This is a genomic window from Nocardia sp. NPDC004151 (genome assembly GCF_042874235.1).
Taxonomy (GTDB): Bacteria; Actinomycetota; Actinomycetes; order Mycobacteriales; family Mycobacteriaceae; genus Nocardia.
Map to the genome: position 1 here is coordinate 1 of NZ_JBIAMR010000008.1, position 56,081 is coordinate 56,081.

Below are 56,081 nucleotides of genomic sequence, written 5' to 3' on the forward strand. Positions count from 1 at the left end.
TCGACAAACTCGCCGTCCGCTACCTGGCCACGATCCACATCGCCGCCATCAACCAATGGCTACGGTGACCCGACTTTCAAAACACGGCCTAGTGCACTTGTAGACCTTGGCTTTCGTGTGCTGTCCGGAAGACTCGGGCCTGGGTGGTGGCCGACGCCCGCGCCGCCCCGGTCGTATCGCGGAGAGTCCCTTGCATACTGGCCAGTTGATGGTCGACTCGCCCGTCGGCTTCCAGCAGCGTGGGCGCGGGTGCCGCGTGTCCTGCCGACCAGATAACCGACAGGTCCAGGCTGACCATTCGAGTCAGTGGGGATTCGGTCCGCATCCCGGCATCCAAGAGGAATGCGTCGAAGAACATGATGTCGGTCAAGCGTCCGCAGATCTCGGCGGTTCGGTGCTCCGAGTCTGCGGTGTCCGGCACCGCCCACAGCGCGACGCGCGATTGTCCGTCATAGAAGTCGTCGTAGGTCAGCGGGTAATCCACTGCCCGCAGGTTCAGTCCTTTCAAGAACGGTGCCCATTCGGTCACCCAGGGCACACGGTCGCAGTCGTCGAACGAGATCGGCTGGGTGCCTTGGCCTTCGAGGCCGTTCATCATCTGCGGATCTACGAACCACGCCAAGGCGGTCAACACCAGGGCGCCGTCCTGTTCGATGGTGACCTCACACAATCCGCAGCTGCGGCCGGCCGACAGTGCCCGAGACGCCACCCGCAGCGCGCCTGGCTTGGTGGGAGCGGTGAACACGGTGTGGATGCTGCGCAATGTGCGGCCCGGCATGTGCGCGAATCCCGCCAGCGCGGCGACCGCCGCGGAGTAGCCCCCGAAACCTATTCCCTGATAGCACAATTCGGGCGGTACGATCGACCGGAACCCGGAGTCTTCCGCTTCGAGGCGCACGTCCCCGAACGGGGTTGGAATCTGCAACGGCGTCGTCATGGTGAACCGCCTATCAGTCGCGTATGAGAAGGTTGAAATGCCTCGATCAAGCTTGCCCTCCTCGATGGCGTGCGTGACCTGTTGGCCGCGGAGGTCTTCCTCACGTTCGAGCCACGCCTTGTGCAATTCATCGGCCGGCTGATCGTCGTTGCATGGTCGGGCTGTCGGCCACGCGTCTTATTGTGGCGGCCACGCCGCGCAGGCAGCCGGCCAACGCATAAGGGAGAACGTGTCGTGCTGTACGTCGTAGTCAACGGATTCTGGGGCCTCCGTGGGGAATCCGTGCCGGGCATCGCTGAACGGTGGTACGCCACGCTGCACGCGCTCGCGGGCATCGATGGCTCGACGTTCGAGCGATGGCACGAGGTTGGCGCGGACCTCCCGTCCGATCCCGTGGTGGAGCCCTCGGTCCCCGCACTGGCGGACTACATCGGGCGCACGAATACCGGTCCCGATCTCGACGTCATCGGATACACGACGTCGCTGTGGGCGCAGAACCCCGGTACAGCGCACGTGTCCATGGCGATTCACGCGGGCAGTACCTCGCGTTACGCGGTGAACTCCGTCGTACTCGCCTTCCGGTCACGCGAGATCGACGAGAACGCGCAGGTGATCCGGCGCGCTCCGCAGATCCTGCGGCTGCTCGCGGAGCACTGGGAGATCGACGCCGGACAGGTCTACGACAAGCATCAGTACCGCGCGGTGGCCGAACGGTTCGCCCTGGCCAACAGCGCCCCCCGTTGTGGGCGTGCGGCCTTCCTCTCCGCTCGCCGGGCAGCCCTCGCGCCCGAAGGGCTGCCCGCAACCTATATCCACACCGCACATGATGGACTGGTCATCGACCTCACCGTTGACGGCACGCAGTCCCCGGCCATCGAGACGATCCTCGAATCGAACATCCGATTACGTGCCGCCGGGGCAATGGAAGAGCTCCCGATCCCGTTCGATCGCGCCACGTTCTGACACCCGCGTTCGCGCTCGCGCTGTTGCTGGGCGGCCATGGGTTTGAGCGGAATGCGCCTCCGCCACTAGACGATTCCGCTCATGACGCCAGCCGACACATCGGGACAGGGTTGGCCCGCTCGAGCATCGGCCTGACACTCAGTTGCTCGGCGGGAACTCCCCCTTGGCCACCACCTTGCCGCCCGAGAGCGTGAAGGTCACCACGCTGGGGCCGCCGCTCGGGCAGCACAGGGCGTCACTGGATTTCGCCCACTTGTACTGCACCGAAACGGTATTCGCGGTCTTTCCGACGACCTTGGTGTAGCCGTAGGGGCTGGACGTCGCGGTACCCAGGTAGGTGCCGTTGGTGAAGAACAGGACATGGGTGTACGGGTGAATATTGCCCGATTCCACCGTCATCCACGACAGTACGCCCTCGCAGCCCGCCGAGATCGGGTCTTCGCTGGCGAACGGATTGCCCCACGCGCCGGTCGAGGACGGGGCGAGGCTCTTGATCGCCGAATTGGCGAGCCCGGAATTGAGGTCGAAGCACATTCCGTGGCCGCTGCCGTTGGGTGCCGGATTCGTGGTCACCGGCACGATCGTGGGCTTCGGGGCGTCGGTCGCGGCACCGGTGGCGGGCGCGGCCTGCGGCGAATTTGCTTCGCCCGCAGAGGGATCGCCGCCCTCGCGGCCGGGGGTCTGGACGGACGGCGGAGCCGACTGGTCACCCTGCGCCGGTACGGTTGTTCCCGGGGATGCGGCGACTGTCGTGCTCACCGTTCCCGCCTGGGTCGACGAGCTGCCGGAGCATCCGCTCGCGGCCGCCACAAGGGCGGTCGCGAACACGGCGAACAGCACTGGTCTGGCCTTCATATTTCTCCTCGCATCGACACCTCATCCCCGACTTCCATCCCAAATGGAAGGACATACTGGTCATCGGGTTCAATCAGGCAGTCGTTATCGGAGCGCTTGCGGCGGTGTGCCCCAAAAATCAGGGGCGCGAACATAATTCGCCCACACCACCGGTATGCCGCCGCGTCAGTTCCACCCGGTGGGTGATGCTTGCGCGATTGCGTCGGGGATGGTGCTGCCCGGGAATCCGATCCGGTCGACGATGGGTCGGATGAGGCCCGGGATCCGTGCGAATAGACCGAGTCGTTTCGGCACGACGATCAGGTCGGCGCGGCGTTCGATGCCTGAGACGATGCCGGCGACCACGTCGTCGAGGGGGATCATCTTCCACAGGCCACTGGCGTTTCCCTTCCAGAGGGTGTTACCGGCGGGATCGGAGTGGACCTGGTCCATCATCGGGGTCTTGAAGAAGGTGGGGTGCGCGCTACCGACACCGACCCCGAGGTGGCGCACCTCGAGGCGGGTCGAGTCGGCCAGTGCCCACACCCCGGCCTTGCTCGCGGTGTAAGCGCCTTGCAACGGAGAGTGCACGAACGCTGCCATCGAGGAGATCGCCAACAGGTAGCCCTTCTGCTGGGTGACGTGCGGGAGCCCGGCGCGGAACGTGCGCCAGACACCGTTCAGGTTGATGTCGGTCACGCGGTCGAAGACGGCGGGGTCGACAGTGGCCAGCGGAGCCATTGCCCCGACCCCGGCGTTGGCGATCACCACGTCGATACGACCGAAATGCGCGGCCGCAGCATCGATTGCCCGCTGAAGGCTGTCGAAGTCTCGAACATCGGCGGCCCACCCGCGGGCAGCGGTGTCGGGGCCCAGCGCTTCGGCTTGCCGCGCGACGGCGTCGGCATCGAGGTCGAGCAGCGCCAGGTTGGCGCCGCAGGCTGCCACGGCTCGTGCGAGCGCGGATCCGAGTCCGCCGGTGGAGCCGGTGATCAGGACGGTGCGCCCGGCGAGGTGGTAGCGAGACACGGTGGATGACTCCTCGGTTGCGATCGAAGGTGCGCGGTCGATTCAAGCGGTGAGCGAGGAAGCGAGCTGGTCGGCGGATATTTCGTTCGAAGTGCTCGCAGACGTAGGTGTCGAATGCAGGGGATGATCAAGAGAGGATTCTGCCCGTGGACTTCGTCATCTATCGGAAGCACGCCGCTGCCGAGATCGTCTCGCGCCTGCCTGCTTGGACCGCAGCTGGGTTACCAAGTGGGAAGCGACTGACAGCGATATGCCCAACGAATCGATGACTTCCGTTGGGCAGCGGGGATTCCGGCTAGTGTCCGCGGCGAGGATCTTCGCGCGGGCGCATGGGCGGCCGATTCAGTACTTCGATGTACATGATCCGGTCCCCTACGACATCCAGAATCAGCATGCCTTCCGAGGGCAGGAGGGGTACGCATCGATGCCCCTCGCCATACGGCTGTCCTCTCGGATGAACTGCTGTGTGGACGCTCTGGCAGAAGTCATCGCCACAGTCGCACATCGCAACCAGACGAAGATCCCCCAGGCGGAGGGCCAACTCACCCTCCCCTTCATCCCCCAAGAGCGCGCTCAGCTCAGCGATGAGGTCGGGGAAGACGTCCCGAACGAGAGGGCGGTCCGACTCCATGCCGGCAGATTAGCGGACCGACTTGCCGCCCTCGGCCTGAATACCACTGACACACCGTCCGAGAGAGACTTCTCGTATGAGTCTTGCAGCACGTCTGGAGCAGCTCGGCCGCCCGCTGGTCGAGGAGCAACTTGCGCATCCGACCGTGGCGGGGATCGCGAAAGGCGACCTCGCCGAGCCGGTGTTCCGCTCCTGGCTGGAACAGGACTACCTGTTCCTGCTCGACTACGTCCGCGTCTTCTCCCGCCTCGCCTGGCAGGCGCCCGCCGCCCACCTCGGCGATTTGGTCGACCTCGCGCACGCCACTTTCCACGACGAAATCTCGCTGCACCGCAGTCTGGCCGCGGAGTTCGGCGCCGACCTCGACGGCGCCACCAAGGGCGAGCTGTGCACGAAATACACTGCGTTCCTGCTGGATTCGGCTGCGAATTACGCCGACGGCCTGGCCGCCCTCTACCCCTGCATGTGGGGCTATTCGACACTCGGCGCGATCCTCGCACAGAACCCTCCCGCCGACCCGCGCTACCAGCGCTGGATCGACACCTACGCCGACCCCGGCTTCGCGGCCCTCACCGCCCGCTGCGCCCAGATGCTCGACGAAGCCGGCGGCGACAACGCGGAGGAGCTGTTCCTGACCGGCATGCGCCACGAACTCGCGTTCTGGGATGTGCCGGTCAGCCGCGGATGAACCGGTAGGTTGTCCGCCAACTTCCCGGTCGAGGAGAGGTTCATGGGTCACACCCAGCCCCCCATCACTGGAAGACGCGCTGATCGCTGTCCGTGGTCTGCTCATCGACGCGGCGGCTAAGGATGAACACAACCAAGGACCCGAACGACGCAGGCCCGGTCGGCGCCGCGCTGGCCATCGACCGGTTGGACGCTCTTAGAAGGGCGTTGAGCGGCGAGCAAGCTGCGAGATGAGTGCAGGGCCACTGATCCTCAGATGGAACACTGGCGGGTTCGAACGACCCCATAAGCGGCAGGTCACGATGTCGCGAGTGTGTCTGGAGCAGTCTCGGCGCGATACAGCCTGCCTCAGAGTTTTCGGACTTCATCGATGCACACGCCGTAGACGGGGCGGTTGTCGTAGGCATCGTCAAGCCGGTGCTGTCAATGCCCCAATATTTGTGAAACGAATCTGATTCAGAACTGCTCCACCGGCGGCTACGCTGCGCTCGTCCGGGCGATCATGCCTGGATCAAGCAAGGAGACCCCACAGCAATGAATTGGAAAGCATTGGGCAGCAGAGGAATCGGGATGCTCGCGATGGGCGCGGCCGCGGGCCTCGCCATACCGGCAGCACCGGCCTCGGCCGCCATCACCACCGTAAGCGCGTTCTGTCCAGCCAGCGGGGTCGACGGGCCGTGCACCGAATCGTATGTGTTCGTGACAGTGACGGATTCGAATCCGGTATGGATCACGCTCAACGGAAACGCGCTCGGGAAAGGCGCGTTCACCCCGGTGGCGAACAGTAGCGGCGGATACTACGTACAACTGTGGCTCGATTGCATCTACACGCCGTTCCATGTGGTCGCCACCGAGAAGGACGCGAACGGCACCACGATCAGCCAGGGCTCGGCCGACTTCACACCGAAGTACAACTGGCAGAGCGTGATCCTCGGCGACCTCACCACAGGCAGTCTCGGTGCCGGGATCCAGGGTTTCTACAACGGCAGTTCCAATGGCGTCGCGCCCGGCCTCGCCCGCGCCGGCAGCAGCGATGCGGCAGCCACCGGCAGTTCCGCCATGAACGGTTGCCACGTCGTCGGGTAAGAACGAGCAGGAGATACTTCAGAATGCACTGGAAAGCACTGATGGGCAAGGGATTCGGAGCTCTGGCCCTCACCGCGACGGCCAGTCTCGCGGTGGCCGCGACACCAGCGTCGGCCGCCATCAACTTCGTCAGCGTGGCCTGCCCAGCCCCGGCGACCGGCGGCGCGTGCACCCAACCGCACGTGTTCATACGGGTGACAGATCCCGGTCCGATCTGGATCACCGTCAACGGAAACCCGCTCGGCTACAGCAACGGACGATTCAACCCCTTCCAGGACAGTGTCGGCTACTACAGCGAATTCAACCTCGACTGCGCCTACACCTCATTCCACATCGAGGCTGTCGAGAAGGACAGCAACGGGGCTGTCACCAGCAGCGCCGGGGCCGATTACAGCCCGGCGGTCTCCGCGCCGAGCGTGATGGTGCGTGATCTCATCACAGGCAGTGTCGACGCCGGCACTCAGAGTTACGACACCGGCGTGGCCAACGGCGGCCCGGCCAATGCCGCAACCACTGGCAGCAGCGGCGCAGCCGCCGCCGGCAGCGCCGCGGCGAAGCCCTGCCAGCTCGCCTCCCTCTGATACCGGCGTAGTGCCGGTATCAGAGGGGCGATACCGGCACACACGGGGAGAACACATGGCACCGAGCCATATCCTGGGACGAATCGACTGGGCCGCAGGCGGATTGGCGGTCGCGGGCGCGACCGTCATCGGGTCGGCGGGCTCCGCTGCGGCGGCGGACTCACCGAGCCTGACGATCCAAGGCAGGTACCCCGATCTCGGCGCAGACCAGCTGCGGCGCCAACAGCTCCACTGGCAGCTTCGGCTCCTGAACGACCCGATCGGCCGAAAATCCCATGACTAGTTGGTCGGTTGGCCATGTACATGCGTCGTCGCGCGAGAAGTCCGCATCCGATGCGAGCCAGCGCTACCCGGGTCATCCGGATACCTTCGTTCGCGAGACACCCTCAGCGACAGCGCCTTTCGCAGGTCGAACCAAATACGGATCCCGTGTACGCGGCAACGACACGCGGCCGGTTGGCGCCGCAGATGTGGTCCCCATCGATAGGATCTGCCGTATGTCGATGGGGGTGGGAGCAGTGCATCGGATTCATAGGTTGCTGTCGAGCGCATGTGTGGCGGCCGCTGTGGCTGGACTGATGGTGATCGTTCCGGTCGCGCACGCCGAGACCGATAGCGCTTCGTGCGCGCAGGGCTGGCAGGCCGATATTCTCGCGTCGGGTCTGGGTGGTCTGGAGAATCTCGAGCCCGACGGGGGCGGCGGCTTCTACCTCTCCGGCATTGTCAAAAGCGTCCTGTACCACGTCGATTCCAGCGGCGAAGTCACCGTGCTGCTGTCGGGTCTGGACAATCCGGCTGGGTTGCGGCTGGTCGGTGACGATCTGTACTTCCTGACCGGCGACGGCACCGCGTTTACCGGCACCGGCACCCTGCAGCGCTTCAACGTGACTACCGGGGCGGTGACCACGCTGTTGACCGGCCTGGTTCAACCCAACGGGTTGCTGCTGCTTCCCGACGGGGACCTGCTCATCTCCCACCTGTCGATTCCTATACCGGTGGGCATGAGCCGGTATCGGCCGTCCACCGGTGAATTCACCCCGCACTGGTCGAATACGCCCTACCCCAACGGTATTGCGCTGACGGCGGACCGGACAGCCATCTACACCGTGAACGACGTCGCCTCGCAGGTGCTGAGGATTCCGTTGCATGCGCCGACGGCCGCCACGGTGGTCGCGGGTGTTCACGACGGCCTCTTCCCGCGCCTCGACGATATGGAGGCCGCCCAGGCCGGGCAGCTCTATCTCGCCGGCGACACCTCCGGCAGCGTCTACAGCATGGATCCGGCGACGGGCGCCGTCTGCGCCATCGCTACCGGCTGGCAGACCTCGAGCCCGATGCCGCCCAACGGCCCGACCTCGGTCCGGATCGCTCGCGACGGCCAGGGCTGGGCGCTGTATGTCACCAGCATCGACGGCAATCTGCGCCGCCTGCGTCCCCCGCCCGGCGTCGACCTCGCACCCGTACTCGTCGACACCGACGTCCGTACCCCAGGCTGAGCCTGAATCGTGCGGCGGTCCCGGAACTGGGAGTCGGTGACAGCTGGCGAAGCCCACCGACTGCCAACCGTGTTTCGAGCTCCAGCCGACTGGGGTCAGAGAGTCGGAAACGAGCTGCCAACCATCGTTTTCCGAACACCACGGCCCGCGAATCGAGTCGCGGGGTGGTTTCCCGGGACGGTCAACCCGGCGGACAGAAGACTAGAAAGTTCTCGAGCAAGCCCATCGAGTTCGGAATCTGGCGGGCGGAAATCTCCGCCCGCCCCGGGCTCACCGATCAGCAGGGGAGACCGGTGCAGACGTCTTCCACGGCCATGCTGGTCGGCGGTGGTGAGACCGATACCGCCCGTCACCTACGGCTCTCAGGGTTATGCGCTGCCTGTCGAGGGGGAACTGTGGTTGCCGCAGTCGACGGGTTGGGGTGTCTGGATCGGAGTTCCCGGCGGGACAGGTTGGACGGTCACGGTGATGGTCGGAGCCTTGGACCCGACCCCGACCTGAAGGGTATGGACGCCGGCGGAAGTCGGTATCCATGTCGCCCGCAAGATCTCTGTGCCCATACCGGCGAGGCCGTAACTGAAGCACTTTCCGTTGTCGTAGAAGTACCAGTAAGGGGGGCTGGCGCTGGACCCGGTCCACCCGACCGTTGGCCCGGTCGAAATCCCCTCCGACCCGGAGGCGAGCATGTTGCGCTCCAGCACGTAACTCGTTCCGACCTGAAACTGTGTGGGATCCCCCCCGAACGTCAGGACCGCTGCGGCTGACGCGGGGGCCGCCGCGAGGCCCACCAGCGCGCTCGTCGCCATCAAAGCCTGTGCGGTCCAGCCGATTCGTCCCAGAACGCGGCTCATAGCCATGTGTGTCCCTCCCGGTTCGTTCACCTCGCACCAGTGCGCGGCCCTGCGAACGCTAGACGGCCTGTCGGCGATCTGGCTGCCCCTGAAAACTGGGGGCCCGGCCGAAGCGGCCGGGGGGACAGTTCGTGTTGTTGCCCCGAGTATTGGGGGCTCGGAGACTCCGTCCCGATCATGCAAGGTGCATTTCACATTTGGGGGCGCGGTCCGGCGGAGGCCGATCGCGGCATCGAAAGGAAACGCATGCGGGTTCTCATGACCGCCGCCGCCGCGGCGGCAGTCCTCTCGGCCGGCATCGGCCCGGCCGCGGCGGCCCAGCTGCCGCCGACGAACGCCGCGGTCGCACCGGTGACGCAGACCGTTAGTACCGGTTCGGCCGGCATAGACCTGCTGATCTGCCCCGTGCTGCCCAGTATCTGTGTCCTGAACCCTCGGCCAAGCACGGGGTAGCGTCGATTTCCGCGGGGCTGCCCAGCTGTTCGGCGACGACCAGGACGGATAGCCCTGCTCCCTGGTGAACTCCTCGCGAGCGTCACCGTCGAAGAACAAGTAGCCCACGGGTAAACCGCTACGCACACAGACTCATTGAGCCCCGTCAGGTGTTCCGGGCGGCGCTCAGTCGTGTCGCCGGCTGTCCGCGGTGGCTGCTTCGGTCAGCGCGATGTTCGGCCGTAGCGGACGTTCTGCACCGCACTGGGATCCGGCCGCCGACGCGCCGCGCTGGCCGGTTCGGTCAGCGCAGTATGCGGCATGAGCGGATGCTCCCAGTCGTACGTGTGTCACCAACTGGAAGCTGTGATGACTGATAATCAGTCTGTGGGAGCGGAGCTGATTGGTTTGGCAGTAGCAGGCGTTGGAGTTGTGGGGACGCTGGGTGCGACAGTGGCCGCGCAGTGGGCGGGGTTTCGTGGCAAACGCCTTGATGCTGAGATTCAACGAGATCAGCACGCTGAACAACGGCTTCAGTCAAGGATGGAGCAGCAGCACGAGCAGAAGCAATCTGCGTACTCAGCCTTCAACACCGCCGCCCGGAATTATCGAATGTACCTGCACCACTGTGTGATAGAGCTGGAGCGCGGTGGGCAACCTGATCGTGACGAGCTCGAAGCCGCCCGCGAAAGCTACCGCGAGATCTATGCCCAAGCGCAAATGGTCATCCCGGACCGGGTGCTTGAGGTTTCCGCCGAGCTTGACAGGTGTCTGGCCAATACATATCGGGTCATTCACAACACGGTTGATCGAACAGAAGCCGAGCACCTGGACAAGTTGCATCGATGGTTGGATGGCCCTGTCCTAGAAGCGGTGTGGTTGCTCCGTCAAGTCCTCAGGGAGGATCTAGGCGTCACGTCGGAATCACCGGATCTGCACGTGAAGGTAGCCGCGTTGGCATCCGCCCGGGCCGAGCAATTCGATACCGGAGCTGGAGGTCCAATCTGCCGGTTGCAGCGCAATATTGGTACGTAGTGACCGCACTGGCCGCTCATCGGCATGAGGGTGCGTTCAGCAGACCGCGGCTCGGCCGGTCCGAGTCGCCCCGTAAGCAGGCAGAAGCGGACGTTCGGCGAATCGATTCTCGTTGGGTGTTGTCGGGTAGTGCTGGCACGATCGTTGCCGTGACCGAGCCCGACCTCCGCGCCTTGATGCGAATGCACATTCCCGAAGAATTCCACCCCGAGATCGAGCTCACTGTCCGTGAAGGGCTACGGCTACGGCATGCTCGCGAGGATGACACGATCATCGGCTATTTCGGTGGCCTGCCACAGCTGCCGGAGGGATTCGCCTGGCCCGGAGCCGATCACGGACACTACGAGCACGTCGCCACCATCGATCTCGCCGCCCTACCGAAGCTGGATCTGAATCTGCCTGCCTCCGGAAAGATCTCGGTCTTCGGAGATACGAATGGCTGGACTGGGGCTTGCCTGTTCTTCCCTGACGATGTGGCCCTCAACGAAATGCCCTTGCCACCGGACCTCGCCGAACGCAACGGCCTCATCAGTCGTGTCGACATGACCTACGCGGTGGTCGAAACCATCCCCGATGCACAGTGGTTCGAAATGAACCTCCTCGACGGCGACGACCACGACGACGTGGTGTACGAAGGATTCGAAGCGTTCGCCGAGGCCTTCTTCACCCATTCCTGGGCCTGGCACCAGCTCGGTGGCTGGGCCAACGAGATCCAAGGACAACGCGACCGCGGCCTGCTGCCAGGCACGGCCGCCGAACAACACTTCTACTCTGACTTCGAGCCGTCGGGTCCGCTGCTACTCGTCCAGTTCGACACCGATCCCGACATCAACATGGGGTGGGGAGACTTCGGCACTCTTTACTGCTTCATCACCCCACAGGATCTGGCCGCTCACGACTTCACCAAGGTCAATGTCCACTGGGAAAGCTACTGAGCAGCCGAGTCTGTCACTAACGCTCGACCTCGGCGCTAAGAGCTCCTAACAGGTTCGGTAGGTTGGCCTCGGGTTCTGTTGCAGTGCAGGATGTTTCGGTGTGGCAGCGCCTTGGATCGTGGATGACGAGTTGTGGTCGGTAATCGAACCGCTACCGCCGGTAAACCGGCCGGGACACCGGGACCGCCGCAGATGGACAGCCGCCGGGTGTTGCAGGGGATCTTGTTCGTGCTGATCACCGGGATCGGGTGGGAAGACCTGCCCCAGGAGCTGGGGTTCGGGTCCGGGATGACTTGTTGGCGCAGGTTGCGGGACTGGCAAGCCGCCGGGACGTTCGAACAGATCCATCAGGCCGTGCTCGCCCGCTGCCACGCCGCCCGGTTGATCGACTTCGACCGGGTGATGGTCGACGGCTCGCACGTGCGGGCGAAAAAAGGGGTGCCGCAACAGGTCCGAGCCCGGTCGACCGCGCCAAGACCGGTTCCAAGCACCACATCCTGACCTGCGGGAACGGATTCCCCCTCGCGGTGGCGCTGTCGGGCGCCAATGTCAACGACCATCTGCTGTTGCCCACGCTCCTCGATCGGGTGAGGCCTCTTCGCGGGCGTGCGGGCCGGCCCAGGCATCGGATCACCACCCTGATCGCGGACAAGGGATACGACTACCCCAGTGTGTATTCCGAACTGCGGCAACGACGTATCACCGGCTACATCGCGCGCCGCGGCACCCGCGACAAGGTCACCGCCGGCCGCTGGATCGTCGAACAATCCTTTGCCCTGCTCCACCAGTACCGGCGACTGGCCATCCGATGGGAACGACGCACCGATATCCACCACGGATTCCTCGACCTCGCCGCAGCCCTGATCTGCTGGCGACGACTCAGCAACCGAACCCGATAGGAGCTCTTAGGTCGACGGCCGGTCCCCTTCTGCCCAGACAACGCTGGCCGGTTCGATCAGCGCGGTATGCGGCAGATAAGGACGTGACTGTCACTAGCTGCCTGCCCCAGCAGCAATCTCGACAAATGCGAGACCATCAGCAAAGGCGGATGCTCCTACCTCCACGGTGATCTCGACGAGTCCCGGCGCTGCGTCCGCGGCGACGCTGATTCCTGTGGAGAACAGCTTGAACCCGCCGGGCGAGACATTGAGATTGACCTCGCCGATCCAGGTGAGCCGATCATCCGACAGCACTCCCTTGCATCCGCCCCCGGCCAGATTGTCCCAGAGCCACCTGCTCGCAACGGGAGTATGCAGCGAAACGGTGTCTGGCACAGAGATCCTGACGGTCTCCCGCCCAACTGGTTCGCTGCCGTTGTTGAGGATCACCAGTCCGGCATATACCAACTCCTCACCAGGATGAACCCTGCTGGGGTTCTGCGGCCAAAGAATGAGCTCTCGACCAACCTTCGACCTCAGCCCCTGAGTGGGATCGAGCCAGAACGACGTCTCTTGAAGGACTTGCCATTTCGTCATCTACGCACTCCATCACGGCGGCACCGCACCTGCCACTTCATGCAACGTATGCGGCTCCTGCCCCAGCGACTCGCGTACGAAACTCGGCAGTAGCGTGCGTTCTGCACCGCAACAGGTTCCGGCCGCCGGCGCGCCCGCGCTGGCCGGTTCGGTCAGCGTGGTAGGCGGCGTTTCCGCGTATTCACGCCAGATGCGGAGCCAGGATCGCCGCGCCCGCACGTACGGCGGCCCAGTCGGTATCGTCGTGTCGCGCCGACGCCCGCCGCAACCAAGTCCGGCGCTGCGCTTGTTCCCGGATCAGCCCGGGGATATCGAGCTCGATTCCCGGGGCGCCGCCGGCCGCAGCCAGGTGGTCTACCCGCTTCTGCATGGCTTGCAGCAGTCGGTGGTCGAAATCGGTTACAGCAGCTACGAATTCCTGGGTACTGACTGTCCTGCGGCCCGACAGCGGCGCGGAAAATGTGATCTCACCGTCGGGATCGGGTGTGAACCTCCACGCTACGGTGACCGTGTCTTCAGGGGAGAGAGTGCGCCACCACCGAAACCCGGGCCCAAATCGAAGGTACGAGGTGTCGGTCCACCGCAGGTTGTAAGCCTCCCAGGCGGCGACCGCGGAATCGTCGAGGGCGTCCGGATCACCGGCATCGACGACCCATCCCTCGGCTCCAGCGGCAAAGAACTTCGCCAAATCATCCGGTACCGGCTCGAGAGCCGAAGGCAAGACATCGAGCAGGTCCTCCCATAGCCGGACCACGTAATAGTCCACCCAGGGCGGCTCCGCCGCGGGGTTCTCGCGTGTCCAGGCCAGGGTCTGCTCGGTATACCGGAGCAACTCGACACCACCGACTTCCAAGCCGTACCAGCCCTGAGTGAGTCCGAACCAGTGCAGCGCCGAACGCTCCCCCCATGGGACGACCTCGTCCAGGGGCACCAGCTCGAATGGGATCCGCATCATGCCCTGATCCAACTGCTCGATCCACATCCCGTCGACCCTATTCGGATCCCGGTCAGGCTCTGGAGAGGAGCGGCCACTGCCACCTCATCGGCAGTTGCGGACGTTCCGCGAGCGTCGGATCCGCACGGCCAGTTGATCTCCCGCTGCCTGGCGCTGACCGGTTCGGTCAGCGCGACATGCGGCAGTAGAGGGCGTTCGGGGACGCTTACCCTCAAGGGCTTCGTACGCGACTATCCAAACCGGCCCGAGTTCGGGGCGATCGCACCGAGGCTCGCATTGTTTCCGGCTCTATCTCGAGCGGGAAGACGAACCTGCGCATCGCCCACCACCGGAACACGGTTGCAAGCAAAGTGCCGATCAGGCTTGCGCTGATGAAGTCGGCGACGTTCTCAGTCACCAGCGAGACGTGCGGAGCCTGAAGGTTGAACACATAGCGAGACACGGCCAACGGCAGCTGGTTGATAACCAAGCCGATGCCAGCCATGAGGAAGAACAATGCCGCCTCATGCCGCCGCTGGCGGCCGCCGCGTGCCGTGAACGCCCACTCACGGTTCAAGACATAAGACAGCACTGTCGCTACCAGCATGGCGGCAGCGTTCGCGGTGATCGGTTTCCCCTGTAGGACAGTCCATTTCAGCGCAAAGAACATCACCACCGTTGCGATGAATGCGATCGCTCCGACTGTCAGGAACTTCAACAGCTCCGCGTTCCGCACAAGTACCGACAGCAATCGCTTCGGAACCCAGGCCGCGGCCACCCCAGCTATAGACACTTAGCGAGGCTATCGGAGTTGCACCTCCCTGTGATCCCAGGCCCGTCAGCCCAACCGAGCATCGGGGGTACTCGGTCATCGGAATGAGGGCGATTTCGGCCGACCGCGGCTCGGCCGGTCCGAGCCGCCCCGTAAGCGGCATGGCAGGACGTCCATTGCCAGTCGCGGCGGTTCACGCATCGCAACCAGAGGACATCTAAATCGGCTGATTATCAATCACTCTCGCTCGAATATTGGCGTGCCTCTCGCCTGTGTGGTGGGTCGGCATGGCAGGGTGGCTGGGTTGCTATTCGTCAGTAGTGGGGAGGTCATGATGGGTTCGCAGGGTCGGAGTGATCGCGCAGGCTGGGATGGACAACCGACATTCGTGTTCGTGCACGGCGCGCACGCCAATGCGGCTGCCTGGTCCGGAGTGCTGCGTGAACTCGCGTTCCTGGGCCATCGCGCGCTCGCGGTCGATCTGCCCGGTCATGGAATCGATGCATCCTTCCCGATGGCATATCAGTCGCCACAGGACCTGGCGGCGTTCTCCGGGCAGCCGTCGCCGTTGGCTCACGTGACTTTGGAAGACAACGTGGCTCATGTCGAGGCGGCAGTGCGCAGGGTCGCCCAATACGGGCCGGTTGTTCTCGCCGGGACGAGTGGCGGCGGCGCGACTATCAGCGGTGTCGGCAACCTCGTGCCCGATCTGGTGGCGCGGATCGTCTACATCTCGGCATGGTGCTGCGTCGAGCTGCCCAGCGTCGCAGCGTACTTGGAAACCCTGGGCCATCATGGCGTCGCTGCGGCCATGGTCAATTGGCGTACTGCCGACTCGCAAACCCTTGCGGCGCTCAAGGAAGGGCTGCTGGCCGATGGCACCGACGAACAGTTCCGGGCTTGTCTGAACACCCTGGAACCTGCCGATTCCGCTCAGGTTCTCACTGCGGATTGCCGGGTGCGGGCATCCACCTGGGGGCAGATCCCACGTTCCTACGTCCGCTTCGCCAGCGATCGCGCGATCCCCATCGATCTACAGGACCAAATGATCGCAGAAGCCGACGCGCTTACCCCTGACAACTTGTTCGACACTCACACCGTCGACACCAGTCACATGGGTGTCCATCTACATCCGGCCGAGATCGCATCCATCCTCGACCGCCTCCAGCTGCCGAACTCCAACTGAGATCGTCAACGCCCGAAACTCGGTATGAGCGTGCGTGTCGCTCAGGACACGCACTGCGATTCGCTAACGACCCACAGAACCCGCTGAGGTCCCTATTGGCTGTCTTCGATTCACAAAGCCAGGTGTAGACAACCCGGACCTGATCGGATCCGCCAACAGCCACAACGGCTATGCCGCCTTCGGCGACGACCCGCCGAGAACTCGGCAGGGTCAAGGCATTTCAGCAGTCACTTGCCGGTGCTCGTACCAGATTCCCGGGACGACCGATCCGTTCGGCAACTGCTGTGCTCGACGCTCTTTTTCCGTCGCTCCGATCCTGTCGCAGATGCGCTGCACCGCGAGATTCGACTCGCTCGTGCCGATCTCGACGGTAGTGAAACCGGCGTCGTGGATCGCCTCGACCAGCGCGGCCACCGCTTCGCTCGCGTAGCCGGCGCGCCGGTGCCGTGGTCCGATCCACCAGCCGAGAGTTCGCGACGATACGTCGCTACCGCTCGGGTGCACGCTCGCGCCACCCACCAGGGACCCGTCCGACCGCGCCTCGAACACGAGAAGCCCGGGAGTCGGGAGCCCCGACCCGACGGCCTTCACCATTACCTGAGCATCGCGTTCTGTCCACCCGTTCCCGGCAAGCATCTCCGCATCGATCGTCGCGGCGAGCGCGACCGCGTCCTGCCGTACCGGCGGGCGCAGCAGCAGCCGTGCGGACTCGACCTTCCACAGCACGCCATATCGCGCCCTGATTTCCTTATCGACCAGCCCACTGACCCTCCACGCCCAGAGCCCGCCCGAGACAAGCACGACGCCCACCACGAGCACCACCCAGAAGGCGATAACGAGTCCCCTTGCAGCGGAGCCCGATACGACCGTCAATACGACCCCGACAACCACCGCCGGAGCCCCGACCATTACTATCCAACTCGCCAGCCCCCGAGCGATGGCACGCCAGGGCGTTTGCTGAATGGCCGCTCTGACATACGTGATTCGCCACATTGGAAACATGCGCGAACCATATTCGATGCTGTCGAGCCGAAGGGCGGCCCGGCACACAAACAACAAAGCCGTAGGTCGGTGACCTATGTCAGTGGCGAGATCAACACATAATCGGCAGAAGCGGACGGTCTGCAGCGCGCCGGGTTCGGCGCCGGCACCCCGCAGTGGCCGGTCAGGTCAGCGGTCAGCGGCAAAGTAGTGCGTGCCCGTAGGTGCTGCCTTCTTCGAACACCAAGGAGCTACACCCATTTCGCACATTTGCGGCATGTGCGGATACTTGGGGCAGCAAGACCGTAGGCTCGCTCAGTGCATCTGGAGCTCATTGCGATCATCGTTGACGAGTACGACTCGGCCATCGAATTCTTCGTTGAGACACTCGGTTTCGATCTCATCGAAGACTCGCCCTCACTGACCAACGACGGACGCCCCAAGCGGTGGGTCGTCGTTCGCCCGCCCGGTGCGACGACGGGAATCCTGCTCGCGCAAGCAGACGGGGAAAGGCAACGCCTCGCCATCGGCGAGCAGGTCGCCGGCCGGGTCGGGTTCTTCCTGCGAGTCACCGACTTCGCCGGGACCTACCGACGGATGGCCGAAGCCGGGGTGGCGTTCGTGACCGAGCCCCGCACCGAGACCTACGGCCAGGTCGCCGTCTTCAACGACATCTCGGGAAATCGATGGGACCTTCTCGGCCCACCCGAATCAGCCGAACTGTAGCTTCCGCGCACCCGGCTTCTCACACTGCCGGTTCGATCAGCGCGGCATGCGGCAACATGGTGCGTTCCGAAATTGCTGCCGCACTCAGCCGCTCACCCGATCGCCGGTCTCGATGACGCTGTCGGCGGCGTCCCCATCGAAGACGTCACGATGTCCACGCGCGGTGTCCATATATTCACGAACCCTGTGGATGAGGCCACCCCGCAACTCGAAGACGAAGCAGTAGTCGTTGCGGTACATGTTCCCGTTCGCCAGCGTGGCGCTCATCGTCTCCTCCACGATCACCCGATCCCCGTCGGCATAGAAGCCGTGGAAATCCACGGCGACATCACTGACGAACAACCGCGAGAACTCTTGTGCCAGAAAGTGTGTGATGGCCTGCCTGCCGATCATGTGACTCGAAGCGTCGAGCGCGACCGCAGTCGCGTTACCCGCTGGCGCAAGCCATTCGGCATCGGCGGTGAAGAACGCGGCGATCCGGTCGGCATCGTGACTGGCGAACGCCCGCCACGCCGCCTGAACAATGGCCTTGTTATCGGTGGTCATGGCTCGACAGTACAAACATCCACACCCACCACTCTGGCGGGAAATGGACGAGATCATCCACACTCCGACCGCCCGCCCCGCCTGGCATCACGCCGATCCCGAAACCCACCGAACTATCCGCTCATCGCCAATAGCGCGCACTACCGGCGGTCGTATGGCGCTCTGACCGTTGATCTTCCGGTACCCCGCTGGCCGGTTCGGTCAGCGCGATATGCGGCTACTGAACATTCGCGGCAAGGGACCCGCAACACGGGCATGTTCGACTATCGCGTCTTCGTGTCGTCGGACGAGTCAGGTATCGATGATCGACTGCAGTGCTCGGCCGACAGAGTCGGCGATGCGAGAGGCGGGAGGCAGGTGGTCGGCGTCGGACTCGATGCCGACCGACAGTCGACCGGCGTACGACACGGCGGTGAAGCCGACCCGGACGTTCCCGGCGAGTGGGCCGAGTGCCCACATTTCCGTCATTGGGGCGCCGTCGACGGTGAGGGGCTGTCGTGGTCCATGGACGTTGGACGCGACCGTTGCGATGACGCGCTGGTGGCGAGTGAATAGGTTGAACATTCGCACCAGCCGAGGCGAGCCGATCGTGGTCCCTGAGGCCCGGGCGAGCGGTTTCGCCTCCCACGTCCGGCGCGCGACCGTCCGCAGCGCCGCCACCGATTCGGTGAGAGGCACCGCGACGAGCATGACTCCGACCGCGTTGTGCGCCGCGCCGCGGGAGTCGACTTGTACTGGCACCGAGACCGTCAGCGTTTCCGGGATCGGTTCGCCCGCATCCATCAGCACCGCACGTAGTCCCTGTCCAACGGCGACGAGATAGGCGTCGTTGACCGTGGCGCCGGCCGCTCGCGCGGCCGTCTCGAGTTCGGCCAGGTCCACGCTTGCCGCGGCGACGTCCCGTGTGTCGCCGACCGTGCCGAGCAGCACCGGTGAGCGGACGGGCCGCCGGAGGAACATGTGCAGGCCGTGACGCACCCGTGAGGGAAGCGTTGGGCCTCTCGAGTCCGGGCGGGCCGTGCCGATTGGGGCTACTGTTGTCGCGCTCGGCACCTGTTCTGGGCCGAGCAGCCGCTCGAGCAGGGCGGTGGCCCGGGTGCCGTCGACCACCGCGTGATGCAGTCGCACGACGATGCCGCACTGCCCGGGGTGGGCGGCGGGGGCAAGGGTGATGTGCCACAGCGGACGATCGGGTGGAAGTGGCTTCATGACCGCGCGCCCGCACAGAGCCTCGAAGCCGCCGGGGCCTGCTGCGGATTCGACAGTGATGTGTGCCGATATGTCGACGGGCATGCGCACCCACCACCAGCGACCGTCGCGGCGTTGCGGACAGTGCTGTAGATCGGGTTCCCGTTCCACGCGCGGTGTCAGGAACGCGATCAGGTGTTCGATGTCGGGGTGGCCGGCGGCGTTGACGAAACCGCCCGGACCCAGCAACCCGGCGAGGGTCACCACATAGGGCTGGCCTGTGGCGTTGATGCCGAGGATCGCGGTGTCCACCGCCGAGATGGGAATCTCTGCGTTCGGGCCGGTCATCTATTCGACCTCCTTCGCACTCCAAAACGACACCCGAGATGTCCGGCAGACGATCGTTTCCGATCCACGATGCCGCGTGCCACGAGTAAGGCACTGGGTAAGAACGGATGTACTCGGTCTCATTCCGCTGGCAGTTCGATGATTGCGCCGACTTCGGCTACGCGGAAGACCGGATATCGGTCGGCGATCTTCTCGAATTCGTCCAGTGGCGCATTGCGATCAATCGGGAAGTGGGGGCGCGCCCCGGGTGCTACCGCGAGGTATCGGCGCAGGATCGGGGCACGGGCATCTCGGGGTACCTCTTCCATTTGCACGGCTTTACCACCACGACGGTGCAGCACGGCTCGGCCCCCGGCGGCCCGGAGGTTGCGGACCCAGTTGGCATCCGAGCCGAGCATCGATACCAAATACCGGTTGCCCTCATACTCGGTTACCACGATCGGCAGCAGCACGGGACGACCAGTACGTCGACCGGCGACCTCCAAGGTCACGGCATAATGTGGCGACAGAAGACCCGCCGAGTACTGCAGGCGCGAGACCCAGTTCAGTACCCGCGCCACCGCCCCCGGTCGACTGTCCGGATACATCCCACGCTTGATCGCGTACAGTCGCTGGCCAACCGCGCGTCCCAAGACTTTTGCTGCCCCCATCGGTAACTCCCATCCAGATCAGGGTGCTCTCCCTCATAGCAAGGGAAGAGTCCTGCCCACTGTGCCCGCTCCGCCAGTCACTTCACCAGGGACCAATGCCCCCGACCAACAGGGACGCCGCGCCTGGGCAGACAGGTCATCTGTTCTCTCGGAGAGCACGGACATCGGCGGTTGCAGACGTTTCAGGGCTGCCCGTCGACCCGAGATGATCTCGGCCCGTTGCTCTTCCGAGAGGTTGCGGCGGCCGGTCAGGTCAGCGCGGTGCGTGGCAGAAGCGGATGCCTCTTACTGGTCCCCGTCGGCATGAGGTTCGTGTAGAAGCGAGCTTCTGATCGGTGGTTCAGCAGCAGGGCCATCGACAGCATCGCCTCAAGGCGACGAATGTGCGGATATGTCCTCGTCACATATCCGCGTGAGCGAATGCCTCGGCTTCCATGGCGGCGATGAAGTCGGCGACGTTCGAGCCATAGATCCCCCAGCTGTTCACGCCGCCGAGCTCGACGAGGCGAAGTACGCCATCGGGACTGACGCCGACATCGACGGTGACCATGGTGCAGCCGTGAGCGAGTAGTCGCTTCGCCGCGGTCTCCGCGAAGTCACGTACATGATCGGGGACGGGCAGATACGGCTCGATCGGATAGGAGCTTCCGCAGACGAAGCGGCCGTCGCGGCAGAAGCAGCGGTACTCGAGTTCGAAGAGCACGACCTCGGACACGACGACGAGCTCGTCTCGGTGCTGGTCGTAAGTCTGGAGCCAGTGACCCAGCTCCGTGATTTCATGAACGCCCGCGGGGAACAGCTTGTAGTTCGTATCGCTGCGAATGAAAACCTGGTCGCTGTCGAACATGCGCCTGAGCGGTAGACCGGGAACCGCCGAGAACGGAACGAAGACGGCGGTGCGACCCAGGAGGTCGTACACGTGCCGGTAGTAGAACGAGCAGCGCAGCATCGTGTAGTCATCGAAGACCGCTTCTCCGAGCTGCGGCACCCGGCGAAGGCTCCTCATCGTCGGCATCGTCCCGTACCCAACGATCGGGCGACCCTCTTGGACGACGGGCCAGCGTCCCATCATCGCATCACGCGCTTCGACAATGAGGGCATCGTCGAGCGCGGCCGCGACGATAGCGGAGCCAGGGAATTCCTCGTGGAGATCGATGAGCCATTGCGGTCGCATGGCACGATGCTATTCATTCCGAGCAAGGCATCTCCGGGTTACTTGCGTTCGCGGAATCGCAATCAGCCTGGAGCAGACAGTAATTCGAGACGTTTGCCCCGCCTGTCAACCGCAGGCTGAACGCGGCTCCGGTCGTGGCAACGACATCCTCGAGCCGACAGATCTGGGCGTCCGGCGCCCCGAGATGATCTCGGGGCGTTCGATTTTCAGCTGGACCGTGCCGGCCGCTCCGGACCGACCTGTATGCGCATTACAGTGCGTTGGCTCAGCATGACACTGGCCCAACAGCTTCCAGGTCGTGACCGTAGGATCCGAGCGTGCACACTGATCTCGACGGAGCCGTCCATATCGCCTGTCTAGTCGCAGATTTCGACTGGACCTGGGCGATGGAAGACGTCCAGCGCTTCAGCGATGCGGCGGGGTGGACCGTCGTCGGGCAGCTCCCGCGGGAGCATGGCGCCGACCTCCGAACGGGACTCGACCTTCAAGACACCTACGCACGGGCGATCTACGGTCGAGCTTTTCTCGAGCGCGAAGGCTTCCCCGACCAGTTGGTCACGGAGATACTCGTCCCTGTAACCGACTGGATGAAAGACACGACGCCGGAAAGGCACCGGTCATTGACCAACGCCTTTGCCGAACTCTCCGATCGACTGGTGGCCGCGCTCGGGAGGCCGACAAAGCCGCGCCCCGGGGTACTCCCCGAAGTCCGTTGGACGCTGTCCACGGCGGTGTTGACCCTTCGCATGAACGACCAGTCAGTCGAGTTGAGAATCGTCAATCCTGTTCATCAGCAATGGTGGGACAGCTGGGTAGCCCACGACGACGAGGACGAACCGGTCGCTGACACAGCAGACGAGGACCTGGAGGCCCTGCCGGACCGACCGCGAAGCTGGCCGGAATTCTCATCAGCCCTGACCTTGACCTTGAACAGGCTCCGCTCGGATGAACAGCTGGTCTTGACCATGGGGCAAGAGGGGATCGCACAATTCGAGATGGACTGGTTCAAGATCGGCTGTTTCGTGCGAGCAGGAATGAGCGGTGGTGCGGTCCAACCCATCCCGCACGCTGATCGAGCAGTGATGACCGCGAACAACTGGCACGCTGGGGCCGGACCCAACGAGGGCTGGTGGGAACGCACCATGCGATGGCCGGCCCGATACGAAGAATTCGAGGCTGCCGCAGATGCCGTCAGCCTCGCGCTTCGCGACATCATCGGCATCGGTTCTCCCACCGATCTGCAGGTGACCGGCTGGAACAACGCCTCGGACTACTCCTATCCAGATATCACGGCGTTCGGCGTCCACAGGTAAGTGATGGCGGTGGCTGGGCGATCTCCCCAGCCACTCGGTCATCGGCAGTTGCGGACGTTTCAGACACACGAACGCTCCGAGATGATCTCCGGGCGTTCGATCTTCAGCTGGACCGTGCCGGCCGCTCCGGACCGACCCGTAAGCGGCAAAATAGTGCAGTATCGGCCGGTTTCGCCGGATCGATTGGAGGAAGAGGAGTTTCGAAACCCGTGGATGTTCCCGCCTTCGACGTAACCAGCGCTTCCGAGATCATCATCTCCCTTGGCGATTTGATCGTTGGAGACTCCGAGTACCGGGACGTCCAATGGGACGCAGTGACCCTCGTGGTTACCGTTGCGGACAGCCATCAGCATCTCTTCGGCTACTTCTACACCAACGACGGGGGCTGGACACCAGGAAACCCTGGCGGTATGGCCCTGCTCGATCAGGTGATGGCGCTGCGTACGGCAACCACCGCACCCGGCAAGCGTGCCTGGAAGGTCTGCCGGATACAGCTGATCCGAGAGGAAATGCAGCTGACGGTCGACTACGAATACCGGTCGTGGAAGAGATGGATGGTCACGCCGGCCAACCTCGAAACGCGGGTCGAGGAACTGCGTCCTCGTCCTGGAAACGACTCCGCGGCCGAACGGACTCGCCGCAGTTGGTGGCAACGATTCACACACTAGCGGCAGGCAATCAGTGTGCCGTGTAATCGGCAGAAGCGGACGTTCTGCACAGCACTGGGTCCCGGCGGCCGGCGCCCCGGGCTGGCCGGTTCGGTCAGCGCGGTATGCGGCAGGACAGTGTGTTTTCGAGATGCTCGTGATGAGATCGGAGTCGCGAGAAAGGCTAAGCATGTCACCTGATCCGTCGTCACCGAATGTCGCTCTCACACAACAGGCGCTTGTGCAGCAGATCATCGAGGACGTTCGCGGCAAGATGGTTGTGAACCGCGTTCCGCTGGACTGGACTCTGATCGACCTGACCTGGTCCATGGTGGGCCGCGGGGGCGAAATCGAGATAGGCGTCGAGACCGTTGACGGACCGTTCACCGACTGGGACCAGCCGATCGGTTTACCTCCGGCGCTACAACAGTTGCGGGACCTCATGTATGTGCCGGGCGAAGGGACATGGTTCACGCTGCACCTGCTCATCAGACGCGATGGTCAAGTCAGCCAACGCTTCGGCTATGACCGGCCGGAGCCGAGCGTCTATTTCGAATCCGATGTCGAAGATGAGCTTCGGATGTACCCCCGCGCGACTGTGCCGCAATGGATGCACGACACTCTGCATCAGCGAACCACGGTCGAAGAGCCTTCGATCGTCAACGAGAGCTCTCCCATGCACGGGTCAAGCGTGGGCGGTCTCGGATCCCCGCGCACCGATCGGTCAGCAGCAATCGCGGCGGCCACCGATTTCAGGCCGTCCGAACCCGATATGAGGTACATCAAGGTCACCAGGCCGGGCGCGGTCGGTGACGAGCCATCGGTAACGTGGAGTGAGCTTCTCGAGGACGGTAGCGTGTGGAGAAAGGTCCAGAAGTTCGCTGACGGTCGGACCGGGCTCGCGGGAGGGTTCATCGCTACCGATCTCACTTGGCTCGAAGACGAATCGTTCTTCGAAACGCTCTCGGCCGACCCGAGTCTGCAAGTGATCGAGGTCGCGCCCTCCGAGTTTCAAACCGAATGGCTCGCCGCGGGCGGCTGGCACATCGAGTAGATGTCTTCGTATGGCGCTGTATTCGGCAATAGCGGATGTTTTGGCGTGCAGGGGATGCTGCGACGAATCGGAATCGATTAGTATTCTGGCCACTGCATGGGGAGGGCGATTGAGTCTGGGATCGTGGATTTTCGACGTGCTGAAGACGCCCGGTGGCGACGCGACCGTCGGTGTCGTAGGAGCACTCAGCGGTGCGTCTCCTACCCCCAGATGGCAACGGGTCAGTCATCGTGAGGCATACCAGGAGCGCCAGGAAGACAAGCTCCGAGAACTCGTCGCCGACATTCTTGAGCACCGACTGACATGGTCGGCGAAGCTCCGAGCGGCAGGTGCTTTCATCGAGGTATCCGACCGGTCGGACGAGGAAACGAACGAGGCGTTTCTCGCCAGGTATGCCGCTCTGGTTGGGGAGTTCGACGAGGCGAGCCGCAGCCTTGCCCACAGCACCGAGCAACTGCGGTTGTTCACGCTGAACGTCAAACTCCATACCGCCCTAGCCCGAATCGACGAAGTGAGCGGAATCACTCGCGGATGGGTAGTGCGCGAGGGCCGTCCAGGTCAGGGTTGGGAGCCGCATCCGTTCGAGCACTTCGCTGTTCACATGGAGAATGCCTTCGACGTCCTCTCAAAAGAGACTCAGAAGCTGACAGTTCGACACGGGCTCGACAATCCAGTGCAACCGGATGACGACATGAGTCGGTCGACAATACGGAGACACCGCAGGGTTTGCCGCCAGGAAGGGACCGCGTACGTCACGACTTCGGAGGCTGAGCTTCCGTGGTGGAGGTATTACCCGTTCAAGATAAAGTTCAAATTCGTTGCCAAGTGGACACAGCTGCGTCAACGGTGACTCCGACGGGAACGAACCTGCCGGCGGTCGGACGGCGCTCTATCCGTTGATCTTCCATGGTATGCGGCATTACGGTACGTGTTGTCTGAAGTGCGCCAGATGGTTCGGTTTGATCTTGCGACCGAGCGGCCAGCCGCTTCCAAGCTCTGGTAGCTGTGGCCCCGATGGATGACCTGGCCCTTGTCCAGCGGTTGGCCGATGTTGCCGACACCATCTCTACGCGGTACTTCCGGGCTGGGAGTATCGCGACGTAGTGCAAGCCCGTCGACAGCCCGGTCGCGGTGGCCGATTGTCGGCTTTCCGTGCACACGAATGCAGCTCATGCCCTGCGCGCGGAGCTGGTGAATGGATTTCGGTGAATGCCCTCTGCGAGAAGGCCGACCGCCGTCACGGTGCTGAGGAGCGCCGTCGCCGTATCACGACGAGATGGCCGCGCGGATCCGGGCCACCAGGGCGTCCAGACGTTGCTGATGTGAACCCTCCCAATAGATTCGGCCGCAATCCGAGCACCGCCGGAAGGTGTCATAGTAGCGGCGGGTGAGTGGTTCGAGTCTCTCGATGATGTCCTGCTTGGCCACACCGGTGACAGCGCCGCCACAGCGCAGGCAGCGACTGAACGGCACCAGCCGATCCGCCAGGTCGAGTCGGCGGACGAGGTCCACCATCTGCTCGAACGGGTGGTCCGACCGGACGAATACGCCGTGAGTCACGGTGCGGCGCTTGAGAAGTCCGTGGTCGCGGGTGAGCAGGATTCGATGCTCGGCCGCGGCTGTTTTCGCCAGTGCTGCGTCGTCGGCTTCCCAGTCCCCGCGCACGTCGAGTCCCATCAGCCGCATCAGCCGTGCGAGCCCGCCGAGGTTGACATCGACGATGAAGCGCGGATCGCGCAGCGGACAAGGACGCACCCGGGTCAGCGGCCCGATATCGAGCGTCTCGAACATCGGGTAGACCACAACCCGATCGCCCGGCTGCAGACGGCGGCCGAAGTCGACGGACTCACCGTTCACCAGCATCAGGTCGACCTCGGTGTGCGGAATACCCGCAGCCTCGACGACGTCCTTCACGGTCTGGTGCGGCCGGACCGGCCGCAGCTGCGCGGCGTACCGCACTCCCGGGGGCAAGAAGTCGTTCAGCTCGGCATACACACGCAGTTCGACACTGGCGGTCATAGGACCATTGTCCGGCGGGAGCACCCAGCGTGCCCAGAGCAATCTCCGGTTTGAGCAATCCCGCGTATGCCCGGTGCGGGTCAGCATCTCCCCGGATGCGCTGACCGAGAACGGTCCGCTCTCCCCCCTTGGCGGACCGCAGAGGAGTCGGCGCCACTGAACGTTGAGGTAGGCAACGGACATCCGCTCAGCCATGAGCGGACGTTCGAAAGAGCCGCGGCGTCAGGCCACAGACCACATCAGCCTCGTCGGCGCCACCTGAGGGTGCGGCAACGCCGCCATCTGCCGCTGCGAGTCACACTGTGCTGCAGATTCCGCGCAGCGCCCGAACCGTACGAGAACCATCGATACGCCCCCGCCAGATGAGCGTTGGTGGGCGTCGGGCTCGCGGCCGGGACACGGCGGCCACTGACCGCAACGCGTCCGTTTCCACGTGGATACCCTCAGTGAGGTCCGCCTGGGCAGATTCCGTTGGCATTGCAGGAGTCCACGGCGCGGGGCCAGAGCTGCCCGAGCAGAGAGGCGAGTGTGACGAACCGCTCGAACTCCCCGCGTTGGCGGTGGGTGTGCTATCCGCGATGACGTTGACCCCGGGCGCCGATGCGGGTGTGCCGGCGTAGGCGGGGCCCGAGGCTGTGGCGAGGGCCGCCGTGAGCGCGAAGAGAGCGAGTCCGGTTCGGGCGGTGCGACTATGCCAGATCATGCAGCGAAGACTAAGTGAACCAAATGTGTTTCGAATCAATTCTGGGGCCCCAATACCCGGGGCCACCCTGTCGCAAGCCTCGGCAGAGCTGTTCGACGCGACGGTGTGATGCCATGCCGTCCGAGATTGCTGGATCGGTTGCGTTCGGCGTCGAAACCTTTACAACGGCAATATCGTTTGCCCGCTCAGGCTCGACGAAGCGGCGCTCCTCACCCCAAACCACTATTGGTACACGACCTTGCGTCGGCTGCGCGAAAATTCTTTCGAAATACACGAATTCGAGACACAAGCCCCATGATCAACGGGCTCCCCATGCACTCGCCGGTGTCGTAGCTTGGCGCGCATGAAGCGTTCGCTCACCATCACCGCCGTTGCCGCCGCCCTCGCCCTCGGCGCCGCCGGTACGGCCACCGCCGCGCCGCTGACCCTCGAGCCGGCCGCCCCGGTTGCCGCGACGAACACCGGGTCGTCGGCCCTGACCGGCTCCAGCGAAGTGCTCGGGCAGCTCGCATTGGTTCCGGGCTTGCTGGCGACCATGATCGCCTGCGAGCTGTCTTCGATGTCGGGTCAGATGCCGCCGCCGTCGTGCATCTGGTGATTCTGGCCGTGAGATAGCGCGGGTTTCTGGCTATGTGTCGTCGAGTTGGAGACGGCCCGTGGGGACCAGATTCGCGAAATCCGGCGCTAAGGAATTGCCGCACATAACGACTCATTATCTGTGGGTAAATCGTTAGAGCTAGAGATAGGTGGGTGGGTGTTGTGCGTTGTGTGTTGTCAGCGATCATCATGCTGATCGCAGCGGTTTTGGTGACCGGGTGCTTGGGGCCGATGCAGGGGCCTGACCAAGCCGAGCGTGATAGCTGGTCGCGGGTGATCGAATCCGCGATACAGGCGTTGGCGGGAGTGGCCGATGCATCGCACAAGTTCCAGTACCACCGGTACGGTGACTACACCTCCAGCCTCGATGTTTGGTTGAAGGACGATGCAACGGCCCCGCAGGCAGAGGCTGTGGTGCGCGTGATGGCCACCCAGCAGCTACCGCCGCAGTACCAAGGTGACTCAACGGTGCTGGAGATGGTCCGGATGACGGACTCGTATTTCGCGTCCTGGCGTTTCGGTCGCGACACCACCAGGCAAGCCGAAGCAGCAAACACCTGGGCCCGAGTGTCAGCGACCCGGCCTGGAGCGGAGATCCATTGGTCTGACGGCGGAACATACGCAGCCAACGTCGAAGGCCCGGCCGAGAGGGTCATCGTGGCCGCGAGCTCCGGCACCGACCCCTCGAGCGCCACCGCGGCGATGCGAAAGATCGCCCGCGAGTTTCCCGAACTGGCGGCCCGCGACTGGACGGTGGCCTCGGGTTACCACGATCTCTCGATCGTGGGCTCGAGTCTCGGACCCGACTTGAACGCGAGCCGCCGTACCCGCTTCCCGTCCGACAGTGAACTCGAATTGTGGGAGTGGTTCTTGACCGATCAACCCACCCCGTTCACCGTCGAGGTGTCGGTATACGACCCGCCCGGCGAAGCAGGCCGCACCCTGGACGTCGCGATCTTTCCACTGGCGGGCGAGGTGTTCAGTGCGGAGCAGGCTGCACAGTTGGCCGGTCTGCACCTTCCCCGCCTCGCTCAGTCCGGTGCCGTGGTCGAGTACACCCTCCGCGGGCACCAAGACTTCGACTTCGAGGTCCTGGTAGGCGGTTGCCCGGATCCCGGCCGAAAAACTTCGGCCGAGGCGGAGCCCTTCGTTCGTCTGTACGAACGCTGTTAGTGCCGTATCGGCACCTCACATGGCTGGCCTCGGCAACCGTGTCCTAGCCGATCGCTGAAATGCCGTGGCCTCCCACAGGCCTTCGACCATTCCCATCGCGATCCCGGAAGGTCGCAGGCCTGGCGGAAACTCCCCCTGCGGCGTGTGACCGAAGCGGTCGTCGTCGGCTGGCTGCCCGGCCACGCCGGCGGCGAGGTGTTCGGATCCCTGCTCATCGCTGCCCACGACCAGGACGGGCAGCTGGTGCTCCTCGGCGCGGTCGGGACCGGATTCTCCGACGCCGCACGCCGCTCGCTGCACGTCGAACTGCTGGCGCTGGCCACGCCGCCGGTCACCGGCACGGTGCCGTCGTCGATCGCGGTCACCGCGCACTGGGTCACGTCGCGGCTGGTCGGTGATATCGCCTACCGCGAACGCACCGCCACCGGCCTGCGCCATCCATCCTGGCGTGGACTGCGATTCGACCGTGCACCAGAGAACATCACCATCCCCGGGACCAACTGATCCACCCATCCCACACGCCGCTGGCCATCGCATTCCGAACGCCGCCGAATGGGCACCAGGACGCGCTCCACTTTCTGCACCGCACCGGGATCCGGCCGCCGGCGCGCCCTGCGCTGACCGGTTCAGTCAGCGCGGTATGCGGCATCAGCGGATATTCGTTGGGAGAGCTGATGTCAGTTCGTTACAGGGTGCAGTGTTCCCAGGCGATCGCATCGAGTCGCTGCCAGTTGTTCTGCAGCCAGTCCCAGAGCAGTTGTTCGACCTCGTTCACATCGTTCAACGTCATGGAAAGGCATTGGTACTCAACCTTGCTGGACCTGGGGTGGACCTCGAGTAAGTAGTCGTTCTCACTGCTTCGGTAGGTCTGGATCGAGGGCACCTGGTTCGCTCTCGCGAGTGTGATGAAAGGTCCGCGGTGAAGGTAGCGCAGCTTGCTCAACCAGTAGTGCAGGTGGTCGCGGGTCAGTGTGGTCAGGTGTCGGGCACCGACCTCGACGTCCAGATCTTTGAAGACGACCGGTGCTTCCGCAGGTAGGGTGTCCGGCCAGGGAGCCCCGAGTTCTTCGTCAGTCTTCATCGGGATACCCCCAGTCGAAGTCGATCTCGGCGTGAGGCACGAGCGCGGCCACTCGGCGGGTGAGCTTCTGTTCGAATTCCTCTCGCCACAAGTAGAACCCGCTGAAGATGACGGAGTCGTCGGAGTCTGCCTGAACGAGCAGGTCCTCACCCTCCTCAGCCAGCGTGACGAACACTGTGTCGCCTAGGTGCTCCTTTCGAGGGCGTCAACCAACAACGCTGTCACCCCCGCACGTTCGCGTTCGTCCCTCAACGCCCGAATCGTCAAGGAGACATCGATATTCACAGACACGAGGTCGACCGTGTACCGGCGACCGACAGCCTGTTCCTGTCCGGTATCTCCGATACCTCGACCCCTTCGACTTGTCACAAATCGACAGGCCAAAGGGGCCGTGCCGCAGCCGATATATCTGCCAGTGCATTTCAGGCGGTATCGCGACCGGTTCGACAAAGTGGAACTCTGTCAATCGGTCGCGGGTTCGTCGGTGGCGACGTCAGCTGGGCCGAGGGCTCGCGGGGGTGCGGTGAGGGCCTGCGTCGCGCCGAGAGTCGCGCCGATTCCCGCGCCGACGGCGGCGAGCGGTGCCGCCATGAGGGCCGCGCCGTACGCGGCGCCGATGGGCACCGCGGCAAGACCGATCGGTGCGAACGGCCCGCCGATCATTAGACCGAGTGCACCGCCGACACCTGCGCCGATCAGTGCGAACGGGCTCGCCAACGCTGCGCCTGCGGCAGCACCGAGCGCCGCGGAGCCGACTGTCTGACTCGCAACACGATCGGAGCGAGTGCGTTCCATACCGACCGAGTCGAAGAACGTTGCGAGATCGGCCTCGGTGACCGCCGCGGCGTCGTTGAGTTGGATGGCGGGCTCCCGTGGCAGCCAATCCGGCACCTCGACCTGCACGTCGCCGAAACGCAACATGCCCGGCGGCGGCGCGATCGGCGGCACCGGCGCAACCGGGACCGGGCCGTGCAGGAACTCGACCGGCGACAGATACTCGCTTTTCGGTACCGGCCGCGCCCACTGCAGCGAACTGCGCGTGTCGTCCGGGATTCGCGTTCCCCGGTACGGGCGCACATTCGGCACTTGCGCGGCGGGCCAGTCCGGGGACTGCTTCGGCTGCTCTGCCTGCACGGCGGGGGTCGTCTCGCCTGAATCCGGGTCGTCGGCCACGAAGGCAACGTGGCTGCCGTGCGCGGTCGGGCTCACCGGAACGTAGCGGCCGAGCTCGGCGTTCGCGGTACCGCTGCTACCCACCAGAGTGAGAACAACGGGAACCGCTCCCGCCACTACCATCGACCCCGCCTTCTGTTGACGCGGACTGATCTTTCTGTGCTTGCTTGTGCCCATGTATCACCTTTCACAGTCCAGAGACCTTGTCGATTCGCATTCGGATCACAGGGGCGTCTTGGATGGTCGAGCGTGCCGTGAAAGGTTCGAACCAGGCCATCACCAGGACTTTCCGGGCTGTTCAGCACCCTGGATCGCGGGTGAACATGTCCACCATCAACCCCCGGGATCCAGCTCCGAACCCATGGCGACATCGGCATCCCATGTCGGATCCGGGACTGCGATCTCCGCGGCCTCGCGCACCGCGGGGTGTTCGACAAGGTGGTTCTCCGGGGTGCCGGTCTCACGAAAGACCTCGACGGGCAGGTTGGTTGCCAGGCTTCCCGGAGTCCGCCGCGGACATGCCGATACTCACCTGCGATGTCTTCCCCGTGGTCCATACGGAAATCGGCCAGCTTCGAGAGGGGCAGATCGGTTACGGGGATGCGCTGCGGGCGTTCATCCCTGGGCACGTCGTGGCAACGGCCGAGGCGTTCGAGGCGAGGCTGCGCGTGGAATTCCCGAACGGCGCAATCGTGCTGCGCCCCAGCGACGACGAACTCGTCGGGCCTGAGATCGCTACTCTGTCTGGGTTTGTCGATAGCGCGTGGATGTGCTGGCGACCGGGTGAGGATGCCTTCGAATATCTTCACTGATCCTTCGGATCGCCCGGGTCACGGCAGTACAGGATGTTCGAAATACAGGCATGGAGCCGGTGCTTCGTCAGTGCCTGTCAGAGGGTGGCGGAGAACGAGATACCCTCGTCTGACCACGAATTCGGGCTGCGCTTCGATGCGCTGGCTGGCAGCATGTCGGGATGCCGGACTTGCAGTGGGATGACGTCGAGGAGTTGCTCGACACCAACAGGATAGGTTCCCTGCCGGATGTGTACGTGCAGGAGGCATCGGTCGAGGATTGGCAGGCGGTGTTCGATCTGATTCGGGCGCAGGGGTGGGCGTGGGAGTACTACGAGGGTGATCGCAAGCGAGAGCTGCCCGCTGCGGTGGACGTGCTGTTCCGCCCGGACGATGCCGAATGCGTCACACTGCGGGTGTGGCCAGTCTCGAACGTGCAGATGATCTTTCGTCCTTGGCTTGGCGAGATCGATTTCGATGTCAACCTTCGCCAGTTGCAGGGCCAGGCCGGGGTGGACATTCTGTGCGATGTTCTGTGCGCGATCGGGCGGCGGCTGGGTAAACCTGTGCTGATGTGCTCAGAGTTCGACTCCTTCGACTCTCGATCCCCGGTACTGGGGTTCGACCCCGCCGCCGACCGTGTGGTGCTGATGGCTGACCGAATCTAGGGCTTCAGCGGACGCAGGCGTGCGATCCCGGGATCTCGCTCACCACGAGGTGAACATCTACCGAATGCGTCAGAACCCTGTGACGCTCTTGGAGTTACAACCGATCGCTCAGCGGCAATGTAGTGCGCCTGGTCGGGACGTCGAGGCCGGTCGAACGGTCCTTACCCCGGGGGGCGTGTCCTCCTCCTCGTGCTGCTCGTCGCCTTCTTTGTCGTACTCGACGACTGCACATCCTCGTTTCCCCCGATCTTCGCCCGTCGAACATCTGATCGTTGCCTGCTGGGAAGTGCATACAGGTAGCACCGCGTGACCGTGAGATCATTTGTTCGGGACGGTTTTCCAAAGGGGTGGGCACGGTGGAAGCGCGTGCGGTGGAACGCTTTTCGGGTTAGCGAACATTGCCGAACCGTCAGCGTGCGCCGTCGCGGACGATCAGCAGGTCGCGGCCGAGGGTTCGGGCGCCGTCGACCCACGTGGGCAGCTGTTCAGTGAGGAGCCAGACGGCTTCTTCGAGGTCGTCCTCGTCCAGGGGGATGTGCTGGCCGTCGAGCGATTCCGGTGCGAGGGTGGCGAGTTCGCGCTGCAGGGTGGCGAGTGTGGCGTTCGGGGCCAGGGTGGGGAAGGGCCAGGGCTGGTCGTCGGGGGTGCGGCGAGGCCAGGGCCAGCGGTCGCCCCACAGGGCGGCGAGGGCGGGGCGACCGAGGGCCTCGAACAGGCCGGTCAGGTCGTCCCAGTGTCGCCCGGGCAGGGTGGCCGCGCCGACGGGGGTTCCCAGGCGGGCGGCGAGGGCGGGCAGCATGGCGGTGTAAAGGGAATCGGCGTCGTCTGCCAAACGCCCTGCGAGCAAGTCACCGATCAGGGGGGATCGGGCGGCGTCCAGCAGGTCGGTGCGGCCCGAGCCCGGGAGACGGAGCAGCTCGGCGGCGTCCACGGCGAAGGCGGAGAAGGATTGTTCTGCCATGGGCGGCAGTCTGGCAGACCGGCAGCAGTAGGTATCTGCGTTCGTGGGACGATCCTGGCCGGGACCGACGATCACGGAGAGACGCCACCGCACTGCTAGCCAGCGAAGGCGGCCGTTTCAAACCGCGCGGTATGCGGCAATAGCGTGCGTTGCTGTCCACCTGTTGGAGCCTCCCGATCAGGGCTGGTGATCGATCAAGCCTTCATACTTCGCTCGTTGAGGTGACAGGACGCACGGGCCGACCCACCCTCTGACAGTCGAGACGACCTGTGCCCGGTCCGGGACAGTGGGAGAGGCTTCGAGCCCGCGTTGCCAGTTCCTCAACAGTCCCTCGGTCGTGGAGATCCGCGTCGTGACCAACGTGCGCCTATCACCGCGCCTGTTCCAGGTATGCCACACCGCCCACCCCTCGACCCGCGGCTCGACCCCGAGCCTTGCGCAGACTTGCTCGTACGTATCCGTGTGCGGCCCAACGACTACCGCCCCACTGATCTTCAAACTCGGTGCAGGATCATCACAGCCGTCACCTTCGAAGTGATAGCTGCGGAGTTCACGCGCGAGTGCATTGACCGCCTGCTGCAGGGGCGTCGAGTCCAACGGATCGGGCGCGAGACTGCGCCACCCTTCAACTCGGGCACAATCGTCGACCTCCCGGGCCAACAACTCCACCGCTCTCAAATATTCGTACTCATCGTCGGGCTCCGCAATCACGTCGACCATCGTCGCACCAGAAGTCGGCTCCCTTCCACAGACATTCGGATCGGACCGACCACACGAATCCCAGAGAATCATTCTCTCATCGGCTAGTTAGACACTTGCTGTCAGGATCAGGTCCCGGCCAGGATTTGATCCAGGTGCCCGGTGGGATGCTCCCAATATTCGGCTGCCCACCGTCTGGTTTGGTGTGGCTCTCTAATGGCTTGCTTCCCACCGGGTGCCGTGCAGGGAGTGGCTGAAGAGGGGCCTGCCCCAAGCTCGAACTAGCGGTGCCCTCCCGCACGGACACCACTTGGTTCGTTGACGCGGGAAGGCACGGCGATGACCGTCATCATCGGAATGGACCCACACAAGCGCTCGGCCACCATCGAAGCACTCGACCCGACCGGCAAGGTTCTGGCCACCGGCAGATACACCACCGACAATGCAGGCTATGCGGAAATGCTCACTGCCGGAGAACAATTCCCGGACCGGATCTGGGCGGTGGAAGGCTGCAACGGCATCGGTCGGCACCTCGCGCACCGCCTGGTCCACGACGGGGAAGCCGTGATCGACGTGCCGGCGAAACTGTCGGCGCAGGTGCGTGTCTTCGCGACCGGCAACGGCCGCAAAACGGACCCGGTCGATGCTCACTCGGTGGCCCTGGCCGCATTGCGCGCACCGAATCTGCGGCGGGTCGAGGCCGATCCGGAGCTGGTCGCCTTGGGCATGCTCGCCGACCGCCGCGACGAGCTCGGGCGTTCCCGCACCGAAACCGTCTGCCGCCTGCACCGGTTGCTGCTCGAACTGATCCCCGGTGGCGCCAAGACATTCCTGTCAGCCCGTCAAGCCCGCGAACTGATCGCCCCGATCACGCCGTCGGATGCGGCCGCGCGGGTCCGGCTGCGTTTGGTCGTGGAGTTGATCGAAGACCTGGAAACCATCGACCGCAAGACCAAAGCCACAGACAAGGAACTGCGGCAGTTGGTCACCGAACGCGGCTCCACGCTGATGGAACTTCACCGGATCGGACCGTCTTCCGCGGCACGGCTTTTAACCGATACAGGTGATATTCGCCGGTTCCGGGACCAGGATCGGTTCGCGTCCTGGAACGGCACCGCACCGTTGGACGCGTCCTCGGGTGATCAACAGCGGCACCGGCTCTCGCGCGCCGTCAACCGCAAGATCAACCGGGTGTTGCACATCATGGCCATCGTTCAACTACGCAACCGCACGCCGGGCCGGTCTACTACGACGGCCGCAGAGCGGGCGGGAAGACCTCGATGGAAGCGGTCCGCGCGCTCAAACGACGGCTCTCGAACGTGATCTACGCCCGGATGCTCGCTGATCAACGATGTCGTGAATTGGCAGGCCCGGGAGGGCAATCGGGAACGACTCTTCACTCCAGCGCGACCGGTTCCAACCCGCACACCGATCCTTCAGACAAGCCACATCCCGGACCCAACAAACAGGCTAACCCCACACCCACACCGACGTCTTGACATAGAGGGGTGCCAATAGCGGACGTTCTGCACCGCAACGGGTTCTAGCCGCCGGCCGCTCCGCGCTGGCCGGTTCGGTCAGCGCGGTATGCGGCTACTTAAGACTGGTGTCAGGACCTGATCCCGGCCAGGATCTAGTCCAGGTGCCCGGTGAGAAGTTCCCTAATCGGCTGCCCACCTGCAGTATTGGTGTGGCTCTCTCATGGCTTGCCTCTCGCCGGGCACCGCGCGAGGAGTGGCTGGAAAGGGGTCTGCCCGAGCTCGAAGTAGCGTTGCCCTCCCTCGCCGATAACCCCGTAGACCAGGGAGGACACCGATGACCGTCATCATCGGCATGGATCCACACAAACGCTCGGCCACCATCGAAGTCATCGACCACACCGGCAAGATCCGAGCCGTCGGAAGATACGGCACCGACAAGGCCGGCTACACCGAAATGTTAACCACTGGCAGGAAATTCGGAAACAGAGTGTGGGCGGTGGAAGGCTGCAACGGTATCGGCCGCCATATCGCCCACCGCCTGGTCCACGACGGGGAAACCGTACTCGACGTGCCAGCGAAACTCTCCGCCCAGATACGAGTATTCGCCACCGGCAACGGCCGCAAAACCGACCCCGTCGACGCCCACTCGGTCGCGATGGCAGCACTGCACTCACCGAACCTGCGCCGTGTCGAACCCGACCCAGACCTGCTCCTTCTGAGCATGGGGACTGCCCCGAGTTCGGTTGACTCAAGGAATCAACCAAACCGGGGGCAGTCCCCCTCGATGGAATCGATGCGCTCACTCAAACGCCGGCTTTCCAACGTCGTCTACGCCCGCATGCTCGCCGACCAACGACAACACGAAAAGGCAAGCCCGGGAGGGCACTCGGGAACGACTCTGCAATCCAGCGCGACCGGCCTCACCCCGCACACCGATCCTTCGGAAAAGCCACTTCCCGGACCTGCCACCAACAAGGTTAACCCCGCACCCGCAGCAGCGTCTTGACATAAAGGGGAGCCATGAGCGGATGCGGCGGAACCGAGGTTGAACGATGACCGTGACGGTACGGAGCTACACGACCAAACGCGGATTGGGGTTGGGTCGGCTCCGGATCGTGCTGTCTGGACCCACAACGACACCAGGGAGATGAGCGAACCGACCATCGGCCTTGTAAACGACCTTCGCGCTACCTCCGAGAAGAAGGTAGCTCCGGTCGCGATCTATCAGCCACTCCCGCGCACCGACCCTGAACACGAATATCTCTTCGTTCTCAATGATCTCTCGGTCATCGATACAGAACGTGCCATGAGTCCATTGCTCACGGATTGATCGGTAGTGTTCGCAGACGACCTCATACGCCTGTTCGTAGGTGATGGGCGCGGGCCCCACCTTCTGCTTGCGCATCCACCTCATCATTCACCCACTTTAGGTGCATCAGGAACTCGCGCACCAGCGCACTGAGCTCAGAATGAGCGCGCACTGGCGACGGTCGGCCCACGGGCTCAGATGGCTCCTGCCCATGGATCTTCCAGCACACGCGTTGGCCGACGCGGTCAGCGCGGTATGCGGCATTATCGCTCACTCCCGCTGACTGAAGCCAGACCGGTTCAGCCCCGGCACCCGAGGTGAACGCTTTGGTGGTGATGAAAACCCCACGCGCCGCGCCCACGCGAGCACTGCGACCGGCAGCGCGCCGCAGTGCTCGCTTCTGCCAACAGGGTCTACCGCCGAAAGAGATTGTCAGTAGGAGGTATTGGCTCCGTACTCGGCCTGGGCGCGCGTAAAGCCCTCGTACACCAGTTGATCGATCAGTCCGGACCGAGAGAACGAGGTGTACTCGAGGTACTGCTTGGCGCTCTTTGCCGCCTGCTCGTTCCAGTCCACATTCAGGCTGTCTACTGCGAACGTAGCGTCTGCGGTGGAGAAGTCTTCGTACTCGAGCTGGTGGATCAGACCGCTGCGGGAGAAGGCAGAGTAGTCGAGGTACTGCTGGGCAGACCGGATGGCGTTGCGCTGGCTGGAGGTGATGTCCTGCTTGGCCGGAGAGAATTCGACCACGAGTGTCGATACGGGCGCCGCGATATCCGGCTGAGCGACGTCGGCCGCTGCCGCAGCGCCGTTCCATGCGGGTGCCGCCAGGGCGAGAGCCAGTACCGGGGCACCGACCAGCCACACCCATTTCTTCTGCTTCTTCGGCGCGTCCGCGGCCGACAGGTAACTGGGCTGTGGGGTGGGGAACGGCTCGACGCGGGTGGGTGTGTTCACGGGTCTCCATTCGTCAGGTGATGGGTGGAGCATCATGCAGTCGTGCCATCTGCTGACGTCAGAGTGTTGTTAGCTGGTTAGGTGCGGTGAGTGCCGGTTAGGCACGGGATGTCGGTGGGATGGCAGTTCATGTCCCCTGAGCATTTACGGGTCCCCGTCGGCGCGGACTCGGCGCAACACGTCGCCCGGCCGACCGGGCGGCCTGCGTATGCGCTCAGAACCGAACGGCCGGTTGATCTTTCGCCGTGCGGCGCTGTCCGAACTGCGCAGCGCGCTCTGCGGCAGATGAGGACGTTCTGGCACCACCGGGACCTGGCCTGTTGCACACCGTGCCCGACAGCTCTCAGATCAGCGGAAGTAGCATCCGGGTATGCAAGCCGACATCGCTGGGGCTTTTCAAATCGCCCGTCTAGCAGCACGTTTTGACTGGACGTGGAGCCCCGATGACGTACCACGGTTCTGCGATGTCGCGGAGTGGCAGTTCGCCGGGCCCTCCGCAAGGGCTGGTATCTCGACGAATCTCGAGATCGCCAGGCCCGTGGGTTTCGTTTCGATCGGGCGAGAGGTCTGGGACGACGCATCGCAGATCCGGGTTCTGCGTCAGATCTCGGTCGAGGCAACGTCATCCGATCTCGACCTCGGAACAGGTCCGACGCATGCAACCATCGATGCTTTTGCCCTCGCTGCCTCGCTCTTCGTGTCCGAGTGGGGGGATCCGGCACGGACGGTACCTGGCAGTTCCGCGAAACTCGCTTGGGATCTGCCGTGTGTCGTCATCCAGGTAGAGATCGACAAGAGCGATCTGGTTCTGAGCTTGATCAATCCTCACTACGAACAGTGGATCGAATCTTGCAGTGGTGAGGCTGAAGCTGACTGGCGTCGCTACCACGGTGACGAGAGGCCAAGTGACGCAGTGTCGCCTAGCCTGGCTGGTGGATGGACATCCTTCGCTGATGCCCTGGCTCTGACCTTGTCTCGCCTGCCCGAAGAGGGGCAGTTGACCCTCGTCGCCGGAAGCGATCACTGGCTACGCTTCAGCTTTGGCACGAACAGCCGCTACGGCCTGCTGTTGAAATGTGAATTCCCGAGAGTGCGCGGGATCGACTCCGCGGAGCATGCTCGAACCGGTTGGGCAAAGCCCGACAGGAGAAATCGGAACTGGGCGAAACGGATCACGTGGCCAGCGCCGTTCGACGGATATCACTCACTGGCGCAAGATGCGGTTGCCGTACTGCGCGACATGTTTGGGGTTGATGACCCTACGTCCATTAGTGTGCACAGCCGCAGCTCGTCGTACGAAGAGCCCGCAAGTCTCGAAGCCTTCAAGGGGAATTGAGGACAGGGCCGGGAGTGTGGCGACCGCTCGATCGACCTGCGGCGTGCTGTTATCGCGCAATCGTTTGTGCTCATCAATCTGGCCCGCGGCCGCGGGCCCGGGCAGATCGCCGCAGGAGCGGACGCCAGCTCACGGATCGCAGCAAGGTCATCAGGCCTGGCCTCATTGACGCGCCCGGTCATCGCCCTTCCACGACGTACAGCAGTAGATCGTCTAGGCCTGTATCCGAAATTCGGCAGTAGCGGATGGTCTGCGGTGCACTAGGTTCCGACTGGCGTCGCCCCGCGTTGGCCGGTTCAGTCAGCGCGGTATCGGCAGAATAGTGGGTTCGGTAGATCGGGCCTTGGTGGGCACGACCTGGCCGAGTCGCGGAGATGGTCTGCGGCCTCCTGTGCCGGGCTCGCCGTCGAGTAGTCCGTTGAGCCCGGCCGATCGGCGGATCGGCGGCTAATTGTTGGCGCGTTGGATGGAGCGGCGGACCAGGCTGCGGATGCCGGGGAGCTGGATTGCGCGGAGCATTAGTTCGCCCGCCCACACATGTGTGCGTGACGGCGGGGCGAATCGGCTGATTCCCTTCCGCACCAAGGACTGTCGTTTGTTCACCTCCGGCCGCAATGTCGTCTCCCAGTGGTCGAGGGCGGCGGGAATGTCGTCGCCGTGTGCCGCTAGCGCGGTGCCGAGGCGGTCGGCGCCGTCGAGGGCGAGGGCGGCGCCGTAACCGGCGAAAACCGTTACGCACCAGGCCGCGTCGCCGAGCAGGACGACTCGGCCCTGGCTCCAGCGGTCCATCACGATCTGGCCTACCGAATCGAAGTACGCGGTGCCGGGCTCGGCGTCGAGCTGACGGAGTGCGTCGGCGACACCGCCGCCGAGATCCCCGAACGCTCGGGTGAGGGCGGGTGCGGCACCGAGAGAGAGTTCGGTGTCAGGGTCGGGGCAGCGGTAGGCGAAGAACGCCGAGGACCGTTCTGGTCCCAGGTTCATCACCGCGGCTGTACGTCCGGGGCCGATATACGTGGTGCCGAGTCCATCGGGCATGTGGGCGGGAGGTGTTTCCAGCGGAAATGCGCCGACCATATGGCCCAGGTCCACGAAATACTCGGACTCGGCACCGAATACGAGCTCCCGAACCCGGGAGTGCACGCCGTCGGCGCCGACGAGGAGTTCGGTGTGGAGGTGGGTGTCGTCGCTTAGGGTGACTTCGACCTCTCCAGAGGTCTGGGTAATGGCCCGCACCGTGGTGCCGAAACGGATATCGGCGAAGTCGGCGACGGCGTCGTACAGTGCTGACTCCAGATCGCCGCGGAACAAGCTCAAGGTCCGGCTCCCGACGGCGGCCTCGGTGACAGCGGCGGGAATCCTGAGTTTCTCGCGGCCGTCGGCGTGGACGAGGACCGAGGTGAAGAATCCGATATCGCGCGGGGTCAACGCCGGTAGCAGCCCGAGCCGCTCCGCAGCGGCATATCCGGGTCCGTGCAGGTTCAGCAGGTAACCGCTACTGCGGCGACTCGGCGCGTGTTCGACCACGACGACGTCCCAGCCCTGCTGATGCAATCGCAACGCGGCAGCCAAGCCGGCTATCCCTGCGCCGACGACCGTCGCCCGCCTGCCCGATGACTCAGCTTGCCGGCGCGCAGCGCTTTCGAAGGGTTCCATTGCGACTCCTCGGTTCGATGTGCTGTCGGCGAAACCATTTGAGAACTCTCGCCATGCGTCAACTAATAGTTGACCAACAGTCCATCGTCAACTATCAGTTGACGCACCGGCCCCGCCAGCCCTGGTGCCGAACCACCGGGATCAGCTGCACCTTCGACTCCTGCGCCTACGGTGTCGAATTGACCCGGCGCCCCTGAAAGTTGGGGCAACCCACAGTAGTGAAATCACTACGTTTCACTTACTGAGGTCGGTAGGGTTCGGCGACCCGGCACCACGGGAGCCCTCAACAGGAGAACGATGACCACGCATGAGCGCCGCGCCCGCCAATTCGGCTGGGGCATTACCGCAGTAGTCGCAGCCGCCATCACGACCGGCGTGCCCACCGCATCCGCCGATATGGTCAATTTCCATATCGCCGCGGATCAAGGCGTTCAAACCTATTACGTCGGAACCAATTACGGCATCTCCGTCACGATCGTCAATGTCACTGGGACGAGTTTCGTGACCTTCTCCGACAACGGGCAATGCATCGGCGGCAGTCGCGGGTACGGCAATGCGGAGATCGGGACTGCCCCGGTCGCGGCGGTGAACTGGGTTCCGTCGACGGTCGGCCGCCACGTCATCACGGCGAATGACGGCAAGACCACGCAGACCCTCACAGTGGATATCCAGCCGGCCCCCGCCGGATCCACACCGGCCACACCGATGCTCCCCGTGGGGTGCAGCCAGTTGGATCGGCTGCTGAACGCCGGTAGTTCCTAGCCCTCCGCCGGCACTTGGGAAGTTCTTCCCAGCCACCGACCGGCCCGCGGCAATCAACGCTCAGATTTCGCAAACCGTATGTGCGACAGATTGATTCACTCGATAGCAAGAAGTCGCGGCTGGCGACGGCTCACCTCATGACAGGCACGTCCGGTCGGCGAGCGGCACAGCGCAAGTGGTTCGCGACGCATAGCATTCGGGATATGCGTGGTCGCGGGTGGTTTCGTGTCGTGGTGTGCTTGGCCGTGCTCGGGAGTACCAGCGGGTGCATCGGGGCGGTGGATCGGGCGGATTTCGAGAAGGAGATCCGGGCCCGCGGGGGCGGGTTGGTGAGTGCGCTACCGCAGGGCGCTATCGCCGCGTTGGCGCAGCGCATCGGGGCGAACGATCCGGAGGTGAACGTCATCTTGTTGACCGCACCGAACTCCACTCAGTTCCGACTGGTCGTGAACAACCAGCCCGCCCAGGTGACCCGGTTCTTCGACGGCGGTGACTTCACCGCGCGCGAACCCACGGTTCGGGTGCGGGTCCGGCCGCCCGGACCCCCTCGCGTGCTGGACGACTACTCGTTCACGCTCGGCGACCTGAGTGACCCACGCCCGGTGCGGGTTTCCTCCTTCGACGACCTGGACGGCGAGAACTTCAGGGTCAGCGAGGTGCCAGGGCTCTCGCGGATCGAAGACATCGTCGAAACGGCCCGCACGCGCAGCGAGATCCCCGACGGGCAAGTCACCGCCGTTCTGGTGAGCCGCTTCGGCCGGGACATCCGCATGGTCGCCAATGTCGTCTCCGCGCGCTCGGAGATGGTCGTCGAGTTCGACCGCGCCGGCGCGTTCCTCCGAGCCCAGTAGGTGTAGACGATGCCCCGTGTGATGGCAGCCCTGTCGACCGGCCTCGTCGTCGGCGCTTTCAGCATCGTCGTGCCCGTCGCCATCTGGCCCGGCGAAGCGAAACTCACCGCTCCCCTGTTCTGTTCGGCCCCGGCCACCGAACCCTTGGTCGTCTCCGACACCTTCCACGACTCCGAAGGCACCTCCACCAACTACACCCTGTACTGCGTGGGCGACCACGGCATTCTCACCAACGAGGGCTTCGCCCTCCCCATGGCAGTGATGCTCACCGCCCACGTCCTGATCGTCACGGCGTTGGTACTGCTCGCCACCGCGTTCAGAACCAAGGCGGAGCCCGCGCGCGACCAGCCGGATGGAGTGCACGACGCCATCGAACTCTGACCCAGTTCCGGCGCGGCATCAGGAGAACCTGCGGGCCTTGGTGACGAGGGCGGCCCGACCCCGAGGGGTGATCCGGTAGCGGCCCCGGGGGCGGCTGGGGGCGATGAGGCCCCGGGATTCGAGGTGGGACAGGGCGGTTCGGGTGCGATGGCCGGTGAGGGTGGCCGACTGCTGGATTTGCGGGGCGGTGAGGGTGCGGTCCGGGTGCAGAGCGGTGAGGACCGCTATTTCGGCGGGGGTCACGGGGTCACCTCGGGGTGTGAGTGCGGTGGCGGCCGGTGAGATGGCCGGGTGGGCAAGGGATGTCGAGATGGCCGCCGCCGGTGAGGGACAGGCGGACGGTGTCGGTGCGGGACTCCCGCGAGAGACGGTAGGAGTCCACGGCGGTGCGGGCGGTGATCGCCGTGCAGAGGGCGATGATGGCGAGCAGGGTCCATGCGTCCCAGGGCATTTCGGCCTCCTTGTAGCGAATTCTTGGTTGACTCAACTGTGATCGCGCAGCCACCATTGCGGAAGAGCTTCAACGAATTGCGCCGGCGTTCCACGGCGGGCCGCCCCACGAAAGGCACTCCCCAGATAGAGAGGCTAACGAAATGGTCGGATCCACCATCCCCAAAAGGGCATTCGGTCGATTTCTGCGCGGACTTCGCGAGCATGTCGGGGCCTCATTGCTAACCGCCAGCCTGCAAATAGACACCTCCAAGCAAACGGTGGTTCGGTTGGAGGATGGGCTGCCGACCAAAATCACTACGCCACAGCTCAAATCACTCCTGGATCTGTACGAAGTCAGTCCCGAGGTCAGATTCGAAGCACTCGAGATGTGGCAGGAGGTGCGGCAACAGGACAAGGCCGCCAAGCTACAGGGCACCTACAAGGGGTGGTGGCAGGCGTACGCCGATCAGTACGCCCCACATTTCGACCATTACCTGCGACTCGAAGCGACCAGTAATCACTGGATAAGCCACCAGCTCGTACACGTGCCGGGCCTGTTGCAGACTGCCGAATATCGCCGGAATATTATCAGAGCCGCGCACCCGAACCTGGCCGAGAGCGATATCGAGCGACGGTTGGAACTCGCGGCTCGACGGCAGGAACGCAGCGCCGAACCGGGATTCCGCATGGACGCGATCCTGTCGGAGGCCGTGCTGCGCCACCGACTCGGCGGCCCATCCGTCATGGCCGCCCAATTGCGCTACCTCGCCCAGATCGGTACGAGGGACAACGTCTCGATCCGCGTCGTGCCGTTCAGTTCGGACTCACATGCGGGCCACGGGATCCTGTCGTTCACGTTGCTCGAATTCCCGCCCCTGTCATGCCATTTGAAGGAGCCGCCATGCGTCTACATCGACGGCGCGGAAGGTGCGCTCTACCTCGAGAGCGACCGCGTCATCGAGCGGTTCAGGACCGCGATCTCGAGCCTCCAGCGAGTAGCGTTGAGCGAGAATGACACCAGAGCTCTGATGTCGGACATCGCGAAGGAGTACGCGGCGTGATAACCGATCAGTCGAATGCCAGATGGTTCAAGTCGTCCCACTCGGCCGACGCCAACGAGTGCGTCGAGGTCGCATTCCTCGATGACAGCGCCACCACCGTCGGGGTGCGGGACTCCAAGGATCCGTCGGGCCCGATCCTCACCTTCTCCAGCCAGCAGTGGGATCGGTTCCTGGGCAGCGAAGTCTGGCGTCGTTAGCCGCGGCACTCGGTTACTGTGCGGGAGATGAGCATCGAGTTTCTGTTGACGACGCTTGTCATTGTGGCGACGCCGGGTACCGGGGTGCTGTTCACGCTGGCCGCGGGGTTGGCGCGGGGCGTGCGGGCCAGTGTGATCGCGGCCTTCGGGTGCACACTGGGGATCGTGCCGCATATGGTGGCGGCCATCACCGGGCTGGCGGCGCTGCTCAACGCCAGTGCCGTGGCGTTTCAGACCTTGAAGTACCTGGGCGTGGCGTACCTGCTCTATATGGCCTGGAATACGCTGCGGGACAAGGAAGTTCTCGCCATCTCGGAGGAGGGTGCGGAGGCCGCGCCCACCGCCGGGCGGGTGATCGTGTCCGCCGTTCTGCTCAATGTGCTGAACCCGAAGCTGACGATCTTCTTCTTCGCGTTCCTGCCGCAGTTCGTGCCGAACGGTTCGACCGGCGCCACCGTGCGCATGCTCGAACTGAGCGGGCTGTTCATGCTCGCGACATTCGTGGTGTTCGCCGTGTACGGCGCCTTCGCGGCGGGGGTGCGCGGCCGCATCATTTCCCGCCCGGCGGTCATGACGTGGATGCGCCGCGTGTTCGGGGTCTCGTTCATCGCACTCGCGGGACGGCTGGCCGTGCAGAACCAATAGGTGTGAGCTGTGCGGACTCGGGGTGGAGGCCGATATCACCATCTGGAAATTTGCCCGCATCGCTGGGCGTTTGCCATGGTGTAGGTAGTCCCGATCAGGGGCCCGGACGAGGGAGCCGTACCCGGCGTGCGACAAGACGGCCTTCGGAGGTTGTCATGTCGTGGCTGGTGCTGGTGGTGTCCGGGATTTTCGAAGCCGTGTGGGCTACCGCGCTCGGGAAGTCGGAGGGGTTCACCCGGCTCGGGCCGACCGCCGTGTTCGGCGTCGCCCTGGTGGTGAGTATGGCGGGGCTGGCGTACGCGATGCGCGGGCTGCCCGTGGGGACCGCTTATGCCGTCTGGGTGGGTATCGGGGCCGTGCTGACGGTCGTGTACTCGATGGCCACCGGGGAGGCCGCTGTCAGCGCGGTCAAGCTGGTGCTGCTCGGCGGGATCGTCGCCTGCGTGATGGGGTTGAAGTTGGTCGGGTAGACGGCTATTTGGCGGGGGCCAGTTTCACCGCGTCGGCGGGGATGGCGGGGACCGATTGGACCGTCTGGGTTTTGGCGGCGGGGTCGGGCAGTTGAAGTCGCCAGTCGTCGGAGACCCAGACGACGGTTTCGGCGGACGCGGTGATGCTGGCGTCGGAGTAAGTGGCGTAGACGGTGAGGTCGGCGCGGTCGGGGGTGTAGGCGGTGAGTTCGTAGGCGGCGATGTGGGGGGCCACGGTCTGGTTGGCGGGGGCGGTGATCGAGATCTGGGCTCGGGCCAGGACCCAGGAATCCTTGGCGGCGCCGGGGATCAGGGATATTGCGGCCACCTGGGGCCAGACGCCGTCGGGAGCCAGGGACAGGCGAGTGCTGTGGTTGATGGCGGCCAAGGCCGCGCCCTGGGGCGTGCGGGTGTAGCCCGCGGCGGTGGTACCGAGTTTGCTGGGGCCGTCGTGGCCACCGATGGGGAGTTGGACGCCCTGGTAGTTTTCCCAGCGCACGTCGGCGGGCGGGCGAGACGGATCCGCCGCCGCGGTGGTCGATTTGGCAGCGGGTTCGTCACTCAGACCGCAGGCAGAGACGGTGACGGCGGTCGCCGAGACGAGCAGGGCCACCACTGCGGCGATGAAAGTTTGCGCGTGGTGTGCTGAATTGGCGCGCACGATGATTCCTCCCGGACAACCCGAGTACGGTCGAGAAGCGTTGCGGGGACGCGAGTTCGGCGGCCGCGCGGTCGGGCTCACTCTATGACGCGGGCGGGCCGGGCGGAGGGTCTAGCAGTGTTGATCCGTTCGGTTTAACAATTCGTCACTCCTGTCACGGAACCGGTTGCGGGGACCCACGATCCGGGTAACATCAGGGCCGCAACATGATCATCGCAGGTGGTGGGGTTGATGTTGGATCATCGGGACCTGGTTCCGGTGGGCCGCCTGTGTCATCTGCCAGTGGTGCGTAATGCCCTGGCGTTCGGGGGAATCGGGTCGCGAGCCCGCTGCTGTCCGTTCGGGGAAGGGGAACTGGGGAGATGAAGACCAAACGAACGTCGATCCTGTTGTCGATGCTGCCCATCGCGCTGGTCGCGGGCCAAGGGGTCGCCGTCGCGGCGCCGGGGCAACCGGGGCTCGCCGTGCCCGGAGACGGGCAGCCGGGATTGAGCACCCAGCCCCCACCGCCCGCGGCGCCCAGCCCGGCGGATTACATTCCCGACCCGCCCATCCCAGCCCCGAACCGGCCGCGGCCCAAGCAGCAGACGACGCCCTCGCCGCAGCAGAACACGATCATTCAGCCGCAGGCCACACAGCCGCAGGGCGTAGAGCCCCAATCAGAGCAGCCGTCGGCCAATGCCCCCGAGGTAATGCCTGCTGACCCGCACAAACTCCGGGTCGGCACGGGTGGGGTTGAACTGCCCGACTGGATCGACGTCAAGACACGCGACAAGGCTCAGGCCTACCTCGACATGGCGGAGTGGCAGATTGCCGCCGCATACGACCGGATGGGCTTCTCCCCCGAAGAGTCCGACCGAATGGCCGCGTCCAGCACGATCGGTGCCGTTCTGGGCGCAGGCGGCACTGCCGCTGCAGTTCCGATCGCGGCCGTGCCAGTCGGGTGTGCGGCAGGTGCGGTAATCGGTGCTGTGGCGGGAGGTTTGATCGGTGGCATACCGACGGCCGGAATCGGTGCCCCCGCAGGCGCGGTCGTCGGCGGCATCGGCGGGTGCGTTATCGGTGGTGGCGCGGCCGCCGTCATCAGCGGTCCATTCGTGATCGCTGGAGGCGCGCTCGCAGCTCTCGCCGCCGGTGCATTGAGCGGCGGCGACGCGACAAAGCCCGCTCCCGCAATGCCAACGTCGCTCGTCGACACCGCTGGGCAGGTGCCCGGTTCGGATCCCGCGCTGGGTTCGTCCGGGGTGCAGCCGGTTTCGGCTGTCATCACGCTGCCCAGCATTCCCGCGCAGGTCGCTCAAGTGCTCGCGCCCGCGTTGCAGCAGCTCGGGGCGGTGATCGACCAGGTCGCGCCGATGGCTCAGGGGGCGGCTCCGGTTGTGCGGCAGGTCGCCACGGCGATCGAGCAGGTTGCGCCGGTGGCGCAGCAGGCGGTGCCCGCGGTGCAGGCGGTCGGGGCCGCGATCCAGCAGCAGGTGACGCCGGTCGCGCAGGCGGTGGCTCCGGTGCTGGAGCAGCCGGTGGTGCAGGCCGCGCCGGTGGTGCAGCAGGTGGTGGCCGATGCGGGACAGCAGGTTGTGGCGGCGGTGCCGCAGGCCGCGCCCGTGGTGGAGCAGGTGGTGGAAGGTGTGAACGCGCAAGTCGATTCGTTCCGGGCCGCGGTGGCGCAGATGCCCGCGATCACCCCGGAAGCCTTCATCGCCGCCCTGCAGCCCGCCCCGCCGGGCGCGTGACCGCAACGACACGGATGACGCCGTGACCGCAGACGACAACGCCGGCAGCGACTGCGCCCCCGGCCCCCTACCCGCCCAGCATGAACCCCGCGCCGCCGACCCGGCCGCCGCGGCGCACCACCACGAGCCCGGCCCGGACCGGCCGGACAGCGATTTCCTGAGGCTCGAGGCCAGCGCGCCCGAGCTCCAACCGGTCTCGACCGCGCAGCCAGGCACGCACGCACGTCCAGAAACCACCACGCCCCGAGCCGAACCCACCGCTCGGCAGGCGGGAGCGGGACCCGCTGGGACTCACCGATCGCGGGCCGAGACCGCCGATGGGGCAGAACCCGGCTCGCGGCAGGCGGAATCCGGAACGGATCAAACCGAATCCGGTCCGCACCGAGCTGAATCCGTTGCACACCAGGCCGAATCCGCGGCCACGCCCGTTGCACACCGAGCCGAATCCGCGGCCACGCGGCGGGTGCCCAAGCCCGGCGCATCGCGGCATCGACGCGAACCGGACCCGTCCCAGGATCAGGAGCCGGTGACCGAACCTGCGGTCCGTGGGGAATCGGTGGCGGGTGAAGGGTTTGGGCGGCGGCCGGTGATGCCGGAGATCGTGCCGGTCGGGGGCCTGCCGGAGGCCCGGACACAGCAGGTGGAGGTGGCGGGGTGGGCCTCGTGGCTGACGGAAGGTGCCGTCGCGGAGCCGGTTTCGGTGGGACGGGATTCCGGGTGGGACGACGAGTGGCGGGCCGTGGAGGATCTGCGGGCCGAGGATCCGATGGCGGCGCTGGTGGACGAGGCGCGGCGGCGGTCGGTGCAGACGCAGCGGCGGATGCGGATCCGGGCACGCGCCCTCGCGATTGCCGGGGTTTCACTGGCGCTCGTGGTGTTGGCGGGGATCGCGTGGCTGGTGTCGTCGGCCGGGGATTCGAGTGAACCGCAGGCCGTTCCGGGGAACAGTGCGGGCAGCACGCCCGGGGGCCCGGTGGGGACCAGTACGGCGAGCGGGAATCAGCCGGGGCTGGCCGTGTGGTGCCGGGAGTCGGATACGCCGCAGCGGGTGAGCGGGGCCGGGGCCGGGAATCTCGACAGCGGGCCCGGGGTGATCATGCGGCTCGAATACGCGTGGTACGTGCTGCGGGACGCGGCGGCGGTGCGGTCGGTGCTCAGCGCCGATGCCCGCGTCGCGCCGGAACAGGCCACGCGCGACGCGATCTCGGCGACACCGGCCGGGACCCGGCACTGCGTGACCATCACCGAGGCCGACGCCGACCGGTGGAACGTCACCGTCGACGAGAAACACCCCGACGGCACCCAGACCTCGTGGCAGCAGGTCATCACCACCGCCACCCGCGACGGACGCACCAACATCACCTCGATCATCGCCGGAAGCCGGTGAGCCATGGTCGATATCGACGACCGGCTCCGGCCACCGGCCGGCCCCGGCGGCGACGGGGAGTCGTACGACAGTGACCTGATGCGGCCCGGCCCGGCCGGGTCACCCACCGATGCGGTGCCACTGCACGGCGGGCGCGGACGACTCGTGCGGGCCGCGGTGCCCGCGGCGCTGGTGCTGGGCGGATCCGGGGCGTCGGGAGCCAGCACCACCGCGCTCGGATTGGCCGCCGCGGCCGCGGTGGACAGCGACGGCGACGTGTGGCCGGTCGTGGTGGACGCCACGCTCGGCGGCGGGGACGTGGCCTTGCGGGGATGCGATACCGCCGCACCCGTGAGCTCACTCCAGAATTGGCTCGGCACCCGCGATCCGGGGACGGCCGCCAGCGTCGGGGCCTGCTCGGGACAGACCTCCACCGGCGTACGGGTGCTGACCCGGACACCGGACCCGTTGCCGCGCAGGGAATCCCTGACCTCGGTGGCCAGATATCTCGAAAATGCCGGACTACTGGGTATTTTCGACGCCGGCGCGCCGGTCACCAGCCGGTTGGCCGCTCCCCTGCTGTCCGATCCCCGCGTCGGGCTGGTGATCACGGTGGCCGCACGGCCCGACGCCATCAACCGATTGCAGCCCGCGCTCGCCTGGCTGGACGAGAACTACAGCGAATTCGTCGTCGGTGACGCCGTCATCGTGCTCACCGAACAGGTGCCCGGCTCCGCCGCCACCGTCATCGACCACGTCCGCACCCACCTGGGCTCCTGGGTGCGCGCCGTCATCCAGATCCCCTTCGACCTGCACCTCGCCACCGGCGGCCCCATCTCCTGGCACCGGCTCGCCGCCGAAACCCGCGACGCCTACCTCACCCTGCTGGGAGCGCTGCGATGACCAGCACCCAGCTCCCAGGACCGGCGACACCCCGACCGTCCGCCTCGTGGCAACCCCGAGGGGCCGGAGCCTGGCGCACAGCCGCCACGCCCCCAGCCGACCCGAACCGGCCGCAAACACCCTCCGGCACAAACCAACCGGCCGCAAGTAGCCCGGCCGAGCGGCCCCCGAGCGAACCGATCCAGACACCCACGAGCAGCACACCACGAACAACCCTGGTCAGCACCAACCCACCGCCCCCGGATGGCGCGACTCCAATCGTTGCCAGCGGCACGCCTCCAACAGTTCCGAACGCCACAACTCCAACTATTCCGAGCAGCACGAGCACGACGACTCCGCGCAGCACGAGGACGACGGCTCCGCGCACCGCGAGCCTGACAGTTCCCGGCAACGCAAGCAGGACTATCCCGGGCAGCGCGAACCCGCCGGAACCGGACGACGGACAGCACCATCCCCAGGGCGACGTCAGCGAGCGATCGCGCGGCCGCGACATGCTCTTCGAGGCTGTCGACCAGACTCCCCCGCCGACAGGCATGCCCCCGGTCGCGATGTGGCATCGGGCCGTACCGAACCGGCCGCCCCGGCCACCGCTGCTGTGGCTGGTCGGCGTGCACGGCGGGGCGGGAGTCAGCAGCCTGGCGGCCAGTCTGCGCTGGGCCGGGGATGCCGGGCAGCGGTGGCCCGCACGGATCGGCGCGGGCGCGGACATGGATTCGCCGCTGGTGGTGCTGGTCGGGCGGAGTCATCTGCGCGGGGTCAACGCGTTGCACCGCGCGCTGCTCGCGCATCAGGCGCGGGCGACGCCCGCCGGGAGCGCGGTCGTCGGGGTACTGACGGTGGCGGATTCGGCTCGGCCGCTGCCGGTTCCGGTCGCGCAACGGCGCGAGGAGATGGAAGGACTGGCCATCGAGCTGGGCGCCCGCACCTGGCGGCTCGGGTGGCTCGAACCATGGCGGGCGCTGGAACCCTACGAGATGGCGGCCTGGGATCCCGCCGCCGGGGTGTCGCCGATGGAAGAAGGCGATCCCACCCGCACTCCCCCGCAACCGGTTCGGCTCCTGGCCGAGCAGATCCTCACCGCGGCACGCATAGCCGGGACCCGGATCACCGAACGCGCGCAACACGGCGCGGACCCAGTCGGCCCATAACCTGAACGAGGTGCGTCGTGCATCGACAACTGCTGTCCACCCGATGGTTCCGAAGCGCGGCGCTGCTCACCGCCGCCGTCTGCGTGGTGGGGACCGCGGCCGCCGGGCCCGGCGTGTTCGACCTCGCCGTGGCCCACGGCGGCCCGCCCGACACCACGGTGCCCATCGACAAATGCCCGGCCCTGTACGCGCTCGGCATCCAGGGCACCGGCGAATCCTCCCCCGACGCCGCCGTCACCACCGACACCGGGATGCTGTCGGAAGTGTTCCGGCCCATGATGGCCGACGCCGGGGACGGCCTCGTCGACCGCGCCTACGTGCCCTACGAGGCGTCCTTCGGCGGCGTGGTCGCCGTCTCCAAGACCACCTACAGCCAGTCGGTGACCGGCGGCCTGGAACGACTGCGGTCCATGGCGAAACAGATCACCGACCGGTGCCCGAACACACGGCTCGCCATCGCCGGATACTCGCAGGGCGCGCACGTGGCCTCGGTGTTCGCGCAGGAGGTCGGGGCGGGCAAGGGGACCGTGCCCGCCGAGAAGGTCGCGGCCGTCGCCCTGTTCGGCGACCCGAACCGCAACGCCAACGCGCCGCTGTTCCCTGGCAAACCGGATCAGAAACTGCCCACCGCCGCACCCGGAACCGACGGGAAAACGGTTGCCGGGCTGGGTGATCCGCCCGCCACCAAGACCGCCTCCGGTGCGGGCATCGCACCCGACTCCGGCACGCTGGAGAACTTCGGGTCGCTGGTCGGGCGGGTCGCCGAATTCTGCACCGAAGGCGACCTGGCCTGCGACACACCCGTCGGCGCGCCGCTGGTGCGGACCGTCGCCAATATCGCCGGGCAGGTGGAGCTTTCGGCCGGAGACCCGATCGGATCGCTGAAGTCGATCGCGGAGGCGCTGGCCTTCACCTCCATCAAGACCGCCACCTCCGTGGTGAACAAGGACCTGTCGGGGACCTCGCTCACCGACATGTCGTACCAGCCGCAGAAATCCATCTCACAGCGCATCGCCGACGCCTCCAACCCCAATACCCAGGTCGAGATCCCCGGCGCGTTCCAGGCGCTGCTGAAGGTCGGCACCATCGCCATCAACTCCATCGTGGCCGTGGTGAAAGACATTCTCACGCCGGGCAATATCGCCGAGATCGCCACCGCCGGACTCGCGAATCCGATCGCCGGACTGGCCGTGTTCGGGGCGAAACTGGTCGGGGCCGCGGCCAACCTGCTGCCGCCCACCACCATCAGCAGACTCACCACGCAGGCGTTCTCCGCCGTCACCCAGAACGTCACGGACAACAAGGATCTGCTCGACATCACCACGTGGGTGCGGTACTGGGACACCGCGCAGAAGCACGACTACACCCACGCCCAGGGCGCGGGATTCGGGGCCAGCCCGACCGACTGGGTGGGACAGTGGTTCGCTGCCGTCGCGCACGATCTGTCCGGAGCCGCGACACCCGGGGCCACACCGCGCGGCGGTAGCGACAAGCCCAGCGTGGGAATGGATTTCGCGGGCACCACCACCGCGACCACCACGGTCGCGCCGGGCGGGCAGTTCCCGCTCGGCGGGGCCACCACGCCGTCGAGCGGGGCGGCCGCCACCGTGCCGAGCGGCCTGCTCACCACGACGCCGAGCAGCGGGGCTCCACTGATTCCCAACCTCGTCCCGCAGGCGACGCCATGAGCACCACCGAATCAGGATCGCGGACAACGGGTCCGGGGGCGGAACCGCCCACCCCCGCGACCGAGGGCGCGTACACCGGCAGCTGGGCCGACTGGATCACCGGCGCGAGCGGGCCGCCGCCGCGGGACGAGTATGCGGGGTCGACGCGCGGCCACGACGTCTACAACGCCTACCACGACGATCCCGACGACGGATACGACGAGTTCTACGACGACGAGACCGGGGACTACGAGGCCGCAGAATACGATGCCGCGGAATACGAGGCGCGGCACCGAGCCGAACACAGCACGACCGACAACCGATCAGCCCATGGACGATCCGATGTCTGGACCGCGGACGACGTCTCCCCGGCGCGGACAGGCGGTGGGCCGTCGCACGCGAGGAGTGCGGAGCCGCCACAGACCCGGGAGAGCGAGCCTGCCTCGCGGTACCGGGCGCCGCACCCGGCATCGCAGGTACACCAGCCGTCCGCGCACCCGGCGTCGTCAGCACATCAGCCGTCCCCGCACCCCGCGTCGTCAGCACACCAGCCGTCAACGCATCCGACACCGTCGTCCCGTGAGGCCGCCGCGCACCGCACCCGGACCGCACACGATTCCCCTCGTGCCCAGGCGGTGTACGACTCCCTGCAGGATCGGGCGTCGAGCGACTTCACCCCGCCCCGCGAGCGCGGATCCTCGGAATGGGGGTTCCCGGACGAACGCCGACCGCTGAAGCGAGCGCCCCACCCGACCCGATCGGGGCCGCGATTCCGGTTCCCCGCCACCGGCGAACGCGGGTGGGCGGTCCCGGTGCTGGGCGCACTGGCCGCGATCGTGGTCACGGCGGCGATCGCCGTGCAGATCGCCAAGGTCGGCGAGGGCGACGACCAGCGCGCGAAGGCCGCGGCCACCACGCCCGCGGCGGCACCGGTCGCCGGCGCTCCCGCCACGACCGCCGCCACCGATCAACCCGCGTCCGGGCTGCCCGCCAACCTGTGCCCCAACGAGGCCAAGGGCGGCACCGTCCGCGGCAACGGGCCGGGCAGCACGCGGTCCGGACCGGAGGCGATCCTCGCACTCCAGAACCGGTATTACGTCGACCGATCCGGCAAGGCCGTGCGCGAGATGTACGCACCCGACGCACCCGCGCCGTCCATCGAACAGATTCAGGCGGGCATCGACTCCATACCGGTCGGCACCAGCTACTGCGTGCAGATCATGCCCGGGCCGTTCGACGGCCAGCACGTCATGGTCGTCACTGAGCAGCATCCCGACGCCACCAAACGCACCTGGGCCCCGCAACTGGTCATCACCACGCAGTTCGGCGGCGCGACCCTCATCTCGGCACTGGTCCCGATGAGCGAGGACACCCCGAAATAGCCGGTACGACCCGGCCCGGAAGGCGAGGTGGCACGCAGGGGTACTCAGGGTTTGCCAGGGCGTTTTGGAATTGGCGCGCCGGTGGGCTAATGTTCTCTCTCGCAGCCGGACGGGCGGAGACGCCGGAACGGAAGCGATGCGGATGTAGCGCAGCTGGTAGCGCATCACCTTGCCAAGGTGAGGGTCGCGAGTTCGAATCTCGTCATCCGCTCAACATGACAACGAAAGTTGTTCTCGCGCAGTAGATCTGGCGCACATTCCCGGGCATGTCGGCGCGAATTCGCGGTACCTTTGCAGGGTGACCATGTTGCTCAGCGCCTTCCACGACACTGTGCTCTCCCAGTATGACCTCGTGTCTGCCCCACTCGCCCAGCTCGGTAACCCGACCCCGGAGACTCCCCCGGTCGCGGACAAACTCATGAAGCTGGTTCGCTACTTCACCTGGTTCGTGCTGCTGTCAGGCGTCATGGCCATCACCTACGCCGGCGGCCGGTTCGCCTGGGAGAAGTGGTCGGGCAGCGGGCTCGCCTCGCCGAAGATGGTGGCCGGCGCGATGATCGGCGGCATCGTCGCCACCAGCGCGGGCACCATCATGAACGCCGTCCTCTGACCCTCCCGCGCGTACAGCGCCGACTGTCGGTGGCCCCGGCTACGCTCGTCGAACAGACTGGCGAACACGGGTAGGGGCCGCCTTGACGACGAGCGACACACGCACCGCGCGCACCTTGTTGCGCGACGACCCGGCAGACGGGGTCGACTTCGGGCTGGAGCACGTCCACGAAGTCCTGGCGGGCCTCGCCGCCGAGGTGGCGGCCGACCGGCCCCGCGATGCCGAACTCATCACCTGCCGACTCGGACTCGACGGCGAGAACCCCGAAACGCTGACCCTGCTCGGCGCGCGCTTCGGGGTCTCGCGCGACCGGGCCCGCCAGCTCTACACCCGCGCGGTCGGCGCCATGCTGCGTCAGACCCTCGCCACCGGCCAGCCCGACCTGTCGGTATTCGCACAGCGCTACCCCGTCGGCCACGGCGACGAACGCCTCGTGCGCGCCCTGCTCGCCGAAACCTATGCCACCGACGGCGATATCGCCGCCCAGGACTGGGCCTACCTGAAACTCCGCCTCGCCGGACACGACCTCCAGGACGCGAAACGCCTGGCGGGCTTCGTGTTCCAGCGCATCGCGGGCTGGCAGCAGAAGGGGCGCTGGCACCTGCTGCCGACGTCGGGGCAGGACGGGTCCGGCGTAGCGCGCCACGCACCCGGCACCGCGGGCGATGCCACGGCCGCCGTAACCGACCACCACTCAACCAGCGCCGCAGGCGATCC

59 protein-coding genes, 1 tRNA gene, 1 pseudogene and 1 riboswitch (1 of these 62 running past the window's edge) are annotated in these 56,081 nt (G+C 65.4%); of the genes and pseudogenes, 40 read left to right on the plus strand and 21 right to left on the minus strand.

Going from position 1 to position 56,081, the window contains the following annotated elements:
* Nucleotides 1-88 precede the first annotated feature (88 nt).
* Nucleotides 89-937 (minus strand): acyl-CoA thioesterase domain-containing protein, encoded by an 849-nt coding sequence (locus ACFYTS_RS18960; protein ID WP_387305898.1) that lies wholly within the window; start codon nt 935-937, stop codon nt 89-91.
* Between the two features lie 69 nt (nt 938-1,006).
* Here ACFYTS_RS18960 and ACFYTS_RS18965 point away from each other — a divergent pair, with 69 nt between their 5' ends.
* Complete coding sequence (locus tag ACFYTS_RS18965; RefSeq protein WP_387305900.1) at nt 1,007-1,900, plus strand: Imm52 family immunity protein; 894 nt, start codon at nt 1,007-1,009, stop codon at nt 1,898-1,900.
* A gap of 138 nt (nt 1,901-2,038) precedes the next feature.
* On the opposite strand, the gene ACFYTS_RS18970 is transcribed toward ACFYTS_RS18965, so the two are convergent.
* Together ACFYTS_RS18970 and ACFYTS_RS18975 are read right to left on the minus strand one after the other, a co-directional pair.
* Nucleotides 2,039-2,755: an LppP/LprE family lipoprotein gene (locus ACFYTS_RS18970; protein ID WP_387305902.1), complete on the minus strand. Its 717-nt coding sequence runs from the start codon at nt 2,753-2,755 to the stop codon at nt 2,039-2,041.
* Between the two features lie 165 nt (nt 2,756-2,920).
* Nucleotides 2,921-3,763, minus strand: coding sequence for an SDR family NAD(P)-dependent oxidoreductase (locus tag ACFYTS_RS18975; RefSeq protein ID WP_387305904.1), 843 nt, complete (start codon nt 3,761-3,763; stop codon nt 2,921-2,923).
* 707 nt (nt 3,764-4,470) lie between these two features.
* Between ACFYTS_RS18975 and ACFYTS_RS18980 the strand changes: the two genes are divergently transcribed.
* The 8 genes and pseudogenes from ACFYTS_RS18980 (at nt 4,471) to ACFYTS_RS19015 (ending at nt 12,396) form a co-directional block, all read left to right on the plus strand.
* Nucleotides 4,471-5,082 (plus strand): TenA family protein, encoded by a 612-nt coding sequence (locus ACFYTS_RS18980; protein ID WP_387305906.1) that lies wholly within the window; start codon nt 4,471-4,473, stop codon nt 5,080-5,082.
* A 533-nt stretch (nt 5,083-5,615) separates the two neighbouring features.
* A complete protein-coding gene (locus ACFYTS_RS18985) occupies nt 5,616-6,167 on the plus strand; it encodes a hypothetical protein (protein WP_387305908.1) in 552 nt (183 codons plus the stop codon).
* A 41-nt stretch (nt 6,168-6,208) separates the two neighbouring features.
* Nucleotides 6,209-6,748, plus strand: coding sequence for a hypothetical protein (locus ACFYTS_RS18990; protein ID WP_387305910.1), 540 nt, complete (start codon nt 6,209-6,211; stop codon nt 6,746-6,748).
* A 566-nt stretch (nt 6,749-7,314) separates the two neighbouring features.
* Nucleotides 7,315-8,244 (plus strand): hypothetical protein, encoded by a 930-nt coding sequence (locus ACFYTS_RS18995; protein WP_387305913.1) that lies wholly within the window; start codon nt 7,315-7,317, stop codon nt 8,242-8,244.
* 1,097 nt (nt 8,245-9,341) lie between these two features.
* Nucleotides 9,342-9,548, plus strand: coding sequence for a hypothetical protein (locus ACFYTS_RS19000; protein WP_387305915.1), 207 nt, complete (start codon nt 9,342-9,344; stop codon nt 9,546-9,548).
* Nucleotides 9,549-9,896: 348 nt separating this feature from the next.
* On the plus strand, nt 9,897-10,562 hold the full coding sequence (locus ACFYTS_RS19005) for a hypothetical protein (protein WP_387305917.1): 666 nt from the start codon (nt 9,897-9,899) through the stop codon (nt 10,560-10,562).
* A gap of 149 nt (nt 10,563-10,711) precedes the next feature.
* Entirely contained in the window at nt 10,712-11,497 is a 786-nt protein-coding gene (locus ACFYTS_RS19010; RefSeq protein WP_387305919.1) for a DUF1963 domain-containing protein, read from the plus strand.
* A 100-nt stretch (nt 11,498-11,597) separates the two neighbouring features.
* A pseudogene (locus tag ACFYTS_RS19015) lies at nt 11,598-12,396 on the plus strand (IS5 family transposase).
* 93 nt (nt 12,397-12,489) lie between these two features.
* Here the strand turns inward: ACFYTS_RS19015 and ACFYTS_RS19020 are convergent.
* The 3 genes from ACFYTS_RS19020 to ACFYTS_RS19030 form a co-directional block, all read right to left on the minus strand.
* The gene (locus tag ACFYTS_RS19020; RefSeq protein WP_387305922.1) at nt 12,490-12,972 is read right to left on the minus strand and encodes a hypothetical protein; all 483 of its coding nucleotides are present in this window, start codon (nt 12,970-12,972) and stop codon (nt 12,490-12,492) included.
* 181 nt (nt 12,973-13,153) lie between these two features.
* Nucleotides 13,154-13,954, minus strand: a complete 801-nt coding sequence (locus tag ACFYTS_RS19025; protein WP_387305924.1) for a DUF5984 family protein — start codon at nt 13,952-13,954, stop codon at nt 13,154-13,156.
* 184 nt (nt 13,955-14,138) lie between these two features.
* Nucleotides 14,139-14,693, minus strand: coding sequence for a GtrA family protein (locus ACFYTS_RS19030; protein WP_387306412.1), 555 nt, complete (start codon nt 14,691-14,693; stop codon nt 14,139-14,141).
* A 319-nt stretch (nt 14,694-15,012) separates the two neighbouring features.
* On the opposite strand from ACFYTS_RS19030, the gene ACFYTS_RS19035 reads away from it, so the two are divergent.
* Entirely contained in the window at nt 15,013-15,864 is an 852-nt protein-coding gene (locus tag ACFYTS_RS19035; protein ID WP_387305927.1) for an alpha/beta fold hydrolase, read from the plus strand.
* 210 nt (nt 15,865-16,074) lie between these two features.
* On the opposite strand, the gene ACFYTS_RS19040 is transcribed toward ACFYTS_RS19035, so the two are convergent.
* Entirely contained in the window at nt 16,075-16,686 is a 612-nt protein-coding gene (locus ACFYTS_RS19040; protein WP_387305930.1) for a GNAT family N-acetyltransferase, read from the minus strand.
* A 477-nt stretch (nt 16,687-17,163) separates the two neighbouring features.
* Here ACFYTS_RS19040 and ACFYTS_RS19045 point away from each other — a divergent pair, with 477 nt between their 5' ends.
* Nucleotides 17,164-17,571, plus strand: coding sequence for a VOC family protein (locus ACFYTS_RS19045; protein WP_387305933.1), 408 nt, complete (start codon nt 17,164-17,166; stop codon nt 17,569-17,571).
* An 84-nt stretch (nt 17,572-17,655) separates the two neighbouring features.
* Here the strand turns inward: ACFYTS_RS19045 and ACFYTS_RS19050 are convergent, their stop codons facing one another.
* The 4 genes from ACFYTS_RS19050 to ACFYTS_RS19065 form a co-directional block, all read right to left on the minus strand.
* Nucleotides 17,656-18,117, minus strand: a complete 462-nt coding sequence (locus ACFYTS_RS19050) for a nuclear transport factor 2 family protein (RefSeq protein WP_357289213.1) — start codon at nt 18,115-18,117, stop codon at nt 17,656-17,658.
* A 291-nt stretch (nt 18,118-18,408) separates the two neighbouring features.
* The gene (locus ACFYTS_RS19055) at nt 18,409-19,653 is read right to left on the minus strand and encodes a wax ester/triacylglycerol synthase domain-containing protein (RefSeq protein ID WP_387305936.1); all 1,245 of its coding nucleotides are present in this window, start codon (nt 19,651-19,653) and stop codon (nt 18,409-18,411) included.
* Between the two features lie 119 nt (nt 19,654-19,772).
* Nucleotides 19,773-20,303 carry a nitroreductase/quinone reductase family protein gene (locus ACFYTS_RS19060; protein WP_387305939.1) on the minus strand — a complete coding sequence of 177 codons (531 nt, stop codon included), beginning with the start codon at nt 20,301-20,303 and terminating at the stop codon, nt 19,773-19,775.
* A gap of 400 nt (nt 20,304-20,703) precedes the next feature.
* Nucleotides 20,704-21,477 (minus strand): ATP-grasp domain-containing protein, encoded by a 774-nt coding sequence (locus ACFYTS_RS19065; RefSeq protein ID WP_387305942.1) that lies wholly within the window; start codon nt 21,475-21,477, stop codon nt 20,704-20,706.
* A gap of 317 nt (nt 21,478-21,794) precedes the next feature.
* Between ACFYTS_RS19065 and ACFYTS_RS19070 the strand changes: the two genes are divergently transcribed.
* From ACFYTS_RS19070 to ACFYTS_RS19085, 4 genes are all read left to right on the plus strand, one after another.
* On the plus strand, nt 21,795-22,790 hold the full coding sequence (locus ACFYTS_RS19070; RefSeq protein WP_387305944.1) for a DUF6301 family protein: 996 nt from the start codon (nt 21,795-21,797) through the stop codon (nt 22,788-22,790).
* A gap of 209 nt (nt 22,791-22,999) precedes the next feature.
* A complete protein-coding gene (locus tag ACFYTS_RS19075) occupies nt 23,000-23,458 on the plus strand; it encodes a hypothetical protein (protein ID WP_387305946.1) in 459 nt (152 codons plus the stop codon).
* Nucleotides 23,459-23,678: 220 nt separating this feature from the next.
* Nucleotides 23,679-24,491, plus strand: coding sequence for a DUF6881 domain-containing protein (locus ACFYTS_RS19080; RefSeq protein WP_387305949.1), 813 nt, complete (start codon nt 23,679-23,681; stop codon nt 24,489-24,491).
* Nucleotides 24,492-24,627: 136 nt separating this feature from the next.
* The gene (locus tag ACFYTS_RS19085; RefSeq protein ID WP_387305951.1) at nt 24,628-25,341 is read left to right on the plus strand and encodes a hypothetical protein; all 714 of its coding nucleotides are present in this window, start codon (nt 24,628-24,630) and stop codon (nt 25,339-25,341) included.
* A gap of 416 nt (nt 25,342-25,757) precedes the next feature.
* Here the strand turns inward: ACFYTS_RS19085 and ACFYTS_RS19090 are convergent, their stop codons facing one another.
* Nucleotides 25,758-26,510 (minus strand): Mut7-C RNAse domain-containing protein, encoded by a 753-nt coding sequence (locus tag ACFYTS_RS19090; RefSeq protein ID WP_387305954.1) that lies wholly within the window; start codon nt 26,508-26,510, stop codon nt 25,758-25,760.
* 1,046 nt (nt 26,511-27,556) lie between these two features.
* Here ACFYTS_RS19090 and ACFYTS_RS19095 point away from each other — a divergent pair.
* The 3 genes from ACFYTS_RS19095 (at nt 27,557) to ACFYTS_RS19105 (ending at nt 29,487) form a co-directional block, all read left to right on the plus strand.
* Nucleotides 27,557-27,811 carry a hypothetical protein gene (locus tag ACFYTS_RS19095; RefSeq protein WP_357289237.1) on the plus strand — a complete coding sequence of 85 codons (255 nt, stop codon included), beginning with the start codon at nt 27,557-27,559 and terminating at the stop codon, nt 27,809-27,811.
* Between the two features lie 152 nt (nt 27,812-27,963).
* Entirely contained in the window at nt 27,964-28,983 is a 1,020-nt protein-coding gene (locus ACFYTS_RS19100) for a hypothetical protein (RefSeq protein WP_387305957.1), read from the plus strand.
* A 144-nt stretch (nt 28,984-29,127) separates the two neighbouring features.
* On the plus strand, nt 29,128-29,487 hold the full coding sequence (locus tag ACFYTS_RS19105; protein WP_387305960.1) for a hypothetical protein: 360 nt from the start codon (nt 29,128-29,130) through the stop codon (nt 29,485-29,487).
* Between the two features lie 181 nt (nt 29,488-29,668).
* Here ACFYTS_RS19105 and ACFYTS_RS19110 read toward each other — a convergent pair whose 3' ends face one another.
* The 3 genes from ACFYTS_RS19110 to ACFYTS_RS19120 form a co-directional block, all read right to left on the minus strand.
* Nucleotides 29,669-30,064, minus strand: coding sequence for a hypothetical protein (locus ACFYTS_RS19110; RefSeq protein ID WP_387305963.1), 396 nt, complete (start codon nt 30,062-30,064; stop codon nt 29,669-29,671).
* A complete protein-coding gene (locus tag ACFYTS_RS19115) occupies nt 30,054-30,239 on the minus strand; it encodes a hypothetical protein (RefSeq protein WP_387305966.1) in 186 nt (61 codons plus the stop codon). Before ACFYTS_RS19115 ends, ACFYTS_RS19110 begins: the two co-directional genes overlap by 11 nt.
* Nucleotides 30,240-30,526: 287 nt before the next feature.
* Nucleotides 30,527-31,321, minus strand: coding sequence for a hypothetical protein (locus ACFYTS_RS19120; protein ID WP_387305969.1), 795 nt, complete (start codon nt 31,319-31,321; stop codon nt 30,527-30,529).
* A 434-nt stretch (nt 31,322-31,755) separates the two neighbouring features.
* On the opposite strand from ACFYTS_RS19120, the gene ACFYTS_RS19125 reads away from it, so the two are divergent.
* Entirely contained in the window at nt 31,756-32,049 is a 294-nt protein-coding gene (locus tag ACFYTS_RS19125; RefSeq protein WP_387305972.1) for a hypothetical protein, read from the plus strand.
* A gap of 161 nt (nt 32,050-32,210) precedes the next feature.
* Nucleotides 32,211-32,696 (plus strand): hypothetical protein, encoded by a 486-nt coding sequence (locus ACFYTS_RS19130; RefSeq protein ID WP_387305975.1) that lies wholly within the window; start codon nt 32,211-32,213, stop codon nt 32,694-32,696.
* A gap of 409 nt (nt 32,697-33,105) precedes the next feature.
* On the opposite strand, the gene ACFYTS_RS19135 is transcribed toward ACFYTS_RS19130, so the two are convergent.
* Entirely contained in the window at nt 33,106-33,657 is a 552-nt protein-coding gene (locus ACFYTS_RS19135) for a hypothetical protein (RefSeq protein ID WP_387305978.1), read from the minus strand.
* Between the two features lie 1,038 nt (nt 33,658-34,695).
* On the opposite strand from ACFYTS_RS19135, the gene ACFYTS_RS19140 reads away from it, so the two are divergent.
* The 3 genes from ACFYTS_RS19140 (at nt 34,696) to ACFYTS_RS19150 (ending at nt 37,167) form a co-directional block, all read left to right on the plus strand.
* On the plus strand, nt 34,696-35,679 hold the full coding sequence (locus ACFYTS_RS19140; RefSeq protein ID WP_387305981.1) for an IS110 family transposase: 984 nt from the start codon (nt 34,696-34,698) through the stop codon (nt 35,677-35,679).
* Between the two features lie 492 nt (nt 35,680-36,171).
* Complete coding sequence (locus tag ACFYTS_RS19145; protein WP_387305984.1) at nt 36,172-36,843, plus strand: transposase; 672 nt, start codon at nt 36,172-36,174, stop codon at nt 36,841-36,843.
* Nucleotides 36,844-36,984: 141 nt separating this feature from the next.
* Nucleotides 36,985-37,167: a hypothetical protein gene (locus ACFYTS_RS19150; protein WP_387305987.1), complete on the plus strand. Its 183-nt coding sequence runs from the start codon at nt 36,985-36,987 to the stop codon at nt 37,165-37,167.
* 411 nt (nt 37,168-37,578) lie between these two features.
* Here the strand turns inward: ACFYTS_RS19150 and ACFYTS_RS19155 are convergent, their stop codons facing one another.
* Nucleotides 37,579-38,103: an Ltp family lipoprotein gene (locus tag ACFYTS_RS19155; RefSeq protein ID WP_387305990.1), complete on the minus strand. Its 525-nt coding sequence runs from the start codon at nt 38,101-38,103 to the stop codon at nt 37,579-37,581.
* 370 nt (nt 38,104-38,473) lie between these two features.
* On the opposite strand from ACFYTS_RS19155, the gene ACFYTS_RS19160 reads away from it, so the two are divergent.
* The gene (locus tag ACFYTS_RS19160) at nt 38,474-39,439 is read left to right on the plus strand and encodes a DUF6301 family protein (protein WP_387305992.1); all 966 of its coding nucleotides are present in this window, start codon (nt 38,474-38,476) and stop codon (nt 39,437-39,439) included.
* A 447-nt stretch (nt 39,440-39,886) separates the two neighbouring features.
* On the opposite strand, the gene ACFYTS_RS19165 is transcribed toward ACFYTS_RS19160, so the two are convergent.
* Entirely contained in the window at nt 39,887-41,095 is a 1,209-nt protein-coding gene (locus ACFYTS_RS19165; RefSeq protein ID WP_387305994.1) for an FAD-dependent oxidoreductase, read from the minus strand.
* A 297-nt stretch (nt 41,096-41,392) separates the two neighbouring features.
* Here ACFYTS_RS19165 and ACFYTS_RS19170 point away from each other — a divergent pair, with 297 nt between their 5' ends.
* The 3 genes from ACFYTS_RS19170 to ACFYTS_RS19180 all read left to right on the plus strand — a co-directional run bounded on the left by ACFYTS_RS19170 (nt 41,393) and on the right by ACFYTS_RS19180 (nt 43,089).
* Nucleotides 41,393-41,857 carry a hypothetical protein gene (locus ACFYTS_RS19170; protein WP_387305996.1) on the plus strand — a complete coding sequence of 155 codons (465 nt, stop codon included), beginning with the start codon at nt 41,393-41,395 and terminating at the stop codon, nt 41,855-41,857.
* Between the two features lie 203 nt (nt 41,858-42,060).
* Nucleotides 42,061-42,708 (plus strand): hypothetical protein, encoded by a 648-nt coding sequence (locus ACFYTS_RS19175; protein WP_387305998.1) that lies wholly within the window; start codon nt 42,061-42,063, stop codon nt 42,706-42,708.
* Between the two features lie 9 nt (nt 42,709-42,717).
* Nucleotides 42,718-43,089 carry a hypothetical protein gene (locus ACFYTS_RS19180; protein WP_387306000.1) on the plus strand — a complete coding sequence of 124 codons (372 nt, stop codon included), beginning with the start codon at nt 42,718-42,720 and terminating at the stop codon, nt 43,087-43,089.
* A gap of 18 nt (nt 43,090-43,107) precedes the next feature.
* Here the strand turns inward: ACFYTS_RS19180 and ACFYTS_RS19185 are convergent, their stop codons facing one another.
* Together ACFYTS_RS19185 and ACFYTS_RS19190 are read right to left on the minus strand one after the other, a co-directional pair.
* A complete protein-coding gene (locus tag ACFYTS_RS19185; RefSeq protein ID WP_387306001.1) occupies nt 43,108-43,332 on the minus strand; it encodes a hypothetical protein in 225 nt (74 codons plus the stop codon).
* A gap of 4 nt (nt 43,333-43,336) precedes the next feature.
* Complete coding sequence (locus ACFYTS_RS19190; protein WP_387306003.1) at nt 43,337-43,540, minus strand: hypothetical protein; 204 nt, start codon at nt 43,538-43,540, stop codon at nt 43,337-43,339.
* Nucleotides 43,541-43,682: 142 nt separating this feature from the next.
* Here ACFYTS_RS19190 and ACFYTS_RS19195 point away from each other — a divergent pair, with 142 nt between their 5' ends.
* From ACFYTS_RS19195 to ACFYTS_RS19210, 4 genes are all read left to right on the plus strand, one after another.
* Nucleotides 43,683-44,582 (plus strand): helix-turn-helix domain-containing protein, encoded by a 900-nt coding sequence (locus ACFYTS_RS19195; protein ID WP_387306005.1) that lies wholly within the window; start codon nt 43,683-43,685, stop codon nt 44,580-44,582.
* Nucleotides 44,579-44,779, plus strand: a complete 201-nt coding sequence (locus ACFYTS_RS19200; RefSeq protein WP_387306007.1) for a DUF397 domain-containing protein — start codon at nt 44,579-44,581, stop codon at nt 44,777-44,779. Before ACFYTS_RS19195 ends, ACFYTS_RS19200 begins: the two co-directional genes overlap by 4 nt.
* Nucleotides 44,780-44,806: 27 nt before the next feature.
* Nucleotides 44,807-45,424: a LysE family translocator gene (locus tag ACFYTS_RS19205; RefSeq protein WP_357283172.1), complete on the plus strand. Its 618-nt coding sequence runs from the start codon at nt 44,807-44,809 to the stop codon at nt 45,422-45,424.
* Between the two features lie 82 nt (nt 45,425-45,506).
* Nucleotides 45,507-45,570: riboswitch (guanidine-III (ykkC-III) riboswitch) on the plus strand.
* A gap of 9 nt (nt 45,571-45,579) precedes the next feature.
* On the plus strand, nt 45,580-45,894 hold the full coding sequence (locus ACFYTS_RS19210; protein WP_357283170.1) for an SMR family transporter: 315 nt from the start codon (nt 45,580-45,582) through the stop codon (nt 45,892-45,894).
* 4 nt (nt 45,895-45,898) lie between these two features.
* Here ACFYTS_RS19210 and ACFYTS_RS19215 read toward each other — a convergent pair whose 3' ends face one another.
* A complete protein-coding gene (locus ACFYTS_RS19215) occupies nt 45,899-46,555 on the minus strand; it encodes a hypothetical protein (RefSeq protein ID WP_387306010.1) in 657 nt (218 codons plus the stop codon).
* Between the two features lie 362 nt (nt 46,556-46,917).
* Here ACFYTS_RS19215 and ACFYTS_RS19220 point away from each other — a divergent pair, with 362 nt between their 5' ends.
* From ACFYTS_RS19220 to ACFYTS_RS19260, 9 genes are all read left to right on the plus strand, one after another.
* A complete protein-coding gene (locus ACFYTS_RS19220; RefSeq protein WP_387306012.1) occupies nt 46,918-48,288 on the plus strand; it encodes a hypothetical protein in 1,371 nt (456 codons plus the stop codon).
* A gap of 526 nt (nt 48,289-48,814) precedes the next feature.
* Nucleotides 48,815-49,675 (plus strand): hypothetical protein, encoded by an 861-nt coding sequence (locus tag ACFYTS_RS19225; protein ID WP_387306014.1) that lies wholly within the window; start codon nt 48,815-48,817, stop codon nt 49,673-49,675.
* A gap of 3 nt (nt 49,676-49,678) precedes the next feature.
* A complete protein-coding gene (locus tag ACFYTS_RS19230; RefSeq protein WP_387306016.1) occupies nt 49,679-50,557 on the plus strand; it encodes a MinD/ParA family protein in 879 nt (292 codons plus the stop codon).
* A 491-nt stretch (nt 50,558-51,048) separates the two neighbouring features.
* Nucleotides 51,049-51,705, plus strand: a complete 657-nt coding sequence (locus ACFYTS_RS19235; protein WP_387306018.1) for a hypothetical protein — start codon at nt 51,049-51,051, stop codon at nt 51,703-51,705.
* A 17-nt stretch (nt 51,706-51,722) separates the two neighbouring features.
* Nucleotides 51,723-53,393: a cutinase family protein gene (locus ACFYTS_RS19240; RefSeq protein WP_387306019.1), complete on the plus strand. Its 1,671-nt coding sequence runs from the start codon at nt 51,723-51,725 to the stop codon at nt 53,391-53,393.
* On the plus strand, nt 53,390-54,754 hold the full coding sequence (locus ACFYTS_RS19245; protein ID WP_387306021.1) for a hypothetical protein: 1,365 nt from the start codon (nt 53,390-53,392) through the stop codon (nt 54,752-54,754). The genes ACFYTS_RS19240 and ACFYTS_RS19245 overlap by 4 nt, the downstream gene beginning before the upstream one ends.
* A 138-nt stretch (nt 54,755-54,892) precedes the next feature.
* A tRNA-Gly gene (locus ACFYTS_RS19250) sits at nt 54,893-54,965 on the plus strand.
* 93 nt (nt 54,966-55,058) lie between these two features.
* The gene (locus ACFYTS_RS19255; RefSeq protein WP_357094104.1) at nt 55,059-55,364 is read left to right on the plus strand and encodes a hypothetical protein; all 306 of its coding nucleotides are present in this window, start codon (nt 55,059-55,061) and stop codon (nt 55,362-55,364) included.
* 82 nt (nt 55,365-55,446) lie between these two features.
* Nucleotides 55,447-56,081, plus strand: the 5' portion of a protein-coding gene (locus ACFYTS_RS19260) for a hypothetical protein (protein ID WP_387306023.1). The gene runs 757 nt beyond the window's last position; the window shows 635 of its 1,392 coding nt (coding positions 1-635); its start codon is at nt 55,447-55,449; its stop codon lies off the right edge, out of view.

Excerpts from the sequence above, each read along its gene's own strand:
- ACFYTS_RS18960 (WP_387305898.1), bottom strand. The coding sequence starts at position 937 with ATGACGACGCCGTTGCAGATTCCAACCCCGTTCGGGGACGTGCGCCTC.
- ACFYTS_RS18970 (WP_387305902.1), bottom strand. The coding sequence starts at position 2,755 with ATGAAGGCCAGACCAGTGCTGTTCGCCGTGTTCGCGACCGCCCTTGTG.
- ACFYTS_RS18980 (WP_387305906.1), top strand. The coding sequence starts at position 4,471 with ATGAGTCTTGCAGCACGTCTGGAGCAGCTCGGCCGCCCGCTGGTCGAG.
- ACFYTS_RS18985 (WP_387305908.1), top strand. The coding sequence starts at position 5,616 with ATGAATTGGAAAGCATTGGGCAGCAGAGGAATCGGGATGCTCGCGATG.
- ACFYTS_RS18990 (WP_387305910.1), top strand. The coding sequence starts at position 6,209 with ATGGGCAAGGGATTCGGAGCTCTGGCCCTCACCGCGACGGCCAGTCTC.
- ACFYTS_RS19000 (WP_387305915.1), top strand. The coding sequence starts at position 9,342 with ATGCGGGTTCTCATGACCGCCGCCGCCGCGGCGGCAGTCCTCTCGGCC.
- ACFYTS_RS19005 (WP_387305917.1), top strand. The coding sequence starts at position 9,897 with ATGACTGATAATCAGTCTGTGGGAGCGGAGCTGATTGGTTTGGCAGTA.
- ACFYTS_RS19020 (WP_387305922.1), bottom strand. The coding sequence starts at position 12,972 with ATGACGAAATGGCAAGTCCTTCAAGAGACGTCGTTCTGGCTCGATCCC.
- ACFYTS_RS19025 (WP_387305924.1), bottom strand. The coding sequence starts at position 13,954 with ATGTGGATCGAGCAGTTGGATCAGGGCATGATGCGGATCCCATTCGAG.
- ACFYTS_RS19035 (WP_387305927.1), top strand. The coding sequence starts at position 15,013 with ATGGGTTCGCAGGGTCGGAGTGATCGCGCAGGCTGGGATGGACAACCG.
- ACFYTS_RS19050 (WP_357289213.1), bottom strand. The coding sequence starts at position 18,117 with ATGACCACCGATAACAAGGCCATTGTTCAGGCGGCGTGGCGGGCGTTC.
- ACFYTS_RS19055 (WP_387305936.1), bottom strand. The coding sequence starts at position 19,653 with ATGACCGGCCCGAACGCAGAGATTCCCATCTCGGCGGTGGACACCGCG.
- ACFYTS_RS19060 (WP_387305939.1), bottom strand. The coding sequence starts at position 20,303 with ATGGGGGCAGCAAAAGTCTTGGGACGCGCGGTTGGCCAGCGACTGTAC.
- ACFYTS_RS19065 (WP_387305942.1), bottom strand. The coding sequence starts at position 21,477 with ATGCGACCGCAATGGCTCATCGATCTCCACGAGGAATTCCCTGGCTCC.
- ACFYTS_RS19090 (WP_387305954.1), bottom strand. The coding sequence starts at position 26,510 with ATGACCGCCAGTGTCGAACTGCGTGTGTATGCCGAGCTGAACGACTTC.
- ACFYTS_RS19095 (WP_357289237.1), top strand. The coding sequence starts at position 27,557 with ATGAAGCGTTCGCTCACCATCACCGCCGTTGCCGCCGCCCTCGCCCTC.
- ACFYTS_RS19110 (WP_387305963.1), bottom strand. The coding sequence starts at position 30,064 with ATGAAGACTGACGAAGAACTCGGGGCTCCCTGGCCGGACACCCTACCT.
- ACFYTS_RS19125 (WP_387305972.1), top strand. The coding sequence starts at position 31,756 with ATGCCGATACTCACCTGCGATGTCTTCCCCGTGGTCCATACGGAAATC.
- ACFYTS_RS19130 (WP_387305975.1), top strand. The coding sequence starts at position 32,211 with ATGCCGGACTTGCAGTGGGATGACGTCGAGGAGTTGCTCGACACCAAC.
- ACFYTS_RS19135 (WP_387305978.1), bottom strand. The coding sequence starts at position 33,657 with ATGGCAGAACAATCCTTCTCCGCCTTCGCCGTGGACGCCGCCGAGCTG.
- ACFYTS_RS19140 (WP_387305981.1), top strand. The coding sequence starts at position 34,696 with ATGACCGTCATCATCGGAATGGACCCACACAAGCGCTCGGCCACCATC.
- ACFYTS_RS19145 (WP_387305984.1), top strand. The coding sequence starts at position 36,172 with ATGACCGTCATCATCGGCATGGATCCACACAAACGCTCGGCCACCATC.
- ACFYTS_RS19150 (WP_387305987.1), top strand. The coding sequence starts at position 36,985 with ATGAGCGAACCGACCATCGGCCTTGTAAACGACCTTCGCGCTACCTCC.
- ACFYTS_RS19160 (WP_387305992.1), top strand. The coding sequence starts at position 38,474 with ATGCAAGCCGACATCGCTGGGGCTTTTCAAATCGCCCGTCTAGCAGCA.
- ACFYTS_RS19165 (WP_387305994.1), bottom strand. The coding sequence starts at position 41,095 with ATGGAACCCTTCGAAAGCGCTGCGCGCCGGCAAGCTGAGTCATCGGGC.
- ACFYTS_RS19170 (WP_387305996.1), top strand. The coding sequence starts at position 41,393 with ATGACCACGCATGAGCGCCGCGCCCGCCAATTCGGCTGGGGCATTACC.
- ACFYTS_RS19175 (WP_387305998.1), top strand. The coding sequence starts at position 42,061 with ATGCGTGGTCGCGGGTGGTTTCGTGTCGTGGTGTGCTTGGCCGTGCTC.
- ACFYTS_RS19180 (WP_387306000.1), top strand. The coding sequence starts at position 42,718 with ATGCCCCGTGTGATGGCAGCCCTGTCGACCGGCCTCGTCGTCGGCGCT.
- ACFYTS_RS19190 (WP_387306003.1), bottom strand. The coding sequence starts at position 43,540 with ATGCCCTGGGACGCATGGACCCTGCTCGCCATCATCGCCCTCTGCACG.
- ACFYTS_RS19195 (WP_387306005.1), top strand. The coding sequence starts at position 43,683 with ATGGTCGGATCCACCATCCCCAAAAGGGCATTCGGTCGATTTCTGCGC.
- ACFYTS_RS19205 (WP_357283172.1), top strand. The coding sequence starts at position 44,807 with ATGAGCATCGAGTTTCTGTTGACGACGCTTGTCATTGTGGCGACGCCG.
- ACFYTS_RS19210 (WP_357283170.1), top strand. The coding sequence starts at position 45,580 with ATGTCGTGGCTGGTGCTGGTGGTGTCCGGGATTTTCGAAGCCGTGTGG.
- ACFYTS_RS19220 (WP_387306012.1), top strand. The coding sequence starts at position 46,918 with ATGAAGACCAAACGAACGTCGATCCTGTTGTCGATGCTGCCCATCGCG.
- ACFYTS_RS19230 (WP_387306016.1), top strand. The coding sequence starts at position 49,679 with ATGGTCGATATCGACGACCGGCTCCGGCCACCGGCCGGCCCCGGCGGC.
- ACFYTS_RS19235 (WP_387306018.1), top strand. The coding sequence starts at position 51,049 with ATGCTCTTCGAGGCTGTCGACCAGACTCCCCCGCCGACAGGCATGCCC.
- ACFYTS_RS19245 (WP_387306021.1), top strand. The coding sequence starts at position 53,390 with ATGAGCACCACCGAATCAGGATCGCGGACAACGGGTCCGGGGGCGGAA.
- ACFYTS_RS19255 (WP_357094104.1), top strand. The coding sequence starts at position 55,059 with ATGTTGCTCAGCGCCTTCCACGACACTGTGCTCTCCCAGTATGACCTC.